Below are 57,671 nucleotides of genomic sequence, written 5' to 3'. Positions count from 1 at the left end.
AAAACGCTGCGGCTTCCCAAGGGATGGACGTATCGGTAGTTTCGCGACTTTCTAGATTATTGACTGAGCTTTCCACGGTGCTGTTATCAAGCGGCATAGAGAAGCCCGGTTCCCGCCGTTCACGCCCCGTGGTGCTTTTACCTACCGATTGAGACGTCGGCTTGGCCTCAACCGGTTTGATCTCGTCAGCCTTAACGTCAGTAGGTGAAGGCTCTCGCTCTACCTCGGGCTCTACTGAGGCCTTTACTTGAGGCTTTGGTGCCGGCGCGGGTTTAGCGGCCGCGCGCTGCGCTGCGCGCATGCGGCTTGTCTGCCGACGAGCCGACAGCCAGCCGCCCAAACGACATATCCGCTTGCCGAGTTCATCCGCTACCTGCAGCCACGACATACCACTAAATAGCGGAAAGCCGCTTAAAATAAGTGCCGCAGCGATTAACCCAACGCCGCCACTGCCTACCAGAGGTCTTAATGCGCCGACTAAGCCTTCCCCTAAAATACCGCCAGAGGCATAGGGCAGCATGCTGTCAGGGTGGTAAAAATGGAGGGCACCCAACATGGTGGTGCCAAACATAAGTAATACTAACCCGCCCGCATGCACAGCAATCGCAACCGGATCGAGTTCAAAACGCACTTGCCGTGAGCGAATCAGCCACCAGGCGGCGAAACCAAACATACCTGGCCACCACAACGCACTGGCGCCTAACAATGAATAGAGAACATCGGCTAACCAGGCACCTACCTGCCCCATCCAATTGCGTATTTCTGTTTCTGGCCCCTGGTAAGACCAGCCAGGGTCAGAGGCCTGGTAACTAAATAGCGCTAATAATAAAAACACACACAGCGCAAGCAGTATCACCACCACGCCTTCGCGCACGGAGCCTTGTAAGCGCAGGCCAAAACGACGAGCCTTATCCTTTGCGGCGTTCACACGCGCAGATGAAGCCGATGATGGTGCTTGACGCGCGCTACGCTGCGTTCGCTTGTTTACTGCTTTATTCACTTTCAAGCGACTCTCCCTTTACACCTCAATGGCGTCTTTAATCCACTTGCGAGTTTGCATGATACCGAGCATCCTTCCTCGGTCACAGAGCCTTTAGCTAAGCGCCCAGTAAAAGAACGCCTTACATAATCGTTGTATACGAACGTAGTAAAGAACGTAGCAATAGGAGCAAGTAATGCTACCTTGGCTTTCCTCGCCACATCCTAACTTTCCAACCAGCTCTACAGCGCTAGACTCCCCCAACGGCTTACTCGCTGCCGGGGGAGAGCTTTCCCCCCCTTGGCTAATAGAAGCCTACCGGCAGGGTATATTTCCATGGTTCAGCGACGACGACCCCATTTTGTGGTGGAGTCCAGACCCGCGCATGATACTCCTACCCGAGCAATTTAAGCAGCGTCGTAGCCTAACCAAACGATTACGCCATGGTGGCTTTCATATCACCCTGGATCAACACTTCGATCAGGTTATTCAGGCCTGTGCCGCTCCACGCGACGAAGAGGGCGGCACCTGGATCACCACCGAAATGCGCGACGCCTATAACCATCTGCATGCTCTGGGCATTGCTCATAGCATTGAAGTCCATCACAACGGGCGTTTAGTTGGTGGTTTGTACGGCATCGCCATGGGCCCGGTTTTTTTTGGCGAGTCGATGTTCTCCCGTATGCCAGACGCTTCCAAAGTAGCGCTGGCACACCTCGCCCGAGCCATGCGCGAGCATGACGGTAAACTTATCGATTGCCAAATGCATACGTCTCACTTAGCCAGCTTGGGCGCTATTACAGTCGCTCGCGAGACATTCATCAACTATCTTAAAGACTGGTTACCCGATAAGGCGTTTACATTAACCTCATCCGCCACCGAGGCACCGACTGTTCCTACGTCGCTGTGGTTGAATTCGATTGCTACCGAGACTAACCATTAGAGATGGACTCATTCTGTTTCACCCAGGAGGCAAGCCGTGAGTAGTAACACTCCGCGTCGCCCGGTGCGGGATTTGCGTTTCTTCCTAACCGTGCCTCACGCCTGCAGTTATCTGCCAGGCAAAGAGGCGACGACGCTGTTTCTCGACCCGCAGGAGTCCCTCGTGCCTGGTGTCTATGACTCATTGGCGCTGCTAGGGTTTCGTCGCAGCGGACGTCATCTATACCGCCCTCACTGCGAAGGGTGCAACGCCTGCCGTTCAGTGCGCATTCCGGTGGAGCAATTTGCCGCTAACCGCACTCAGCGAAAAATTTGGCGACGCAATGCGGATATTCGCATCCGCGTCATGCCCGCGTACTTTGCATCGACCCATTACTCGCTTTACGCTGACTATATTCGGCAGCGCCATGCTGATGGCGATATGTATCCACCCAGTCATGAACAGTACCGCACTTTCCTTACCCTTGATGAGCCTTATGCACATCTGATGGAAATGTACCTTAACGACGAACTCGTCGGCGTGGCTGCGTTTGATCAACTGGAGCATGGCCTTTCAGCCATCTATACGTTCTTTGCCGTTAGCGAGGAGCTGGACAAACGCTCATTAGGCACCTTTGCCATTCTCCAGTTGATTGAGTTCAGCCGAGAAAAAGGGCTGCCGCACCTATATTTAGGGTATTGGATCGAAGAGTGCCGTAAGATGCGCTACAAACAGGCATTTACGCCGTTGGAAATACTCGATGGACGCCATTGGCGGCAGTTAATTCGCTAAAGACGTAAGCTTTTTTGCCTTGACGGCAGGCTTACGGCACAATATAGCGCTGTTTCTTGAGCGCCTATCTAAAATGGCCCTCAATTTCTGACCGATAATTACATTACTAACTCATAAGTGAGGAAATGCCTATATGGCACGCGAAGATCATATTGAAATGGAAGGCGTTATCGTCGATACCCTTCCGAACACCATGTTTCGTGTTGAGCTGGAAAACGGTCACGTTGTTACCGCTCACATCTCTGGCAAAATGCGCAAAAACTACATCCGCATTCTGACTGGCGATAAGGTAAAAGTAGAGCTAACACCTTACGATCTTTCTAAAGGCCGTATCGTATACCGTTCGCGCTAAGTCGTTACACCGTTAACGCGTTCGGCTGATCTCAACTGTTCCAGCCCGACTGTCTTTAACGACAGCTTCTAACGACAGCGCCGATCAGCGTCAATGGCTGTTCACTAAAAACGACAACGCCCCGTCAATGACAGGGCGCTGCGTTTTGTTGCATGTAAACAAGCATGGCTGGCTTTAGAGCGCCTTAGCGCCCTTTTCAGGGCGCATCGGCCATTTCAGTCTCTGTGGAAAGGTGTAGCTCTCCCTCTTCCAGGCTGACATGCACAATGCCGCCCTGATCGGCCAGTTCGCCAAACAGAATCATCTCGGCTAATGGCTTCTTAAGTTTCTCTTGAATGAGGCGCGCCATCGGGCGTGCGCCCATGTCAGGATCGTACCCTTTGTCGGCCAGCCAATCCCGCGCCATGTCGTCCACATCCAGCTGAACACGCTTCTCATCCAACTGCGCCTGCAATTCGATCAAGAACTTGTCGACAACGTTGCGTACGACCGAGACCGGTAGCGCGTGGAATTGAATAATGCCATCCAAGCGGTTACGGAACTCAGGCGAGAAGGTGCGGCGAATCACTTCCATCGCATCGGTAGAGTGGTCTTGATGTTGGAAGCCAATCGAACGACGCGACGCCTGCTCTGCACCGGCGTTAGAGGTCATGATCAGGATAACGTGACGGAAGTCCGCTTCGCGTCCGTTGTTATCCGTTAAGCGGCCATGATCCATCACCTGCAGCAGCAGGTTGAAGACTTCCGGGTGCGCTTTTTCAATCTCATCCAACAACAGCACGCAGTGCGGCTGTTTGGTGACGGCTTCGGTCAACAGGCCGCCTTGGTCATACCCAACGTAACCAGGAGGCGCACCGATCAGACGCGATACGGTGTGACGCTCCATATACTCCGACATATCAAAGCGAACAAGCTCAATGCCCATGATATGCGCCAGCTGTTTGGCCACTTCGGTTTTACCCACACCGGTGGGGCCAGCAAACAAGAAGCTACCCACAGGCTTGTCAGGCGCTTTGAGCCCTGCACGGGACAATTTGATAGCAGCAGAAAGGCTATCAATCGCCTCATCCTGACCGAACACCAACATTTTCAGGTCACGGTCCAGCTTCTCGAGCAGCTTGCGGTCGGAGCTTGAAACACTCTTCGGCGGAATGCGCGCAATAGAGGCCACCACGGCTTCCACTTGCTCAACGTCAATCGTTTTGGACCGTATTTCCGGTGGCAATAGACGCTGGTGAGCGCCCGCTTCGTCGATCACATCGATCGCTTTATCGGGCAGGTACCGATCGTTGATATAGCGATCCGCCAAGCGCGCCGCGCTTTCTAAAGCGCCGTCGGTGTACTTAAGCTCATGGTGCTCCTCAAAGCGAGAGCGCAATCCCTTAAGGATTTTGATGGTGTCATCAACAGACGGCGCCATTACGTCTACTTTTTGGAAGCGGCGTGCCAACGCGCGGTCTTTTTCGAAGATGCCACGGAATTCCTGGAACGTAGTGGAGCCAATGCAGCGCAACTCGCCCGAAGAGAGCAACGGTTTGAGCAGATTGGAGGCATCCATCACCCCACCGGAAGCGGCGCCAGCGCCGATGACCGTATGAATCTCATCAATGAACAGCACAGCATTAGGCTGTTTGCGAAGTTCGCTCAACAGACTCTTCAGGCGTTTTTCAAAGTCGCCGCGATATTTGGTGCCGGCAAGCAGCGCGCCCATATCGAGCGAGTAAACCACTGCATCGGCAATGACATCGGGCACGTCTTCTTCAACGATACGCTTGGCCAGGCCCTCAGCGATCGCCGTTTTACCTACACCCGCCTCGCCGACTAGCAATGGGTTATTTTTACGGCGCCGCGCTAAAATTTGCACCACGCGCTCAAGCTCGTGATCCCGGCCAATTAGCGGGTCGATTTTGCCCAGTCGCGCCTGTTCATTCAGGTTAGTGGCATAGCCTGTCAGCGGGTGAGCAGCGCCTTCACTACCACCCTCTTCAGCATCTTCACTTTCAGACGAGGACGGAGAAGGTGAGGGACCGTGCCCAGCCACTTTAGAAATACCATGGGCGATATAGTTAACCGCATCAACGCGGGCAACACTTTGCTGTTTAAGGAAGTAAACCGCCTGGCTCTCTTGCTCAGAGAAGATAGCCACGAGCACATTGGCGCCGGATACTTCACTCTTACCAGATGACTGAACATGGAAAACCGCACGCTGTAAGACGCGTTGAAAACCGAGCGTGGGCTGTGTTTCGCGATCACCCTGACCTTCTGGGATCAGTGGCGTGGTCGAGTTAATAAAATCCTGCAGATCGGACCGCAGCTTGTCGAGGTTAGCCCCACACGCCTTCAGTACGTCTACCGCTGAGGCATTATCCAGCAACGCTAGCAGCAGGTGCTCAACGGTCATAAACTCGTGGCGCTTAGAGCGCGCCACAGTAAAGGCCGTGTTCAGGGTCATTTCAAGTTCTTTGCTCAGCATGGCAGTCCCCTTTTCGCTACTACCTAGGGCGTATCGCCACCTAGGGCTTGCGTCGGATCAGTTTAATCGACCGGCACTCTCAACATCGGGTACAAATGGCACGGTTGCAAGCCTCACCGTCAATTATTTCTCAACGTTTTTAATTGGCGGCCTCAATATCACTTATCAACGGGTGCTCACACTCACGGGCGTACTCGTTTACCTGATAGCTTTTAGTCTCTGCTATATCACGCGTAAACACGCCACAGGTAGCCTTTCCTTGGGTATGTACGGCGAGCATCACCTGAACGGCTGTCTCGCTATCCATGTTGAAAAAACCTTGCAGTACTTCAATGACGAACTCCATCGGCGTGTAATCGTCATTATGAAGCACCACCTTATAAAGCGGCGGTTGCGCCAGCGCTGGTTCTGCTGACTGAACCGCTAAATCGCCATCTTCATCGGGCATATTTGGCCGCGTCATTCCCGAAAGCATGGGTATGTCGGACAAGTATGGTCTCTCTTGGTTGGGCATAAGCAGCACGGTTGGTTGTCTCAAGACTGACCGATAGAAGCATCATTACGTTCATTATAGCTAACTCACAGTGATGGCGAATTTACAGCTATAACGAATTTACTAGAACGTAAGACGCTGCCGATCAGCAAGGGTTCATGGAAAATTAAAATATCCCACTGCGCGATACGAAAACCCCCGTCCGCTTGGCGGGCGGGGGTTTAAGCTTTTTCGAAGCCGGCGCGACTAGCCCTTGGCGACGATCGCTAGTGTTTCATTGAGAGTCTTGCTGGGACGCATGACCTTACTCGTCAGCTCGTGGTCTGGATGATAGTAGCCATGAATATCAGTCGGCTGACCTTGCACGCTGTTGAGCTCATCAACAATGGTCGCTTCTTTGGAAGTCAGTGCTTCGGTTAAGCGGCCGAACAGCTCTTTCATCTCGGTATCTTCATTCTGCTCAGCCAGGGCCTCTGCCCAGTATAGCGCTAAATAGAAATGGCTACCGCGATTGTCGAGTTCACCTACTTTGCGTGAAGGTGACTTGTTACTATCCAAGAACTTACCGTTAGCCTGATCAAGCGCTTTGGCCAACATTTTCGCACGTGGGTTATCGAAAGTGCTGCCCAGGTGTTCAAGGGAAGCCGCCAGAGCCAGGAATTCACCCAGGGAATCCCAGCGCAGATGGTTCTCTTCCAGCAGCTGCTGAACGTGCTTAGGAGCAGAGCCGCCAGCACCTGTCTCAAACAGGCCACCGCCATTCATCAACGGTACGATTGAGAGCATTTTGGCGCTGGTGCCAAGCTCCATAATCGGGAACAGGTCAGTCAGATAATCGCGCAGAACGTTACCGGTGACGGAGATAGTGTCTTCGCCCTTGCGGATACGCTCCAGCGAGAAGCGCATCGCGTCTTCCGGCGTCATGATGCGAATATCCAGGCCATCGGTATCGTGATCTTTCAAGTAGCTTTCGACTTTCTTGATCAACTGAGCATCGTGGGCACGCTGAGCATCCAGCCAGAAAATGGCCGGGGTGCCACTTTCACGGGCCCGATTGACCGCCAGCTTCACCCAATCACGAACCGGGGCATCTTTGGTCTGGCACATACGCCAGATATCACCCTGTTCAACGCTGTGTTCAAGCACGACGTTACCGTCGGCATCGGTGACACGTACCATACCGTCGGCAGGAATCTGGAAGGTTTTATCATGAGAGCCGTACTCTTCGGCTTTCTGCGCCATCAGACCTACGTTGGGTACGCTGCCCATCGTGGTGGGATCAAACGCACCGTGCTGCTTGCAGTCTTCAATCACGCTCTGATAAATACCGGCGTAGCAGCGATCAGGAATCACCGCCTTGACGTCGTGTAACTGATCGTCAGCGCCCCACATTTTACCGGAGTCGCGGATCATCGCTGGCATGGAGGCATCGATAATCACGTCGCTGGGCACGTGCAGGTTAGTGATACCCTTGTGAGAGTTCACCATTGCTAGACGGGGGCGCTCGGCGTAAAGCGCTTGAATCTCATCCTGAATCTGCTTCTGACGCTCTTCAGGCAGCGATTTAATGGCTGAATAGAGATCGCCGATACCGTTATTGGGATCAAAGCCCGCCTGTTTCAGCTCATCTGCGTACTTGCTCAGCACGTCCTGATAAAACTCGCTGACCACCATGCCGAACATGATCGGGTCAGAAACCTTCATCATCGTTGCTTTGAGGTGCAGCGAGAACAGCACATCTTTCGCTTTGGCATCGGCCACTTCTTCAGCTACGAAACGACGCAGCGCGTTACGGCTCATCACCGCACCGTCGACGACCTCGCCTTCGAGCACCGATGTCTTTTGCTTGAGCACCTGGGTGCTGCCATCGTTAGTGATCAGCTCAATTTTAAGATCGGTGGCTTTTTCAATCAGCGCTGACTTCTCACTGCCGTAAAAATCGCCTTCACTCATATGCGACACGTGAGACTTGGAGTCGCTGCTCCACTCGCCCATGCGATGCGGGTATTTACGAGCGTAATTTTTAACCGACAGCGGTGCGCGACGGTCAGAGTTACCTTCACGCAACACCGGGTTTACGGCACTGCCTTTGGTTTTATCGTAGCGCGCCTGAATGTCTTTCTCTTCGTCAGTCTGCGGAGCTTCTGGATAGTCAGGAAGCTTATAGCCCTGCTGCTGTAGCTCTTTAATCACCGCCTTTAACTGGGGCAGTGAGGCACTGATGTTGGGCAATTTGATAATGTTAGCTTCTGGGGTCTTGGTCAGTTCGCCAAGCTCAGCCAGGTGATCGCCGATCCGTTGCTCTTCGCTCAGGTAATCAGGAAACTGAGAGATAATCCGAGCGGCCAGCGAAATATCGCGCGTCTCTACCTGAATACCCGCAGAATCGGTGAAGGCATCGATAATCGGCAGCAGGGAGTACGTCGCAAGCGCGGGGGCTTCGTCGGTGAGCGTGTAGATGATCTTCGGCGTTTTGGTCATTTTTGCGTTAACCTCTCTTATCACTACGATTGCAAGAAATCTTGAGCGGAGCACGAGTTCACTAATGGCCGGGTCTCTAGCCTGTTTCTAACGATGACGCCCCCAGCGCGCCCCAGCAGCTAGGCCGGAGTATACCAGCGCTGCCCGCCGTGCGCATTGTCGACATATCCCGTCAAGAGAGCGCATAGAGAGTAAAAAGAGTAACGAGACATCATGAGCAACCTCTATTTATTGCATAAGCCTTTTCAAGTATTAAGCCAATTCAGCGACCGCGAAGGACGCCAGACATTGGCTCAATACATTGATGTCAAAGATATTTACCCCGCTGGACGACTTGACTATGACTCTGAAGGCCTACTGCTGCTCAGCGACGACGGCGAGTTGATCCATCGCATCTCTCATCCACGCCATAAGCAGCCCAAAACCTACTGGGCTCAGGTCGAAGGACAAATAGACGATGCGGCGCTGAAGGCGCTACGCCAGGGCATTACGCTGAAAGATGGGCCGACGCAGCCAGCAAAGGCCCGTCGAATAGAGCCCCCTATTACCGCCCCGCGACAACCGGCCATTGACCCCAAACGCCACCCATCGACTAGCTGGCTGGAGCTGACCATTAGCGAAGGGCGTAATCGCCAAGTCCGCCGGATGACCGCTCACGTAGGCTTCCCTACGCTGCGCTTGATCCGCACCTCCATTGGCCCCTGGACGCTGAAAGGGCTCACCCCTGGCGAATGGCGTAAAGAAACATTACACGCCCCCCGGCCTGTCAATGCGCCCCCGAACCAGCGAACAGGCCAGCAAAAAGGTCAACGAGCACGACCCGCCACTAAACGCAGGAAGCCATCATGAGCCTTATTCACAGCACGGCGGCCTGTGTCATACAGCGAGGCGAGCACTACTTAATGGTGGAAGAGCAGCGCGGCGGGCCGCACAGCGTATTCAACCAGCCCGCCGGGCATATCGAATCTGGCGAAGGGCCCATCACAGCCATTCTGCGAGAGGTAGTGGAAGAGACCGCCTGGCAAATATCGCTTACCGGCTATCTGGGCCTATATGTTTTTCATACCGACGAAGGGCAAACGTTTCACAGCCACGGCTTTACCGGCACGCCGCTGGAAAAGCTCGACCTCGCCCTAGACCCCGACATTACCGCTGCCCATTGGCTAACGCTTGATCAAATACGAGCATTGGAACAGCAGGCACGCCTACGTAGCCCCCTGGTACTTAAACGTATTGAGGATGCGCTCAGCGGGCCGTGTTATCCGCTGACGGTGATTCGCGAGTGAAGCACTCGAAGCAGTCACTCCCCATCGTGTATAATCCACGCCCAATTGCACCCTGCTCCTTTGCACACCACTTTTACTGAGGATGCTTATGTCATCCAATACCGAGTCATCCAGCACTGGCTCAACCATTACCGGGTCCTCTGCTAACGGCAAAGTGATTGTCGGCATGTCCGGCGGCGTCGACTCGTCCGTTTCTGCCCTTCTCCTCATGCAGCAAGGCTATGAGGTAGAAGGCCTGTTTATGAAGAACTGGGACGAAGACGACGGTACTGAGTACTGTACCGCCAAAGAGGATCTCGCTGATGCCGAGGCCGTCTGCGCCAAACTGGGCATTAAGCTGCACACCGCTAATTTTGCCGCCGAGTATTGGGATAACGTATTCGAGCATTTTTTAGCTGAATACAAAGCGGGCCGCACGCCCAACCCGGATATTCTGTGTAACCGGGAAATAAAGTTTAAGGTGTTCCTAGAGTACGCCGAAATGCTCGGGGCCGACAAAATCGCCACCGGTCATTATGTTCGTCAAGGCGTTCGTGAAGACCGACCGCGCCTGCTGAAAGGGCTCGACGGTAATAAAGATCAAAGCTACTTCCTGCATGCGGTGCCGGAAGCCGCTATTGCCCGTACCCTGTTCCCTGTTGGTGAACTGGAAAAGCCCGCCGTGCGTGCGCTGGCAGAAGAGCACGGGCTGATTACTGCCAAGAAAAAAGATTCTACCGGCATCTGCTTTATCGGCGAGCGACGCTTTCGCGACTTCCTCCAGCAGTACCTACCCGCCCAGCCCGGCACCATTGAAACGCCGGATGGCGATGTCATCGGCAACCATATGGGGCTGATGTACTACACCCTTGGCCAGCGCCAGGGACTAGGTATTGGCGGACTTGCTAACTACTCGGAAGAACCCTGGTATGTGGCGGCCAAGGACTTAGATCGCAACGTACTGATCGCGGTGCAGGGCAAGCATGACCAGTTGCTCTACTCCGACACCTTGGCCACAGAGGCGATGGACTGGGTGGCAGGCGAGCCGCCGGTTCAGCAGGGCCGCTTTACCGCCAAAACGCGCTACCGGCAAAGTGATTGCGGCTGTGAAATGTACGCGCTGCCCGACGGCGGCGTAGAGGTCACGTTCGATGACCCCCAGTGGGCGGTAACGCCAGGCCAATCGCTGGTGCTTTACGATGGCGACATTTGCCTGGGCGGCGGCGTTATCCGCGCCACCTGGAAAAAAGCCACGGAGGCTGCCGCATGAATCCAACCACCCCGATTCATCGCGCGCCTGACTCCCCGGCAGCCCGCCAAGCGCTGGCGCTGGCCGGTGTGTTTCAAGCCGCCAGTCTGGTGGACGAACTCGCCCGCACCGGCCAAGTAGACCCGCGCGCCTGGGAAACGTTGATTGAAGCCACCGTGGATACCAATCCTGAGAGCTTTGAAGCTATCTATGGCGGACACCCCAACAACTTGCGCCGCGGCCTGGATACGTTAGAAGCCTTAGTGGGGCGCAAACAGGCGAACCCGGTGGTGCTGCGCTACGGCTTTTCACTGCTAATGCTGATGAATAAGCTGCGCACCAATAACGACATGATGGATTCCCTGGGCCAAAAGCTTACTCGCATCCAGGGTCAGGCCGAACACTTCGGCACTACTCATGAAAACGTGGTCGCCAGCTTAGGGGAAGCGTACCAAGAGACGATCTCCACGTTTAAAACCCGTATTGTGGTACAGGGCGATCCATCCCTGTTGCAGAGCCGCATGATGCCTGAACGCGTACGCGCCTGTTTAATGGCCGGTATTCGCTTTGGGCTACTGTGGCACCAGCAAGGCGGGCGGCGCTGGAAGCTGGTATTCCAGCGCAAAGCGCTGCGCCGTGCACTGGACAGCCTTAGTTAAGCCACTCTCAAATCGATTGATCTATTGCATACGACCAACCTGCGCCCGATGCATTCGATGTTGAACAACTTGCTCTCGATTAACTTGCTCCCGAACAACCTGGAAACGATGCCATGCAACTCTCCGCTTTGACCGCCCTCTCCCCCGTTGACGGCCGCTACGCCTCTAAAGCCGCTGCTCTGCGCGAACACTTCAGTGAATTCGGCCTGATTCGCGCTCGCGTGATTGTGGAAGTTCGCTGGCTACAGCGTCTGGCCGAGCACGCTCAGATTACCGAGGTACCACCTCTCTCTGCTGAAGCGACCGCCTTCCTGGAGCAGTTGATTCGTGAGTTTTCGATCAGCGATGCCGAGCGGATTAAAGAGATCGAGCGTACTACCAATCACGACGTCAAGGCAGTTGAGTACTTCCTGAAAGAGAAGATCGCAGGTCAGGCCGAGCTACATGCAGTGACCGAGTTCATTCACTTTGCCTGCACCAGCGAAGATATCAATAACCTCTCCTACGGTGTGATGCTCAGCGATGGCCTTAACGCCATGCTGCCTACGATGCACGAAGTGGCTGACGAAATCGCCAAGCTGGCGATTGCCCACGCTGCCCAGCCGATGCTGTCACGTACTCACGGTCAAACAGCCACACCGACCACGCTAGGCAAAGAGATGGCCAATGTCGCTTATCGCCTTAAGCGCCAGCTTAAACAGATTGAAGCGGTGGAGGTGCTCGGCAAAATCAATGGCGCCGTGGGCAACTATAACGCCCACCTGACCACCTATCCTGAGATCGACTGGGAAGCCAATGCGCGCACTTTTGTGGAAGGATTGGGGCTGACGTTCAACCCTTACACCACTCAGATCGAACCTCACGATTATATCGCCGAGCTGTTTGATGCCATTTGCCGCTTCAATACGATCCTGATCGACTTCGATCGCGACGTATGGGGTTACATCTCACTGGGCTACTTTAAGCAGCGCACGGTTGAGGGCGAAATTGGCTCATCCACCATGCCGCATAAAGTTAACCCAATCGATTTTGAGAACTCCGAGGGCAACCTTGGCCTGGCCAACGCGGTGCTTAACCACCTTGCGCAAAAGCTGCCGATCTCCCGCTGGCAGCGCGACCTAACTGACTCCACCGTGCTACGCAACCTTGGTGTAGGCCTGGCGTATGGCTTGATTGCTTACCACGCCAGCCTCAAAGGCATCAGCAAGCTTGAAGCCAACCCTGAGCGTTTAGATGCTGATCTGGATAACAGCTGGGAAGTGCTCGCCGAGCCAATTCAAACGGTGATGCGCCGCTATGGTATTGAGAAGCCCTACGAAAAACTCAAGCAGTTGACCCGAGGCAAACGTATCGACCAGGCAGGCTTTGCGGCGTTTATTGATACCCTTGAGCTGCCCAGCGAGGTCAAAACCGAATTGAAGGCGCTCTCACCGGCCAGCTATATTGGTAATGCCCAGGCACAAGCCGAAGCACTGACACATCAGCTAAACTCTCTGTGACCAACGTTGCTGCGACCACTACACCAGGACACGCCATGAACCATCACGATAAGCCGCTAACACTGCTGGGCGACCTTACCGCCGCAGACTTTCTGGCCAATTATTGGCAGCAAAAGCCGCTGCTGATTCGTGGCGCCATGCCCGACTTCATTAGCCCGATTGAAGCCGACGAGCTGGCTGGACTCGCCTGCGAGCCTGGCGTCGAGGCACGTCTGGTCGAAGAGGAAGGCCCCGATGGTCCTTGGCAGGTCTCCCACGGCCCCTTTGATGAAGCCACCTTTGAACGGCTGCCAGAGAGCAACTGGAGTCTTCTCGTGCAGGCCGTTGACCATTACGTGCCTGCGGTCGCAGCACTGCTGGACGAGTTTGACTTCCTGCCGCGCTGGCGGCTCGATGACGTCATGATCAGCTATGCGCCCCCCGGCGGTAATGTGGGCGCGCATATCGATCAATACGATGTATTTTTACTCCAAGCCAGCGGCCATCGCCGCTGGCAGCTGGGCGGCAAGCTCCCGGAAGATGCGCCGATCATCCAAGGCATCGACCTCCGCATCCTGAAAGAATTTACCGTAGAGCCGGACTCCGACTGGGTGCTTGACCCAGGCGACATGCTTTATCTCCCTCCCGGTTGGGCACACCACGGCGTTAGCCAAAGCGATGACTGCATGACCATCTCGGTAGGCTTCCGCGCGCCCTCTGCTGATGAGGCGATTACCTCCTATGCCGATTATTTGGGTGAGCAGCTCCCTGCATCACAGCGTTACAGTGATGCGGGCATGGCGCCTGCCGAGCAGGTCGGAGAGTTAGACGATGCCGCCGTAGAGCGTATGCGTCAGCTGATTATGTCGACGCTGGATAACCCGGCCCAAGTCGCCCAGTGGTTTGGCCGGGTCATGACCCAGCCAAAATACGTTGATCAAGTGGTGCCGCTTGAAACGCCGCTAACCGAAGCAGCGCTTGTTGCTCAACTACAAGAGGGCGAACCGCTCTACCATATGCCCGGCTCACGCTTTGCATGGCGCAGCGATGCCAGTGGTACCACGCTATTTGTGGATGGTGACGGCCACAGCTGCTCGGCGGAGTTAGCCAAGCGCCTAGCCGACACCACGCCCCTTTACGCCGAAGACCTTGAGCTTGACGGTGCCGCTGCGCTCATCACCCAGTTGGTTAACACCGGCAGCCTCGGCTTTATGAGCGATGAAGGTGATGACAGCGAGGAGTACTAATGGCGATTACCCGCATTAGTACTGGCAGTTGGGAGGCACTGGGCCCGACTGCCAGCGAGATCCGCCGCAAGGTATTTATTGAAGAACAGAGCGTGCCACAGGACGAGGAGTGGGATGGCCTGGATCCGGTGTGCCAGCACTTTCTCGCCATGCTGGATCAGCAGCCGGTAGGCACCGCGCGACTGCTGCCCGACGGGCATATCGGTCGCGTCGCCGTGCTCACTAACGCCCGCGGCACAGGTATTGGGGTATTGCTAATGCAGGCCGCGATTGAAGCGGCACGCCATGCGGGCCACTCCCAAGTGGCCCTGAGCGCCCAGGTACATGCACTGGCATTTTATGAGCGCCTAGGCTTCATCGCTCATGGCGATGAGTTTCTGGATGCGGCCATCCCTCATCGAGAAATGACGCTTTCGCTCGATTAAAAAACCCTCTTGATTGATCCCAAGCACTGCTTCGGCAGTGCTTTTTTATGCGCTCTTGCCGCCATCTTGACGAAAAACGACTACACAAACCCTCCCTTCCTCTACCTCCTTGTCGTCGGGTTACAACGCCTTCTGCCCCCAAGTGTCAATTGTTGAAGGCGCCGTCCTCGTGGATAGTTATTGCATTGCAGCGTCAAAGCAGCGTGATTGATTCACCAAGCCTCCAACGCTGTATCAGACGTTTTTAGCACTAGCGTCTCTGGCCTCCAAGACGATTGGTTTAGAGACGATTGGCTTAAAGACAGTACTGCGAAAATCAATGATCCTGAACACAACTTCGCAGGTGCAGCATAAGCAAGTGCTGATTTGCAAAAATACGATCACGACCGAAGAGGATAAGCTCATGACAGGACTGCTCGACGATATCAAAGCCATGGCCCAGCTACGCGAAGCACAAGGTGGCAAGTGGGAAGCCATTAAACCTGAGTACGCCGCTCGCATGCGTGCACAGAACCGCTTTCACACCGGCCTGGATATTGCGCGCTACACCGCCAAGATCATGCGCGAAGATATGGCCGCCTATGATGCCGATACCGCACAGTACACCCAGTCCCTAGGCTGCTGGCACGGTTTTATTGGTCAACAGAAGCTAATCTCGATCAAAAAGCACTTTGGCACCACCAAGCGTAGCTACCTCTACCTATCCGGCTGGATGGTTGCCGCGCTGCGCTCCGAGTTTGGCCCGCTACCCGACCAGTCAATGCACGAAAAAACCTCCGTCGCGAACCTGATCGAAGAGCTCTACACCTTCCTCAAGCAAGCCGATGCGTGGGAGCTAAACCACCTGTTCCGCGCTCTGGACGAAGCCAAAGAGGCTGGCGACAAATCAAAAGAGCAGGAATTGGTCGCTAAAATCGACAACTATGAAACCCATATCGTCCCAATTATTGCCGATATCGACGCTGGCTTTGGTAACGCAGAAGCCACCTACCTGCTAGCCAAGAAATTTATTCAAGCGGGCGCCTGCTGCATCCAGCTGGAAAACCAGGTATCCGATGAGAAGCAGTGCGGTCATCAGGACGGTAAAGTCACCGTTCCCCATGAAGACTTCCTGGCCAAAATTAACGCCGTGCGTTACGCCTTCCTGGAACTCGGTATTGAAGATGGCGTAATCGTGGCACGTACCGACTCACTCGGCGCAGGCTTGACGCAAAAGATTGCTGTCACCAACGAGCCTGGCGATCTCGGCGATCAGTACAACAGCTTCCTCGACGGCGATGTGATCGAAAACGCCGCTGACATCAATAACGGCGATGTGGTCATCAAGCAGAACGGTAAGCTGGTCAAGCCCAAGCGCCTCGCCTCCGGCCTTTACCAGTTCAAGCCAGGCACCGGGGAAGATCGCGTTATTCTTGACTGTATCACCAGCCTGCAAAACGGCGCCGATCTGCTTTGGATCGAAACCGAAAAGCCCCACGTAGGCCAGATCGCCAGCATGGTTAACCGAATTCGCGATGTCGTGCCGGATGCCAAGCTGGTTTACAACAACTCGCCGTCGTTCAACTGGACGCTGAATTTCCGTCAGCAAGTGTTCGATGCGTGGCAGGAAGAGGGCAAAGATGTTTCAGCTTACCAGCGTGACAAGCTGATGAGCGCCGAGTACGACGAGACCGAACTTGGCCAGCTGGCCGATGAGTGGACGCGCAACTTCCAGCGCGACTCGTCTCGCGAAGCGGGCATCTTCCACCACTTAATTACGCTGCCGACCTACCACACGGCCGCCCTCTCCACCGACAATTTGGCGAAAGGCTACTTTGGCGATGAAGGCATGCTGGCTTACGTAAAAGGCGTACAGCGCCAGGAAATTCGTCAGGGAATCGCGACGGTTCGCCACCAGGATATGGCGGGATCGAACATCGGCGATGACCACAAAGAGTTTTTCCATGGTGATGCCGCGCTGAAAGCGGGTGGTAAAGACAACACCATGAATCAATTTGGTTAATTAGTGGGCCCGACTTACAAACACTGCTCATTGCACCCTACATCAGGAGGCCCATCGGCCTCCTGTTTTTAGTTCGTTATACGTATTTGCACACTGTTTTCTTAATACGCTGTTACACTCTCCGTTATACTATTTCTAACGATTATTTTTGTCTGCGCTGATCTTTTCAAACCACGGCTGGTCAAAGATGTCTGCATCGGCTATTTTAACGAACAGCGTTCTATAACCGCACTGTACAACTGCGATCAATACCAAGTCTTTGCTAAAGACGACAGTGTGAAACATGACTGTGGTAAAGATGATTGCTAGAGAAATTAATACACCCAGGAGGTTTTAATGAAACGTCTTCTTTTACCTATCGCCGCCATGAGCATGCTCACCTTAGCGGGCTGCGCTAACACATCCGGCTACTCTGGCGATGTCTATAGCGGCAACCAAGCAAAAACAGGCCAAAGCGTTACCTACGGCACCATCGTGGCGGTTCGTCCGGTACAGATTCAAGCGGACAGCCGCGCTGGAGGCCTTTTAGGTAGCGGCGGCGGTGCTATCATCGGCGGTCTTCTAGGTAATCAAGTGGGTGGCGGTTCAGGCCGTCAGTTGGCAACCGTGGCAGGCGCACTGGGTGGTGCAGTCGCGGGTACGGCAGCTGAAGACGCCACTAACCGCGTTGACGCGCTTGAAATGGAAATTCGCCGTGACGACGGTACCGATGTTGTTGTCGTTCAGCGTGCTGATCGTCAGTTCCAAGCTGGTCAACGCGTACGTTTAATTGGCAGCGGCGCCAGCATGAGTGTTGCACCTTATTAATTGATTGCTATCAATTAAATAGTGCTCTAAGTAGAAAAAAGCCCGGCCTTCAAATGTGATGGCCGGGCTTTTTTTATAGCGATTAACTTCTTAGTGGTGGGTCTTGTTACCTGCCCAGCTAGCCAGTGCCATGATACCCAAGCCAATCAGGCCTAGCAGTAATACCACTAACAGCATCTCTACCGGCTGTACCAGTGTCGTTGCACCCAGGACTGCCAAGGTTATAACCCATAGATAGCGGTTGCTGCCGTGGCTCTTCAAAACGCTGGGCAACATCTTATCCAACCCTTGGCTAACACCTTTGTTCCAGCGCTCGTTGACAAAATACGCAATTAGGCAAAACGCAGCCAGCCAAATAATCAAGATCGTCATTGCATGCTCCAGAAGTGATATGGCAAAGGAATAAGTGATGGTCGTAGGGTATCCCTGGTCACCTTAGCGCGCAATACCGTCAAAAGTGGTGGGTACGAAAAAGCGCCGCTACCCCCTGACAAGTCAGCGCACACGCGTTACCATATTGGGACATGCACTCACCGAAAGGTTATTCCATGCAAATTGCGCAAAACTCGGTTGTCGCGTTCCACTACACCCTGACTAACGATGCAGGTGAAGTGCTAGACAGTTCTGAAGGCCGTGAGCCGCTTACCTACCTCCATGGTGCCGGCAATATTATTCCGGGCCTTGAGAAAGAGCTGGAAGGTCGTGCAGCTGGCGAAAAATTGAACGTTAGCGTCTCTCCTGAAGAAGGTTACGGCGAGCTGCAAGAACAGCTAATGCAAGAAGTACCGCGTGATGCGTTCCAAGGCGTTGAAAGCATTGAGCCGGGCATGCAGTTCCAAGCCCAGACGCAAGGCGGCCCGCTGATGGTTACCGTTAAGAAAGTCGAAGGCGATACGGTCGTTGTCGATGGCAACCACCCGCTGGCAGGCCAGCAGCTCAACTTTGATGTTGAGATTGCTGAAGTACGTGAAGCCAGTGCTGAAGAAGTTGAGCACGGCCATGTACACGGCGAAGGCGGCGTAGAGCACTAAAACGCTCGCGCTACCGATCAGAAAAGGTGACCTCCGGGTCACCTTTTTTTTGGCTACGGGAAAGCGGGCTTATTCATCAGGTATCAGCACTAGCTGCCCATGGCGCACGCTTCGCGATGAGATGACTTCGGCGGCAAACTGTTTGAGCGCACGCCCCTGCCCTTTGAGCAGCGCTACTTCCAGGCAGCTGTCATGATTGATATGCACATGCAGGGTCGAAAGCGTGAGGTCATGATGATCATGGGAGTGACGGGTCAAGCGCTTAGATAGCTCACGAGCGGCATGGTCGTAAACGTACACCAGCGCGCCCATACACGGTGAGTCCGGGGCGGCCTCTTCTTTTATCTGTTTTAAGCCACTGCGGGTCAAGTCGCGAATCGCCTCTGAGCGGTTTTGGTAGCCGCGCTCACGCATTAGCGCATCAACTTCTGCTACCAACTCCTCATCAAGCGTTACCGTTACACGCTGCATTCACACCCCCTCTTATAAGACCTGCTTTCCATGTGCTGCTGCCACCGTTAGTATGATGTTATTGTAAAAACATCATACTAGTGACGCTCACAGCATAAAGGGTAAAGCGATGACTAAACCAACTCGGCCTATCTTACTGTGTATAGCGCTAAGTTGTTTAGCCACGGTCAGCACAGCGCAGGCAAAAGAGTCGTTAATTTTGGCGATTGGTGGCGAACCCGAACAAGGCTTTGACCCGCTACTGGGCTGGGGCCAGTACGGCAATCCCCTGTTTCAGTCGACGCTGCTTTCACGGGGCAAGAATCTTGCACCGCAGCCAGAGCTGGCCACAAAGTGGTCGCTCTCTGAAGACCGCCTAACCTGGACGCTAACACTTCGCGATGATGCCCGTTTTTCCGACGGCACGCCGCTGACCGCTGAAGATGTAGCTTACACCTTCAATACGGCGGCGCAGGCTGGCGGGCGCGCAGACTTGAGTGCACTCGAAGAGGCCAATGCCGTTGATGATCATACCGTTACGCTTCGCCTGCGCGCTCCCCGCATTACCTTTATCGATCAACTATTAACGTTAGGAATCGTGCCCAATGCCGAGCGGGACAACGGATACAGCGAGCAGTATGGCCGTCATCCTATTGGTTCAGGGCCGTACCAATTGGTCGAGTGGCAGGAAGGCGAGCAGCTGATAGTTGAACGCAATCCCTATTTTTACGGCCCTCCACCCGCCTTTGACCGTCTGGTATTTCTGTTTATCGGTGAAGACGCGACGCTCAGTGCGGCCCATGCAGGTCAGGTCGATATTGCTTCAATTCCCCCCGCGTTGGCGGCCAATGTCCCCGGGCATATGCACCGAGTCACCATGGAGAGTGTTGATAATCGCGGCATTCTTTTCCCCATGCGGACTGCAAATGGCGAACACGCCGCTTCCGGCGCACCGATTGGCAACGACGTGACCGCGGATCTTGCGATTCGTCAGGCGATTAACCTCGCCGTGGACAGGCAGACATTGGTAGAGGTGGCACTGCATGGCTACGGTCGCCCCGCCTTTGGCCCGGCAGATGGGTTGCCTTGGAGTAGTGAAGAAGAGCGAATTGAAGCACCAGATATGAGCCGCGCTGAAGAGCTTCTCGATACAGCAGGCTGGCAGCTAGGCGACGATGGCCTGCGCTATAAAGATGGCCTGAGCGCCCGCTTCCGGCTTACCTACCCTGCCAGCGATACCACCCGGCAACTACTCGCGGAAGTAGCCGCCGACATGGTGCGCCCACTGGGGATTGAGATGCAGCCGACAGGCCGCCACTGGGATGAAATCCAGCGTGAAGCGCTTCACCAGGATGCCATCATGTTCGGCTTTGGCAGTCACAGCCCCCAAGAGGTTTATTACCTTTTCCACAGCCAGCATGCGGGCAACGGTTTTTATAACAGCGGCTTCTACGCCAATGCTGAAGTGGACACACACTTAGATGCCGCCCAGGCCGCAGAGAGTCTTGAAAAAGCTAACCAGTACTGGCGCGCTGCCCAGTGGGATGGCACCACTGGCTATGGTATACGCGGGGATAGCAGCTGGGCGTGGCTGGTTAACCTTGAACACGTTTACTTTGCCAACACCTGTTTAGACGTTGGCGAGCTTGGCGTTGCTCCCCACGGCCACGGCTGGCCCATCACCGCTAACCTGCTCGAATGGCGCTGGACGTGCGACTGATCCGGTTTATTGCAAGGCGCCTGGGCCGCCTGACGCTGGTGCTGCTGTGCGTAGCCCTGGTGTCATTTGGGCTGATGATGGTCTCGCCCGTCGACCCTGTGGATGCCTACCTTGGCCCGCAGATGGCCCAAGTCAGCCCTGAGCAGCGTGCACTGATTGCTGAACGCTGGGGATTCGATGCGCCACCCGCCGTTCAGTTTGGCCACTGGTTGCGCCAACTGGTAAGCGGTGACTTAGGCTGGAGCCATGTGTATAACCAGCCGGTTAGCGAGGTTATCGGTCAGCGATTTCAGCGCTCAATCATGCTGCTGGGCAGCGCCTGGCTACTCGCGGCGCTGCTGGGGTTTAGTCTAGGCGTTGTGGCAGGCACTAAAGAGGGCTCCACGCTGGATAACACCATTAGCACCTATGCCTATGTTACCGCTTCCACGCCTGCTTTTTGGCTGGCGATACTCGCCGTGCTGCTATTTTCGGTGACCCTGGGCTGGACGCCCACCTGCTGCGCGGGCCCCACCGGGGTCTTGAATCAAGATGTCACCCTCGCTTCCCGACTGCATCATCTGTTGCTGCCTGTCATCACTTTGGCACTGCTGGGCATCGCCAATATCACCCTGCATACTCGCACCCGCATGCTGGAGCTAATGCGCTCAGAGGTGGCGACCCACGCCCTCGCCCAGGGCGCTGGCCGGTTTGATATCGCTTGGCGGCACGGCGTCCGTCACGCCAGCTTACCCGCGATTACGCTTGCGTTTGCCTCGCTGGGAGAGCTCTTTGGCGGCTCGATTTTAATCGAGCAAGTCTTTGCTTACCCCGGTTTAGGGCAAGCCACGGTAGCAGCAGGCTTGCGTAGTGACGTTCCGCTCCTGCTGGGCATTGCGCTCTTTACCGCGCTGTTTGTTAGCGTCGGTAATATGATCGCCGATAGCCTGTATAGCGCTATCGACCCTCGTATCACGTCAGGTGATCTATGAACTCAGGCCACCCTCCCAGCTATCCACCGCCCAATATCCATTCACAGCCACGTCTGCGTGCCGCGCTAAGCCTGGGTGTTACCACCCTGCTGGTGATGGGGTTAATTGCTAGCCAGTGGCTGTTGGGTGATTCGCCGCAGCTGATGCAGTTTGATGCTCGGCTAGCACCGCCCAGCGTTGATCACTGGCTCGGCACTGACGCCTTAGGTCGGGAGCTATGGGCGCGGACGCTGGCGGGGCTGGCACTGAGCTTTTGGGTGGGCTGCCTGGCCGCTCTATTGAGTACACTGATTGCGCTGAGCTTGGCAGCGCTAGCCACGCTGTCGCCCAGGCTGGATGCACTGGTGAACCTGCTGATCGATACGCTTCTTAGCGTACCGCATCTCATATTATTAATGCTGATCGCCTTTGCACTGGGCGGCGGCACCCAAGCGGTGATTATTGCCGTGGCCGTCACCCACTGGCCAAGCTTGGCACGGGTGCTGCGCGCCGAGCTATGGCAGTTGCGTCAGGCGCCTTATGTGCGCATCTCCCGGGCACTCGGTAAATCACGCTGGTTTGTGCTCCACGGCCACCTGCTACCCCACCTTGTACCCCACTGTTTGGTCGGCGCGTTACTGCTGTTTCCTCATGCGATTCTGCACGAAGCCGCATTGACCTTTTTGGGCTTTGGATTAAGCCCCAGCCAGCCCGCTATTGGCGTACTACTGGCTGATGCCATGCGCTACCTGAGCGGCGGTTACTGGTGGCTGGGGGTATTTCCAGGCTTGGGGCTGCTGCTGATGGTGCTGGGATTCGAGCGCCTTTCCAATCATTTACGCCGGGCCCTTTAGCACTATTAAGGAGATTACTGATGGGAGGTTTACCGTGTTAACCATTGATCAGTTGTCGCTACAGTTACCGTTATATGTCGCCTGGTGGAAGCGTGAATGGGCCACCTGCCTGAATGCATTTTCACTAACGTTTAGCTCTGGCGAGGTACATGCAGTGGTGGGTGCCTCCGGCGCCGGAAAAAGCCTGTTGGCCTATGCGATTATGGGCTTACTACCCACAGCTGCTCGTTTGAATGGACAGCTTTACTACCAAGGAAAACTGCTCGACGAAACTCGCCAACGCCAGCTTCGTGGTCGTGAGCTGGCGCTTATTCCTCAGTCGCTTAACGCACTAGACCCACTGGCGCGCACTAAACGCCAAGTGGCCTGGGCGGCCCAGCGCGCCGGACAATCGTCACGTCACGCTCGACACTCCGCCCAACGAGCCTTAGACCATTACCAGCTAGATGCTCACGCCCAGCAGGCCTACCCCCACGAGCTTTCCGGCGGCATGGCCCGCCGCGTATTGACGGCTATGGCCCATGTCAGCCAGGCCCGCTTGGTGATTGCCGATGAGCCCACTGTGGGTCTTGACCCTCACCAGCGCCAGCGTGTTTTGGATACGCTGCGCGGACTGGCTGAGCAAGGCAAAACGGTGATATTAATTACCCATGACCTGCGCCACGCCCTGCCGATTGCTGATCGCGTTACCATCATGCGTGATGGTCAGCAGGTTGAAACGGCCCCCGCCCGCGCCTTTCAAGGCGGCGGCGCTTCGCTTACCAATGCTTATGCTCGGGCATTGTGGCTGGCGCTGCCGGACAACGCTTTTGCAATAACCGAAATGAGCAGGCGAGAACAGGAGGTAAACGTTGCTTAAAGCACGCCAGCTTAGTTTTCACTTTTCACCCAGCGCACCGCTTCTCCAGGGCGTTTCGCTCACGCTGGGCGCGGGTCAGTGGCTAGGGTTAAGCGGCAACTCTGGCGCGGGTAAATCAACGCTGGGCCAACTGCTCGCGGGCTACTTAGCGCCCCAGGCGGGTGATGTCACCCTGGATGGCGAGGCGCTACCGAAAAGCGGCGTGCAGCCCGTGCAGTGGCTACCGCAGTCGCCGGAGCTGGCGGTGAACCCACGCTGGCGGGTAGGTAAAATATTGCGCGAAGCCTGGGTGCCTTCTGACACACAGTGCCAAGCGTTCGGTGTACAAGCAAAATGGCGCTCGCGCTTTCCACAATCGTTATCGGGGGGAGAGCTGCAGCGGGTATGCGTGTTGCGGGCGCTCGCGCCGGAAGTTCGCTTTCTGGTCGCCGATGAAATCTCCACCATGCTCGACCCGATTACCCAACTTGAGCTTTGGCAGGCGCTAAAACGGGAGGCGGAACAACGCCAGCTTGGCGTGCTGGTGATTAGCCACGACATCGCCCTACTGGAACAGCTCTGCCCACAGCGCTTGCACTTAAGCGAAGGTCAATTGAAGCCATGGTAGCTGATGTCAGGGCAGGTTGAAGCGAGGGTCTTTCGACATGGCCGGAAAAATATTCCCGACCATTCCGGCATTTCCGCCATCCCTGGCGGTCAGATGTCGAAAGTAGCGCCCAGGGAGGGGTTCACAGCGCCCTCGCGGAAACCTGCGCTCGGCATCGATGCGTGCAGCTGGTGAAGGTTAGCCAACCGCGTGGCGACGCTCAAAACGCCAGAGGGCGAAGGCAATTATCAGCGTGATACTCAGCAGTAGCCACGAACCGATGCTCACCCCCGCCCAGCCAGCCCAGCGCCAGAACGGCTCCAGCCAGAAGCCACCCAGACTGGCACCCACATAGTAGAACACCAGATAGAGCGCCGAGGCGCTGCCCCGTGCCCCCTCGGCATAACGCCCTACCCAACTGGAAGCCAGCGAATGTGTCAGGAAAAAGCCGAAGGCATTGACGGTTAAACCGACGATAATCAGCAGCAGCGAATCCGCTAAAGTAATCGCTGTGCCCAGCATTAAAATCACCACCCCCATCATCATGCACGCCGCAGGCGAAAACCGCCCAGCCAGACGCCCGGAAATCATCGAACCGAAGGTACCGCCGAGATAGGTCAAAAAGATCAGCCCCAGGCCACTGGCGGCTAATTGATACGGCACTGCCGCCAACCGAAAGGTGATATAACTGTATTGATTGATAAAAATCAGGAAGTTGATGCCACCCAGGCAGTAAGCAGCGAGCAGCACCGGGTTACGCAGGTGATTGACTAAATCGCTTGCCGCTTTGCGTAGCTCGAAGCGCTGGGGCGTAAAGGCGCGACTATTGGGTAACAGACGCCAAAATACGACGCAGCCGATTAGCGTCATGATCCCTACCGCAAGAAATGCCGCGGTGGGGCCACCCACTTCGGCAGCGGCCCCGCCGACAATGCGCCCACTGATTCCGCCGAGTGAATTGGCGCCAATATAGAGCCCCACCGCACTTAATAGCGCCGGCTTCTCGAACTCATCACCCATCCAGGCGATAGCCACTGCCGGCAGCCCACCCAGCACAAAGCCTTGCACCAGGCGAAGCAGTAACAGGCTTTCAAAGGTGGGCGCGAAAGCCAAAGCAATGGAACAACCGCCTGCCAGCAGCAGTGTTATACGCATGATACCTTCGCGACCAATGGCATCCGAGAGGGGCCCGAATACCAGTAGTGCCAAGGCGAGGGAGAGGGTTGATACTGACATGATCAGGCTGACCCCCAGGGTTGAGACATCATACGTCTCCTTTAACCCTGGCAGTAGCGGCTGCGGTGCATAGAGATTAATAAAAACCAGAAATGAGCCGAGGCAAAGCGCCAAGGTGGCGCGCCACCAGGCGCGCGTTTTGGCTTCAATCATGCCGTTCCTAAAAGTGGTCTATTTGGCTACTGGAAAACGCTACCACCCAGTTGGGCCAGGTGCGTTGGCTCCAGAGCGCGACGCGCCTGCCAGTAGTAGCGCCGCCAGTAACTGTTATCCAGGCTGGAAATAATCACCCCTTTCGAAGTCGAGGCATGGAGAAAATAGCCATTACCGACATAAATGCCGACATGGTTATATCTACCTGGAGGGCTGAAGAACACCAGATCGCCCGCCTGCAGCTCTTGGCGGTCGATCGGGCGTCCCTCGTGTATTTGCCCACTAGTGGAACGCGGAAGCTCTAAATTAAAGGTGTCACGATAAACATTGCGTACCAGGGCTGAGCAGTCAATTCCTCTTTCTGACGTGCCGCCAATCCGATAAGGCGTTCCTGCCCAGCGCTGGTGCTGGGCCAGTAGCGCCTCGCGAACAACCGTTGGTGGCGGTACTTGCATACTGCGCAATTGTGCATCGATGGGATCAACCGGCGACTTTTGCGGATCCGCCCCCATTCCCGGCAACGACATAGAGAAGTAGTTATCAGGAGCCTGCATGTTGCTCTGTCGAGAAGAACCTGCGCAGCCAGCAACCAATGTAACTATAAAACAAACACTTACAACACGAACAGCGGTCACAGCGGGGCGTGGCAACGCAACCATGCGATTAACCTCGTGACATTGATAAGGGATCGGTATGACAAAACTCATTTTTCCACGCATGACTATAAGCTAGTTATCCTATGTTTGGCGAGCCTAATGTAAGGTGCGCTGATCGCCCGGCAGTGTATCAATATGTAGTGGCGCAAAATGGCGTGGTTTATTGCCCGGAAAATCGAGACTGGCCCATGGTCCGGCCAATACCGGCGCGCCGCATACCCAAGCCACCAACGCCTGGCGAAAACCGGCTAAAAAGCTCTCTCGCTCTGGGGTTTCGCCCATAAAAAACGAGAAGCCAGAATACATACCCATGGCATACTCTTGCCAACCGGCATAGTGATCCGCTGCAAGCTGGTAAGCACGATCTAATACGGTGGCAAATGCAGTGCTATCAAGCCAACCGAGCTGCCGTGCGGCAATCGCCAAATCGACCAGTTGGGCAATATCCCAGGCCGCCATATCGACGTCATTACAGCCATCTTCGTTATCACGCACCCGACATAAACGAAGCAGATGGTGGCGCTCGTCTTCAGCACAATCCCCAGATTCAAGAATGGCGATTTCAGCGCTTAAACGCTCTGTGTTGAGGGTGTAAGGAGCGTAGTTAATCTGATACTCCTGGCGATCTCCCGCTTCGAGCATGTAGGTCAAAAACTCCTGCATATCCGCAGCGCTGTTCAAGTGGTAATGGCTCTCTACCCATTCGCGGATTTCAGCGCACTCGCGGGCGCTTTCGGGCTGCGGTTCACTCCACACGGCACTGTTCAACGGCCCGACCAGTGACATGGCGGTAAAGTGACTCAACGTGGGACGGCTACCAGGCTCACACCAAGCGTCGTGGCGCCAATCAAGCCAGTGGAACAGGCTACCAGGATCTTCAATATGCCAAATAATTTCATTAATTAATGATGCATGTTCGGGCTCGGGCAGGCAGCTCTCCCACGCAAACCATGCATCTAGCAAGCGCTTGGCATTGGGGTAAAATCGACACAGACAGCTGCGTAACGCACTTGCGTACTCCATTAACGGCGCACGATCGAGTAAGCCGCTGTCGAGGGACATATGTAGATAGAAGGCGAATTTTTCGGCCATATGGATAGTGGCCGCGTGGCGACTCACCCCCTTGACGGCATTACGCTGTTTGAGCTCATCCGGTGTGGGTTGGCCAAACCAACTTTGCGAGGGTGGCAGAACGCCATGCACTGCGTCAGCCGCCAATTGGTTAAGATGATGCGCCTGAGCAGGTAGCCAGTAGCGCGCCAATGCATGCGCACCTTCATCGGCGTGCAGACCAAGCGACTCCTGCAAATAGAGCGCCGCATCGGCACGCTGCTCTTCCGGAAGTGCAGCTGAAGGGTCTATTTGGCGCAGCATCACATCCGGTTCGCGTACGCTGGCCATTGCCAGCAGCCAGTGATGGGAGGTGTTGCGCCACTGGCGAATGCGCGCTTGAGATGCCTTTCGCGTAGCTTCGTCCAAGAGCTCCCCCGGCGGCTTCCTCCAGGGGCTGTAAGCGCTATGTAACAACAACTGATGACGCGCGCTGGGTGTTTTTCCTCGTCGGTCAATGCCATCAAACAGGCTTTGTCCCCGCCCGTAAGCGTTAAGGACGGCGTACCAGTCATGGTAACGGCGGCTGATCAAATCGGCGCCGTGTCCCGCCAAGTCATCGGCCTCATCCTGACTGAGCCAACCACAGCAAGCTCCCGCCCAGGCCAGCTCGACAAGCCGCAGCCAGTCCCAGGCGGCCCACTCAAGCGGCTCACCTTCGGTCACGAATTTATTCAATACGGGCGCATACGGCGACTCTTCTACTACGCTACGCTGCCACTCCATACGCTGGGCACTGTCCATACTCAATAGTTCGCGGGCTTCGATATCCCAGCGCTGGCGCTCGCCCTGGGCGCCAAGCCAGAGCATTACGCCAAGCAGCGCATCGCGGTCATGAACATCCCACACATGGGCCAGCCAATCGGCGGCGTCGGGCCAGTCGGTGTGGCTTGCGGGATAGACGATGATCGGCCGAAACAGCGCGCATAGCCGCCAGCTCTGAGCCGCTGGCTGTTGCGGCCAAAGGGAAATAGGGGGAGGAAGTTTAGCCAGGGTATGTTCGAGTGCTTCCCATGTCACGCCTTCGCCATCGGTTTCGAGATTGGCCAGCGCCTGGCAGGCATCGATAAAGCGGTCATCAGCGTCACCTTCCCAGCCTTTTGCACCCAGTGCGCGACGCAGATCGGCGAGCCATGCGCGCAGATCGCTGTAATCACTGGTAATTCGACGAGTTAAGTGGTGCGCCCAGGCGCGTGACTGATCTGCTTCCAGCCAGCCCGCCGCGCCAGCAAGCGCAGCCCACTCGAGAGCGCTCAATAGTCGATCGGCATGGCCGGCAGGTGCACCCAGGCCGTGAAACAGCTGCTCGGCCAGCTCTCCCCGGTCGGTAATTCCCAGTTGCAGCAAACGCTGCTCAGCAGCACCAGCATCGACCGCCAGAGGATGAGGAGTAAACGCCCAATCACACAGCACGAGCTGTTGGGCCCACCAGGCATTTAACGCGTCGATCAAGAGGCACCTCGACAAAAACACAATGGCACCGACAAAACGCCGGAATAAAGCCTCCCAGTGTAACGGAAGTGGCGCGAAACACCGATAGCATCAGTATAAAACGACACCGCCCGGCACAAGGCCGGGCGGTCGTCAAACGGGTAACAGCTAAACAGCTACGCTTTTTTAACCTTACTAATCACCCACAGGAGCACCACGGCACCTACGATTGCCGTCACCAGCGAACCGATAAAGCCACCGGAAGAGAGTCCTAAAAGGCTGAACAAAAAACCGCCAATAACGGCACCAACGATACCGACACCAATGTTACCCAGAATGCCGAAACCGCCACCGCGCATGATGTTGCCAGCAATCCAGCCAGCCAAGCCACCAATGATTAACCATGCAATAAAGCCCATATAGTCTCCTTACTATCTTAAGTACTGGTTCAAATACCAATTCAATTACGGGGTTTAGCTACGCATGTTAGTACGTGTTTTACCACCAGTCGTGCTTGTTCTACCATAGCACACAGCGTTACTGTTCGGCGCCTATTGGTGTAGATGCTTGGCAACTCTTAAAGGAAAATTCATGATTCCCGACTCGCTCAAACAACTGGTTAAAAGCACAAACGGTCAGCAAACGGCCAGCTGGGAAGGCCGCGATGTGGTGCTTTTCAATATGCCGTGGGGTGAGTTGGTGATCAGCCTGCAAGGCGCACAAGTGCTTCATTTCAGTCCTCAAGACGACACCGATTGGCTATGGCTGACACCGACACCGCAAGTGCTGCCAGGGGCTATCCGCGGAGGCATCCCGCTGTGCTGGCCGTGGTTTGCCGACGAGCGCTATGCCGATGAAAGCCCTAACCGTGACGGCCCGTTTCATGGTCTTGCCCGTCACGCTGCCTGGCGCTTAGACGCGGTCGATGAGCATGCCGATGGCATTGAAGTCCATCTCTCTCCCGAACAGCCCTTGCATACACAGCTCACCGCGCGTTTAGTGGTGCAAGCCAATGCGCAGCGGCTTAACGTTGAGTTGATCAGTGAAAACGTTGGCGAGACACCCGTTAAAACCAGTGGCGCGCTGCACACCTACCTCGCCGTTGCTGATATTCATCAGTGCCGTCTGGAAGGCCTTTCAGGCGCGCGCTATCTCGACAAACTGCGCGACTTTGCGGAAAGTGAACAACAAGGTACGCTGGCCGTTCAAGGTGCCGTTGACCGCATTTACCACACCAATGAAGCTGTGCTGCTCAACGATGGCGAGCGCAGCCTGCGTATCGGCAAGCAGTCCAGCGACTCCACCGTGGTGTGGCACCCCAACGATGACCTTCCCGGCGATACACCTGCTGAAGCAGCACGCCACTTTATCTGCGTTGAAGCCGCCAATACGCGCCTAGACCCGGTCTGGCTGGTCCCTGGCGCGCAGCACTTGTTAGGCACCACCCTCAGCCGCGGTTAATCTTCGGTTCATTAACGCTTTGCTACCATGCGCTCATTATCATTTGAGCTAGGGAGACCCGATGGACCCGCAGCAATGGCTAGAGGCAGCCACCCTGGCCTTTAATTTAATCGGTATGGTGGTGTGCTTGGTAGGCCTGACCCTGGCGCAGAAGATGACCCGCCGTTGGCCAGGCTACTTATTGGCAGGGGTTGGCTTTTTGATCGCCACCCTACCGATGCTTTCGCAACTGGTATTAATGTTTCGACAATGAAGACTATGCTGACCTTATCTCTTTGAAGTGAGACTAGACAGCGTCAAGCAGGCAAGAGCCACAAAGGGATCGATAGGATGCGCCAGCCGTTAAGTCGCGAACTGAGCAATTTGTTGGAGCGCGGAAGGGATCGCCAGCTCCGCTTAGCGGTTACCGGCCTCTCTCAGGCGGGGAAAACCGCGTTTTTGACGTCGCTGGTCAATCAACTGCGTCATGCTGGCGTTGAGGCGCGGCTCGATTTGCTGCCCGCGGCCAGGGAAGACCGCCTGCTTGGCGCTCAGCGGCTTAACCAGCCCGATTTGGGCGTGCCACGTTTTCCCTATGACCCTGGCATGGCCGCCCTGCGCGATACGCCGCCGCGCTGGCCGGAGCCGACCCGCGGCATCAGCGAGCTGCGTTTACAACTGCGCTATCGCCCTGCCCGCAGCGGCTGGCTAACCCCTGAAATAGCCCACCTCACCTTGGATCTGTTCGACTATCCCGGCGAGTGGTTGCTCGACTTACCGCTGCTGCAACATGACTTTTATAGCTGGAGCCAGGCTCAAGCGCTATACGCAGGAGAACAGCGACGAGGCCTGTTCAGTGAGTGGCTGGCAGCGGTGGAAAAGCTCGACCCTGCAAGCGAAGCGGATGAGGCTCAGCTCGCGGCCCTGGCCGAGGAGTACGCTCAAGGCCTGCGTCGTGCCAAGCAGGCGGGGTTTTCCGACCTGCAGCCAGGGCGTTTTTTGCTGCCGGGCGAACTTGAAGGAGCCCCTGTGCTGCAGTTTTTCCCGCTGCCACAGCTTAATTCTTCTCAACTCAACACCTCTAGAGAAACGCTGGAAGCACTGCCTGCCAACAGCCTTTACGCGACCCTGGCCGCACGCTTTCGCTACTATCAGCAGCAGGTGGTGAAACCCTTTTATCGCGATCACTTCCGCCGCTTTGACCGCCAGATCGTGCTGGTGGATGTGCTTGGCGCGCTGAACGCTGGGCCAGAACGGTTTGAAGACCTTTCCCGCGCCCTGCGCCAATTAATGCACAGCTTCGACTACGGAAAACGCAGCCTGCTCACGCGCCTGTTCGCACCCAAGATTGACCGGCTGGCGATTGCGGCGACCAAAGCCGACCACGTCACCCCCGATCAACACGGCCACTTGGTGCAGCTGTTAGAGGCCCTGCTGGCAGAGCCTCTCAAAGATCTCCGCTTTGCCAGCGTACCGGTTAAAGCGCTCTCGTTGGCAGCGATTCGCGCCACCGAGGCCCGCGAAGTCACCCACGAAGGTAAGCGCTCACCAGCCCTACGCGGCACTACTCTGGAGGGGGAAGACATACTGGTGTATCCCGGTGATGTGCCCCCCCGACTGCCTACTGCCGATTTTTGGCAGCAGCAGGGCTTTGACTTCCCCGGCTTTCGCCCGATGCAAACCACCTCGGAAGCGCTGGATCATATCCGCATGGACGCCGCCATCGACTGGCTGATTGGAGATAAACTGACATGACCACCCCACAGCCACGGCGCCAATTTACGCTGGATGACACGCCGGAAGATGCCGCCGAAACAGCTTCGGCTTTGCGCCAACGTGAAGCCTTTGCTGGCACCAGCGAGCACCATCCATTGGCGCCTCTTCCCGAAGATAAAGCCTTACCTGCTGCCAGTTTAGGTGCCCCGCGTAAACGCCGCTGGGGATTGATATTTGCCCTGGTGGGCGGTGCCGGACTAGGCACGGCTGAGTTGGTCACCGGCATTCCTGATGCGATGGCTCAGTCCCAGTGGCTCGCCGTTGCCTGGCAGTTTTTCGGGATCAGTCTGATTGGCCTAGGGGGCGTTTCACTGCTGAAAGAATTGGGGCGTTTGCGCCGTCTCAAGCGCCACGACAAACTACGCAGCGACCTTGCCGAGCTGCCGCTGCGCTCACCCAAGCAGGCCCGGGCCATGGCCGAGCAGTTGAGACGCCAACTTAAACTCGCCGACGATGACCCATACTGGCTGGCCTTTCAACGCGCTTGCCAACCCCACCATAGTGGTGAGGAGATCCAGACCCTGCTGCGTTATCACCTGCTAGCGCCGCGTGACCGTGAGGCCCAGCGCCTGATTACCCGAATGTCCGGCGAAACGGCCATCATAGTCGCGATCAGTCCGCTAACGCTGGTGGATATGGCGCTAGTGGCCTGGCGCAGCATGGCAATGGTGGATCGACTCTGCCGCCTTTATGGCCTTGAGCTCGGCTACGCCAGCCGCCTGCGGCTATTTCGTAACGTACTGCATAACATGGCCTTTGCGGGTGCCAGTGAACTGGCCACCGACGCCAGCATGGATATGCTCTCACTGGATTTAGCCGGGCGCCTTTCCGCCCGTGCGGGTCAAGGTCTGGCCACCGGATTGCTGAGCGCACGACTGGGGCTTCGCGCCCAGCGACTCTGCCGCCCGGTGCCTTTTACGCCTGATGAGCAACCTAAAATCGCTGACCTTCGACAAGACCTTTGGCGGCAGATCAAGCGGCTCGACAAAGAAACGGTGCCGCAAAGCCGCCAATGAAGTAACCGAAAACAAGTCTCTTTTCGGTCATAAGATGGGATTCAACGCTACTTATCCTCATGATGAATGTTTAACATAGCATCCTCCAATGAGGAGACGTAGTGTATGAACCATCCCGATAATTCAGAATCGCCTGCGGTAACGAGCGACATGCAGACCGACTATGTCGTCGGTCAGGACAATATCAAGGGGCAGTTCGGCCCCATTGGTTTCGATATCCACAACCGCGTTTTTGTGGTATCCGCGCTTGCCTCCGCTATCTTCATCGTCCTCACCCTGCTGTTTCCAGAACGAGCGGAGAGCGTCTTTCAGTCCATTGTTGCCTTCTCGACGGGCACGCTGGATTGGTATTTCATGATTCTGGTCGATTTCTTTATTCTGTTTTGCTTAGCGCTGGTGGTTCTGCCCTATGGCTCCGTCAGACTGGGCGGGGCCGATGCCCGGCCTGATCACAGCTATCTCTCCTGGTTCGCCATGCTGTTCACCGCGGGCATCGGTATCGGCCTGCTGTTCTTCGGCGTGCTCGAACCGGTTTACCACGCCAATGTCTCGCTCCCCCTGGGCATCACACCGCCCTTCGGAGCCGATGGGGCGCTGAACCAAGCGGCTATTGATGACGCCAGCGCCATGGGTCTGGCGGGTACCTATCTCCATTGGGGTATCCATGGCTGGGCGGTGTATATCGTCATGGCACTGGCGCTGGGGCTATTTACCTACAACAAGGGGCTGCCTTTCTCGATTCGCTCGGCCTTCTTTCCCATTCTCGGTGAGCGTGTCTGGGGCTGGTGGGGTCATGTGATCGATATTCTCGCGGTGTTCTCCACCCTGTTCGGGCTGGCCACCTCGCTCGGGCTCGGCGCCCAACAGGCCAATGCGGGGATGAACTTCGTCTTTGGCCTGGAAGTCAGCATCTTGACCCAGGTTATCGTTATCATTCTAGTGACGGCGGTAGCACTGGTGTCGGTTTGGCGCGGTCTTGAGGGTGGCTTGAAGAAGCTCTCTGAGATCAACATGATTCTGGCCGTTCTGTTCTTCTTTTTCGTGCTCTTCGCTGGCCCCACGCTTTTGGCGCTCACCGGCTTCTGGTCGGGGCTTACTACCTATGTGACGGACTTTATTCCTCTATCCGCGCCCTTCGGTCGTGAAGACGATGCCTTCCGTCAGTCCTGGACGATTTTCTACTGGGCCTGGTGGATTAGCTGGGCACCTTTCGTTGGGATGTTTATCGCCCGCGTCTCCCGGGGACGCACGGTGCGGGAGTTTATTCTGTGCGTTTTGCTGGTTCCCAGTCTGTTTATCTTTATCTGGATGGGCGTCTTTGGCTCAACCGCGCTTGAACAGCTCTATGCTGACCCGGCGGCTAGCCTGGTGAAAGAGTATGTGATCGATAACTACAGGCCTGAGCTATCGCTGTTCGGCATGTTGAACGAACTGCCGTTGACGGGCCTGATGTCGACCCTGGGTATCGTCCTGGCGCTGATCTTCTTTGTCACCTCCTCGGATTCCGGCTCCTTGGTCATCGACACCATCACCGCCGGTGGCAAAATCGATGCACCGCGGCCTCAGCGGATGTTCTGGGCGGTCATCGAGGGCCTCATCGCGATTGTGCTGCTGATTGGCGGTGGTCTGACCGCCCTTCAAGCCGGGGTCACCGCCACTGCTATTCCGTTCTCGATTGTGATGCTGCTGATGTGCTACTCGATCATCAAGGCGCTCAATGGCGAGCTGCGGCTTATTCGTAAGTGACACCAGAAGCTGACGCCGTTAGACAAGTGTAAAAAAAGGCCCCTTCGCTGCAATCAGCAAGGGGCCTAATTATTCAGACCAAGTTCGAACCCAGGCGCTTAGGCAATACGCTGCTCGGTCTCGGCATCAAACAGAATCGCTCTGCCCATATCAACCCGCAGCGATAAGCGCTCCCCCGCCGCCACCGCGCATTTAGGCCCAACACGGGCGGTCACTTCCTGTTCGCCCAGGGGTAAACGCAGCAAGATATCCGCCCCGGTAGGCTCTACCACCGCCACACTGGCGCTTAGCAGCGTTCCTTCGGCTTGGGACGTTAACCGCTCATCCTCTTCGCTGAAGTGCTCTGGGCGTAGGCCAAGAATGACCGACTGGTTAAGCCGTTCGGCCATCTCTGCGGCGATGCGCTCTTCTGGCCAGGGTAGCACCAGCTCATCCTCACCCGGCGTGATAATGCGCAGTTGATAACCGCCGTTGTTATCTTCCAGAGTCGCGCGAATAAAGTTCATCGACGGCGAGCCCATAAAACCCGCCACAAACATATCCACCGGGTTGTTGTAGACCTCATCCGGCGAGCCCAGCTGCAGAATATGTCCATCGCGCATCACCGCAATGCAGTCGGCCAGGGTCATGGCTTCGACCTGGTCGTGTGTCACATAAACAATGGTGGTGCCCAGGCGCTGGTGGAGCTTTTTGATCTCGGTGCGCATATCCACGCGCAGCTTGGCGTCCAGGTTGGAGAGTGGCTCGTCGAACAGATACACCTTGGGCTCCCGCGCCAAAGCACGCCCCATCGCCACGCGCTGGCGCTGCCCGCCGGAGAGCTGGGCAGGTTTGCGTTCCAGCAGATGGGTGATCTGCAGTAGGTCGGCCACACGCTCTACGGCCGCTTCCCGCTCGGCTTTGGGCACCTTGCGCATTTCAAGCCCGAAACTGATGTTCTGGCGCACTGTCATGCTGGGGTAAAGCGCGTAGGACTGAAACACCATGGCGATATCCCGATCTGCAGGGGTGCGCCAGGTGACGTCTTCACCATCGATATAAATATTGCCGGAGGTCACCGGTTCAAGCCCGGCAATGGCATTCATCAGCGTGGATTTACCGCAGCCCGAGGGGCCAACCAGAATCAGGAACTCGCCGGAATCGATCGAAATACTGACGTCTTTGAGCACCCGCTCGCTGCCGAACTCTTTGCGCACGTTGTGGATTTCTAACGCTGCCATAATGAAAATCCTATTGTAAAGCGACTGACAAAACCCACTCATTTGGAGGGTCAGAAGTAGCCCGTAGCGGGGGTCTTTCGCCATGGATGGCGAAAGTAGCGCCCATGGATGGGTTCACAGCGCCCCCGCGGAGGGCTGCTTCTGACCTTCTAGAAATGGTTGCCCCTCACCTAGTTGTTATTAGCCTTTCACGGAGCCTGCTGTCAGCCCGCGCACGAAGTATTTTCCCGCCAGCACGTACACCACCAGGGTGGGCAGCGCGGCAATCATCGCTGCCGCCATATCCACGTTGTACTCGCGAACGCCGGTGGAGGTATTCACCAGGTTGTTGAGCGCCACGGTAACGGGCTGGGTGTTGTGGGCCGAGAACGCCACCCCAAACAGAAAGTCGTTCCAGATTTGGGTGAACTGCCAAATGACCGACACCACGATGATCGGCGCTGAAACCGGTAGCAGAATACGCCAGAAAATGCGGAAAAAGCCCGCGCCATCCAACTTCGCCGCCGAGACTAGCTCGTTAGGGATACCCACGTAGAAGTTGCGGAAAAACAGCGTGGTGAAGGCAATGCCAAAGACCACGTGAACCAGAATCAAACCGGCGCGGGAACTGGAGATACCCAGCCAGCCGAGGGTTTGCGCCATGGGCAGCAGCACCACCTGAAAGGGAATAAAACAGCCAAACAGCATCAATGCGAAGACTAATTCAGACCCTTTAAAGCGCCACTTGGTCAGCGCGTAGCCGTTAAGAGCGCCAATGGTGGTGGATATCAGCACCGCTGGAATCACAATCGCAAAGGAGTTCCAGAAGTAGCCGCCAACTCCATCGCAGCGCATGCCGGTACAGGCTTCACCCCAGGCTTTTGTCCACGGCGCGAAAGTGGGATTTTGCGGAAGCGAGAGCAGCGACCCGGCGCTGATTTCGCTTAGCGGCTTCACCGAGGTCATCAGCATGACCACCAGCGGTAGAATATAGAACAGCGCAGCGAGGATCAGCACGCCATAGAGCAGGCCACGACCCAGCCGCGCAGCGGGCGTCTGACGACGAATCACATTAGCCATGCTTGCGGCTCCTTAATTCGGAGTAGAGATAAGGAATCAAAATCGCCAACACGCCGCCCAACATCAGCATGGCGCTGGCAGAGCCCAAACCTATCTGCGCCCGGGTAAAGGCATGAGCGTACATAAAGGTGGCGGGTAGATCGGTGGCGTAGCCAGGCCCACCACCGGTAAGCGCGACGACCAGGTCAAAGCTCTTGATCGCGATATGGGCCAAAATCATCACCGCGCTAAACACCACCGGGCGCAGGCACGGCATCACCACGCGCCAATAAATCTGCGGCAAGCTGGCGCCATCTAGTTGCGCCGCTTTAATAATGCTGTCGTCGATACCCCGCAGCCCGGCTAAAAACAGCGCCATCACAAAGCCCGACGCCTGCCATACGGCGGCAATCACCAGGGTATAAATGGCCCTATCCGGATCGACAATCCAGTCAAAGCGAAACGACTCAAAGCCCCAGCCTTGAACCATGGCTTGAATGCCCAGCTGCGGGTTGAGTAGCCATTTCCACACCACCCCGGTCACGATAAACGACAGCGCCATGGGGTAAAGATAGATCGTACGTAGTGCGCCCTCTTGGCGAATTTTCTGATCGAGCAGTATCGCCAGCAGCGAACCGATCACCAGGCAAATCACCACAAACAGCACGCCAAAAATCATCAGGTTGGTCGAGGCGACCCACCAGCGCTCATTTGCCATCAGGCGTGCATATTGACCAAAGCCGACAAAGTCGTAGCTGGGCAGCATGCGCGAGCTGGTTAGCGAGAGCACGAAGGTCCACAGCATGAAGCCGTAAACAAAGAACAGCGAAATGGCCACCGACGGTGCCAACACCAGGCGAGGCAGCCACGCCTGCAAACCAGCGGATGGCGTCGAGCGCTTAGCGCCAGCCCCTAAAGGCGTCGCAGAGGTATTTTTCATGGGGAGGGAATCTCTCATGGAGAAGTATCCTTGCCAAGCAACATAGTGCCCTTGCTAAACAATATAAGCGCCGCCGTTGCAGCGGCGCCTAAAGAACGCTATTGCTAGAAAAGCCTAGAAAGAGGCCGCTTCGGCAGCGCTCACCATACGTTCTGCCGCTTCTTCAGCTGGCATATCGGCGTCGTTGAAGTAGTTGGTGACCACATCAAAAATGGCGCCCTGAATATCCGCACGTACGGCCATGCCGTGGGCCATACTGGGCACAAGGCCACCCTCTTCGGCAGTGCGCTGGAAATCAGCCAACGACTGCTGGGCACAGCTATCGAATTCGCTCATGTCCAGATCAGGCCGCGCCGGAATCGAGCCTTTGGCAAGGTTAAACGCTTCCTGGAAAGTAGGCTCAAGCACCAAGCGGGCTAACGCCTGTTGCGCTTCGCGCTCCTCGTCGTCGCTGACACGGAACATCGCCAGGCTATCGATATTGAAGGTGAACGCATCTTCGGTGCCCGGCGCTGCGGCACAGAGGTAATCTTCCCCGGCGGTTAATCCAGCCGCGGTGAATTCGCCTTTCGCCCAATCGCCCATCAGCTGAAACCCAGCCACTCCATCAATCACCATGGCGGTCGCAATGTTCCAGTCGCGACCGGGCATACCTTCATCCATCAGTTCGCGGGTACGCTTGAAGTCTTCAAGGGCATCGATCATTTGTTCGCCGCCGAGGGCTTCAGGGTCTAGCTCTACCAATGCCTGCTGATAAAACTCGCTCCCCTGGCCACCTAACAGCACGCTTTCGAAGACCGTCGCGTCCTGCCAAGCTTGACCGCCGTGAGCCAGCGGGACGAAGCCCGCTTCGCGGATCGCCTCACCTGCCTCGAATAGCTCATCCAGCGTGGTGGGCATCTCCACCCCTGCCGCGTCCAACACTTCCGGGTTGGCCCACAACCAGTTTACCCGGTGCACGTTGACGGGTACCGCCACGTATTGACCATCGTGGCGCATGATATCGGCCACGACGTCTGGCAGCAGATCGTCCCAGCCTTCCGCTTCGGCAACGCCGTTCAAGTCACCGAGTAGGCCCAGCTCGCCCCACTCCTGAATCTCGGGGCCTTTGATCTGGGCGGCGGAGGGCGGGTTGCCCGACATTGCACGAGACTTAAGCACCGTCATGGCGGTCTCACCGCCACCACCGGCCACGGCAAAATCCTGCCAGCCGTAGCCTTCAGCTTCCATTAATTCTTTAAGCACGTTGGCGGCGCGGGCTTCGCCACCGGAAGTCCACCAGTGCAGCACTTCGACGTCACTGGCCTGGGCGTTAGTGGCGAGCGTGGCGCCTGCCAAAGCAAGCGCGAGGGTCGTCTTCTTAAACGTCGACATGGAGTCACTCCTTATATTGTTATTGTCCTCTCGGACGTTCGACATCCAAGAGGTTACGCCAAGGCGTGCGTCAACGGGAGTTACCGAGTACTGCATAGTGTTGGGGTTTTATTACAAACCTGTAATAGTTTCCTGGCGGGGTAGCATGAGCGTCACCACCAGCCCACCATCAGCATGGTTGGCGAGCGTAATATCGCCGCCATGAGCACGGGCGATATGCCGAGCAATGCCCAATCCCAGGCCGCTACCACCGGTGTGTCGACTGCGAGAGGGCTCTAAGCGCACAAAGGGCGAAAACACCCGTCCCAACTGCTCTTCGGGTATACCTGGGCCGTGGTCACGAATACGCATGGTGACCCCGTTACCGTGATCAACGAGTTCTACATCCGCCTGTTTGCCATAGAACACTGCATTCTCAAGCAGATTCGCCAGGCAGCGCTTAAGCGCCAGCGGTTTGGCAATCAGTGTTGCGATGGGGTGAGTGCTTTTAATTTCGATAGTGACCTTACCGCCTTGAAGGCTAAGCTCTTCGGCCAACTCTTCGATCAGGTTCGTTAGATCAACGGGCGCGGGCTCTTCGTGCAGATCCAAGCCTTTTACCGAGGCCAAGGCGCCTTTAACGAGGCTATCCAGTTCATCCAATGAAGCGCAAAAGCGCTCGCGCTGGTAGTCGTCATCGAGCATCTCGGCGCGCAGACGCATGCGGGTCAAGGGGGTCTTTAAATCATGGGAAATTGCTGAAAACAGCCGTTCGCGCTCCTCAATCTGCTCGCGAATACGCCGCTGCATACGATTGAACGCCGCGGCGGTGGCGGCGACCTCCTTGGGGCCGCTCTCTTTGAGAGGCGGCATATCCAAGTCATCGCCCAACTGATTCGCTGCCCGTGAAAGCCGCGCCAATGGCCGAGTCACACTGGTAATGCCCAATAGCGAAAGCGCCAGCACGCTCAGCAGCACCAATAGCCCGACCAGCAAACGCTCTTCAGAAAGCCAGCGATAGCCGCTGAAAATATCCGGTACGCCTAGCAGCGTGGCCACATAAAGCCAGGTGCCTGGAGCAAGTTCCAGTTGAACCACAAGAATCGGCGGCGAGAGTGGCTCCATCAGCAGGCTGTGCTGCCCCCAGCGGGGCGGTAAGTCATATAGCAGCACTTCATTATTCAGCACCCGCAGGTTTTCAGGACGGGAGAACTCGACAATCACGTCGTCAATATTGAGCTGCTGGGTGAGCACCGAGCGCACGTTGTTCACCACCACCTCTTTTTCCGGCCCCGAGCCGATATCGTCGATGGTCAGCCTGCGCTCATTAACGCTAACAAAAAAGCGCGTACCGCCCATATTGCGCAGTTGATCGAGCACAATATGGCGGTAGTCCACGGGCAGTGAGCGGAAAAACTTCATGGTAGAGGCGATGCTAAACGCCATATTGGTGGACAGCTCATCCAGCTGTGCCAAGTGGCTGGAGCGCACCTGGGAAGTCCAGATCGCGTAGCTGGCCCCTTGGGCGACTAGCACTCCGGCGATCATAATGATCACAAAGCGCCCGCGCAGCGACGCCGGCAGCCAGCGGGCAGCTCGTCGGGATAAGCGTCGACGAATGGTTGCCCACTCCAAGAGTCTCACGTTAATGCATCGACCTGGGCGGTTAACACATAGCCTGCCCCGCGCACCGTTCGAATCAGCTGCGAGTGCTGTGCATCTTCACCCAGCCGTTGGCGTAGGCGGCAAACGTGGACATCAATGGAGCGGTCTAGCGGCGGCGCATCCCGCCCCCGGGTAAGCGCATAGAGATCATCCCGTGTCAGCACCTTCGCCGGGTGCTCTAAAAACACCTGCAGTAGTTGAAAATCAGCCCCCGAAAGCGCGGCACGCTCGCCTTGCAAATCAATCAACTCGCGGGTCATACGGTCGAGCTGCCAATGGCCGAAACTGACCCAGCGCGCCTGCCCCGCAGGCAACGCTGGCGGAGCACTGCGGGTGCGTCGCAGTACCGCTTTAATGCGCGCCAGCAATTCGCGGGGATTAAACGGCTTGCCTAAGTAGTCATCCGCGCCCATTTCCAAACCAAGGATACGGTCGGTCTCATCGGCACTGGCGGTGAGCATTATGATCGGCACATCGCTGTGCTTTCGGACGTCGCGGCAGATGGTAAAGCCGTCGTCACCGGGGAGCATTAAATCGACAATCAGCAAGTCGGGGGCGTGTTCAGCACGCAGCGAATGCAACGCCTGCGCGCCGTCCGCCGTGAATACCCTATAGCCATGGCGCCCCAGGTAGTCAGCAAGCAGTTCACAAATTTCCGGGTCATCGTCGACCACAATCAAAGTGGCAGGGGTTGTCGTCATCGCAGCGGGGTCAGCCCTACACTGTTGTCGTTATTGGGCCTTGATGATGGTCGAGGAGATAAGTAGTAGCAATACGGCTACGACCAAGGTTGCATTAGTTTTTACCGTTGCCTTTACCTAGTCGCTAAAGCCCAAACCGTTTTTTCAACCACTCGGCAACAGCCGCTTCGCTGTGGTGGCCGATGCGCTCGGCGCCCTTTATACGTTCGAATAGCTCAAGGTGAGCGTTGGCCATTACCTGGGCTTCTCCGGCTAACACAAGCATTTCGGTGTCATTGAGATTGTCACCAAATGCCATGCAATCGGCTGCCGTTAATTCTAAACGTTCCAGCAGTGAGGCTAGCGCGACGCCCTTGTTAACGCCGCCCGCCATGATCTCCAGGGAGTCAATCGTCGAGTAGGTGATGTGTAGCGCATCGCCATAGGCTTCATGAGCCTGCTTTTCCAGCTGTTTCAGCGCCTCTGGATCGCCTAGATAGAGCACTTTGCCCACGCCATTAATATCCATCTGATCCGGCGGCACGACGTCATACCCAAACCCGGTAGAGGCATGAAGTGATAATAGATGCGGTGCCTCTGCATCTATATGCCAGCCGCTTTCTCGGTAGAGGTTCAAGCGCACCTGGGGCGGGCGTGGCAAACCAATCAGCGTTTTCGCATGTTCAGGCTCAAGGTGATTAGCCGCCAGCAAGGTATCTTCCGGGTCGTGAACATAGGCGCCGTTGGTGCTGATCAAGTGCGCGGGAATATCCAACTGGTCACGAAACACCTTCATATCGTGATAGTGGCGGCCAGAGGCGAGCGCGATATGATGGCCTTGCTTCACCAATGCTCTTAGCACATCGATGGTGCTTTCGTGCAGAGTATGGTCGCTTCCTAATAGGGTGCCATCCAGGTCAGAAACAATCAGGCGGGGTGTCATAACGCGCTCCATGAGTATGGGCATTTAGCTTAACCGATTCCCTTGAACGCATGTAAGCCTTTGACGTGCCGTCACTGGGGCCAACTTCGCATGGCGACAATTGGCGCAGCCAGCGGGAATCCGTATAGTGGCACCCTAACTCTCGCCAACTGATTGAGCTCATGCTTCAGAATAACTCCATGCTTGCCCAGCTCAAGCAACAGATTCGTCAAACCACCCCCCGTGCTGAAGGGGTGATCAAAGCCACCGACAAGGGTTTCGGCTTTCTCGAAACCGACGACGGTGAATCTTATTTCGTGCCACCGCCCGCCATGAAGCAAGTGCTTCACGGTGACCGTGTAGAAGCGGTTATTCACGAGAACGGTGACAAAAAATCCGTTGAGCCCGAGAAGCTGATTGAAGCTGGGCTGGATCGGTTTGTTTCCCGCGTGCAGAAGCGCGAAGGCCGCTTAGCCGTGGTTCCCGACCATCCGTCGATTAAAAACGTTATCAAAGCACGGATTAAGAACAACCTTGATGAAGACACCTTTGCTGACGGCGACTGGGTCATTGCTCGCTTGGTGCGCCATCCGCTAAAAGCCGATGACCGCGCCTTCTTTGCCCAAATTGATGAGCTGGTCGCTAAAAGCGATGATGCGGCAGTGCCATGGCGCGTCACACTTGCCCGCCATGCGCTGGAGCAAGAGTGCCCCGATGCGGGCACCGACTGGCCGCTGATGGATGAAGGCCTGACTCGCGAAGATTTAACGTCCACGCCCTTCTTCACCATCGATGGTGAAAAGACCCGCGATATGGACGATGCGCTGCACGTCGCTGTTCGTGCAGAAGGCGGCTGGCAGTTGAGTGTCGCGATTGCCGACCCCACCGCTTATGTGGAAGAGGGCCATGCGGCTGATTTAGAAGCCCGCACCCGTGCCTTTACCGTTTACCTGCCCGGCCAGAACGTCACTATGTTGCCCGAGCAGCTAGCGGATGATCTCTGCTCGCTGTGGGAAGGCAAGGATCGCCCCGCGCTGGCGTGTACGCTGGATATCAATGCCGACGGCAGCCTGGGCGAGTACCGCTTTTTTGCGGCGAACGTTAAATCTCACGCCAAGCTCGTTTACGACAATGTCTCCGACTGGATCGAAGGCCAAGGCGACTGGGCCCCGGCGGATGATATTGCCGAGCAGCTCACCGCGCTGCGTGATTTGACCGAAGCGCGTACCGCTTGGCGCAATGAACATGCGCTGGTGTTTAAAGACCGCCCTGACTACGTGTTTGACCTCGACCCCGCTGGCAACGTATTGGCGGTGCGCACCGAAGAGCGTCGCATTGCCAACCGCATGATCGAAGAGTCGATGATCGTGGCTAACGCCTGCTGCGCGGACTTCCTGGCCCAGCATATCGGTCACGGTATCTTTAACGTGCATCGTGCCTTTGAGCCAGAAAAAGCCGAAGCCGCCCAGGAGTTCCTGGCAGGTCAGGAGATCGTGGTCGAACGCGAAGCGCTCACCGAACTGGCCCGCTACACCGAGCTGAAGCGTGCGCTGGAAAGCCGCGATGATGCCTGGTTGGATGCGCGTCTACGCCGCTTCCAGGGCTTCACCATGATGTCCGCACAGCCCGGCCCGCACTTTGGCCTAGGCCTGGCCGCCTACGCGACATGGACCTCGCCAATTCGTAAGTATGGCGATATGGTCAACCACCGCCTGATCAAGCGCGTGCTGAAAGGCGAACAGGCGCCTGCCGAGGCTACCCAGCAGCTCACCGAGCAGTTGACGGAGCGTCGCCGCCTGAATCGCATGGCCGAGCGCGATGTAAAAGACTGGCTCTATGTACGTTACCTGACGCCCGCTGCGCAGAACCAGGATACGTTTGAAGCCGAAATCATGGCTATCAACCGTGGCGGCATGCGCGTTCGGCTGCTGGAAAACGGCGCAACAGCGTTTGTGCCCGCCCCCCTAATGCACAGTGACCGCAGCAAAGTGGTCATTGATGATAAAGAAGGGCGTATACAGATCGAAGGCGAAGAGCGCTACAAACTTGGCGACCCGCTTCGCGTCATCTTGACCGAAGCCCGCGAAGAGACCCGCTCGCTGGTAGCTAAACCCGCTGCGTAAATTGCACGTGTTGCATAGCGGTAACCAATAACGGCGCCTTAAGGCGCCGTTATTGTATCTATCGTTTTGACGGTATTTTGACTAGCCAACCAAATTCACATTCCAGTGGAATACGCACACACATTTGCTGATTAAAACGCCTCCTGCGTGGCTCTCGAAGGTAAGGCCATGGCAGGCGTGTGGGCTGATAGCTGGTTCAGCTTCGCGTCATCAATTTGAAACGCTGCTACCAGTTCGCGAAGCCGCCCGGCCTGTTCTTCTAGAGAAAATGCTGCGGTCGTCGACTGTTGAACCAGCGCACTATTTTGCTGTGTCGTTGAGTCCATTTCGGTGATCGCCGTATTAATCTGCTCGATACCACTACTTTGCTCGCGCGTCGCAGAGGACACCTCAGCCATCAGCAAGGCTAGGCGTTGGATCATCGTTTCCGTTTCTCCTATGGTCGTTGCGCCTCGCTCCGCTTGATCAGAACACAGCTTTATTTTGTTGCGCGTATCATCCAGCATGCCTCGAATTTCGCTGGCTGACGCGGCACTGCGGCTTGCTAGCGAACGAACTTCGGTGGCCACTACCGCAAACCCACGACCTTTCTCACCAGCACGCGCCGCTTCCACGGAGGCGTTTAGTGCCAGAATATTGGTTTGAAAGGCAATTGCATCGATGGCTTCGACGATCTTGTTCATACTGAGTGAGGCCGCCGTCACTTCACGCATCAACGCCACGCTGCGTGCCACTTCTTCACCGCCACTGTTCATCTGCTTTGCCGAAGCATGAGCCAGCGTATCAGCCTCTTTAGTTGAATCGCTGTTCTGGCGAACCGTGGCCGTCATCTCTTCCATGCTGGAAGCCGTTTCCTGCAAGGCGGCTGCCTGCTGTTCAGTACGAGAGGCAAGTTCCTGCCCGCCTTGGGCAATTTCATTGGCGCCGTGCAAGACATTTTCGCTTGAGTCACGTAGTGAGGCGACCAGCGTCGTAAGCTCTTTGCTCATGTGAGCCATAGAGCTCAATAGCTGCGCTGTTTCATCACGTCCGGTGAATACTATATCGTGGCGTAAATCTCCTTCTGCTACATGCTGGGCGACCTCAACGGCTCTTCGTAACGGCAGTACGATACTTCGCGTAATGGTGATAGCCAGTGCCACTGCCATCAACAGCGCCACTCCCGCGAAGATGCACAGTTGCCAAAGCGCTAACCGGTACTCAGCGTTTATCGCTTCATTAGCGATTTGAACGCCCGAATCCGCCACCAAGCTGATTTCATCAGCCAATTCCTCCAGCCGATAGATACTTTCTTTATGTTCACCAAACGCTTGGTTGGCTTGCGAGGTATCGGAAATACTGCCTCCCTCGATCCGGCGATACACTTGCATGAAGCCCTCTTCATACCCCTGAAGAGCGCCTTGTGCCTGTTGATAGAGGGCATCTAAACTATCTTGAGTAGAAATTGCTTCCCCTGTCTGAAAGGCAGTCCGAATTGCCTCAATGGCCGCCACCCAACGTTGCTGATAGTCCGCTATTCGTTCGGGACTGTCGATATTGATAAACATATCCTTTTCATAACGACGAGCAAGCAATGCCAACCGCTGAATCTCAGCAGCATTACTCGCTAGGGCAACATCGGTGTCCAAGGTTTTTTGAGCTGTATCCTTAGTAACGGTGATACCTACCACCCCCGCCACTAAGGTGCCCAAAAGAAATAGCGAAACTAAGCCAAAGGCTAACGCTAAGCGAGTGCCGATCTTGAACCGGGAAAGCATAGCCACATCCTAATAAGTAAAAGAGCTAGGATTTTAGGCGACAAAAATGAAAACTGTAACTCAACCTTTGCAAACTATTGTCAACTTTTATACATAATCAAAGAGTATCTACCCTACCCGCGCGTGAGCGAATATCGGCCCGTTCTATGACACTATCTGCCGATGCTGACGGAAGAACCGCAGCATTTCCCGGGTAGCGTCAGGGCCTTGAGGGTCGGTATAGCTGCCCTTTTTACTACCTCCTGACCATGCATGGCCCGCGCCGTGGATGCACCACTGCTCCATGTGTGGTTCGCCCTTCTCATTGTGATGCGTGGTACGGGTATAGGCATGGCCATTGGCCACCTTCCCCTGCTCTACCGTCGCCCCTGCTTGACGCGACGTGCTGTATTGGGCGGCCACGCGTTCCGCATTGCTGGGGTGCACGGTGGTGTCACGATCCCCATGAAAGATAATAGCAGGCACTTCCGATGCCCAACCGGCCCCTTTCGCTTTCCCACCGCCGAGAGGCCCTGTGCCACCCTGCATTGCGCCCAAGGCATCAGGAAGGCTTTGGGCTACGCCGTGGGGTAGTCCAGAGTGCACGCCCACCGCCGCAAACAGATCCGGGTAGGTCATCGCCAGGGTGGTAGCCATGGCGGCGCCTGCCGAAAGGCCTGCCACATAGACTCTGGATTCATCAAGGCCATGGGCATCAATGATCTGGCGGGTCATACCCGCAATAATTGCGGGTTCACCGCCCTCGCGCTGCTGATCTTCGGCCTTGAACCAGTTCCAGCATTTCGAGCTATTGGCGGTCATCGGCTGGGCCGGATAAAGCACACAACACTGCTGCTCTTCGGCCAGTCGGTTCATCTCGGTTCCGGCAGCGAAGTCATCGGGATTCTGCGTGCAGCCATGCAGCATCACCACCAGCGGCAGCGCCTGACCGGTATAGCCGCTGGGGATATATAGTTTGTAATCACGGGTACCCACATGGTTGGTAAACCGACCGGCAGTGAACGCCCCTGGCTTTGCTTCCTCACTGGCACTCGGTTGCTCGGGTGGCGCCATGCCACCGCGAAACTTCATCCACTTATCCCGCCAGGCAGCCGGCACCTTAATATCGCCGGGCGTGAATGCTCCGGCTGGCGACTCTGCAGGTTCTGGCTTTGATACGGTGGCTTCTTCGTCGATAACCTCACAGGTTCCGTCGAAGGTATTGCCTTTCTGGTAGGAAGTTTCAGCCGTGTCAGCGCCTCTCACTACGGGGGCGCCGCCCTGGAGAATAGCCATGGCCTCTTGCAGTTTTCCCGCGCGGGTTAGCCGTGTCGCTTCTTCCATTCGCTTTGTCATCGTGGCATCGATCATTTTCAATATCCTTATTCAATGATTGCTTAGTCAGTGTTTATTGAGCGAGCTTGAGCCCTTCAGTGGATGCGATCTGCCAGAGCGGCCTTAACCGCTTTGCTGGCATTAAGTGCCCCCAGTACGACCACTGACTCGATAGTGGCGAGAGCAAGCTCAGGCGTTACGTCATCGGCAATGCTGGCCATGCCCAGCACCTGAATCTGTAACTTCTCCCCGGCTGACTGCAGGGCTTCTAAATCCGCACGGCTGTAATGCTCAAGACCCAACACAAACGCCTTTCGAGTCACGGTTTCCTTAACGACCTCGGCATGGGTCGACAACTGATTGCGAATAGCGGTGCGAATCAGGTCGGTCCGGTTGGAGTAAAAACCTTCCTGAACCAACAAATCGATCTGCCCCAGGTCGACCACTCCAAGGTTGATAGTGATTTTCTCACTGGAATCACCGCCCTTACGGCGCATTTCATGCACGCTCATGTGTCGTTCCTCATTGTGCTTAGTAGCCAGGCATCTCTCGCTTGGCTTAAAACATCTAGACTCCACCCCAAAAGGCATCCAAATGGATTCCATATACCATCCATATGGATGTTATATTAGCTCAGGTTTGCCAAGAGTCAATAAATAAACAACAGAAAACGACTCACTGGTGTATCAATGGGGGGAGAAGTTGTAAGGGAGTAGCAGAAAATAAAAGCTTCGGCTCAACTGTCGCTGAACTGACTTATTTCTCCTTTATGGTGAAACGATGACACTCTTTGTGGTCGGAGGTTAGCTTGCACATTGCCGATGTGACGATGTTCCATGCGCCCGCCAGCGGCGGTGTGCGTACCTATTTACAGGCCAAACACCGAGTTTTTTCGCATTTTCCACAGCTGCGTACCAGCCTGCTGGTACCTGGGCCGGAGCGCGATAGCCTGGGCGACCATCACACTTTACCAGCGCTACACCTGCCTTTAGGCCAGGGGTATCGTTTCCCGCTGCGAGGTTCCCCCTGGCGCGATGCCCTGATTGATCTAAAGCCTGATCTCATTGAAGCAGGCGACCCGTACGTAACGGCCTGGGCTGCACTCGCCGCAGGTCAACGGCTCGGCGTGCCGGTGGTAGGCTTCTATCACTCTGATCTTCCACGTTTGATGGGTGATCGCTTAGGGCGCTACGTTGAGAAGCGCTTAACCCGCTATGTAGCGGACCTTTATAGTCGTTTCGATAGCGTATTGGCGCCCTGTAACGCGATGGCAGATCGGCTGCGCGACTGGGGCGTCGATAATGTTCGCGTGCAGCCGTTGGGGGTCGATTTAGCGCAATTTAATCCTCAGCAGCGTGACCCGACTTTCCGACAGAGCATGGGCATCCCCAGTGATAAAAAGCTGCTGATCTTTGTGGGACGCAACTCCCGCGAGAAAAATATCGATGTCCTGCTGGCGACGATGCGTCAGCTAGGCAGCGATTACCATTTGCTGCTGATGGGTCCCGGCATGCCGCATCACGTGCCCAGCAACGTCACCATTGTGGATCGCTGCTGTGGCGCCCACGAGGTAGCGACAGCACTGGCCAGTAGCGACGCACTGTTGCACGCAGGCACCCGTGAAACCTTCGGCTTGATTGCCCAGGAAGCCATGGCCTGTGGCATTCCAGTGGTGGCAGCCAGGGCCGGGGCGCTGGCTGAAAACGTGCCGCTGGGTGCGGGTATTTTATGCAAGCCGCTCGATCCTGCTGCCATGGCTGAGGCCTGTGTAGCGCTGTTTAGTAATGATGTCGCTGCTAGCGGGCGCTATGCGCGTCGCCATGTAGAGCGCCACTTCAACTGGGATGGCGTTATGCACTCACTGCTTGAGCACTATCAGCAGCTTTGCCACGGCAGCCAACCCTATGCACTCCACCAACACCACTAGTCGTCGCCAGCTACTAAAGTGGCGGCCTATTCACGGAGTGATGATTGGCTTGGCGCTGATGGCGCCGCTGGTGCTCACCGCCTGGTTGGGAGGAGCCGAGGCGCTTCAGCGCGTCAAACACTTCCCACTTGGGTTGCTGCTATTGATGCTGGTGATGGCCTTTCTGTGCTGGAACCTGAATGCGGCGAGGCTGCGTTTGATGCTGGGTGGCCGGGCAGGCAGGCTCGGCCAGCGCGGCGCGCTAGGTATTGAATTGGCGGCTAAGTTTGCGCTGTGCGCCACCCCAGGCGGCAGCGGTGGCCCAGCGACTCTATTGTTACTGCTTGCACGGCGCGGCTTTCCGCCTGCCAAAGGCGCGGCAGTGTTTCTGATTGATCAAGGCTGTGACTTACTGTTCTTCTTGGCCATGTTGAGCGGCCTGGTGCTCTTTTCAGTGCTCAGCGATGCCCAATGGCCACACCAATCGCTCGTACAGTGGGCGCTGGTGGGGTTAGCATTCATGGCGACACTGGTGAGTGTGGTCATGCGCTATCTGCCAAATCTACTGCGCTCCCCTGGCGTGAACACGCCGTGGCCAAGCCAGTATCGCCGCCGCTGGCTCGCACGGCGCCTATTGCGCTGCCGGTATGCGCTCAAGGTGACGCTAGAGCTGCCGCGCACGACGCTTCTCGCGATGATGCTGTTGACCACCGCTCATTGGCTGATGCGCTACAGTTTGCTCTATTTGGCGGTACTGGGAGTAGGCGGCCATGCAGACTGGATGTGGACCTTCTTAACTCAAATGCTGGCGATGGCCGCGAGTCAGCTTAGCTTTCTGCCTGGGGGCGCAGGTGCCGCTGAGGTAGGCGTTGGAAGCCTGTTGCTGCCGTTAATGGAGCGCGAGCAGGCCGCAGCAGCGGTATTGGTGTGGCGATTGGTCAGCTATCATCTTTATTTGGCGGCAGGCGCCCCGCTGTTTGTGCTGTATAGCTATCGCATGCTGCGTCGCTCACCAACGCGACAAACCTGTAGAAATGAATAAGGGCGCCCCGAGGGGCGCCCTTATAGCGTGCAGCTAAACGTTCATGGCTTACCAGCCAGTCACTTCTTTCAGCGCATCGCCGATTTCAGCCAAAGAGCGCACGGTTTTGACACCGGCGTCTTCTAGCGCAGCAAACTTCTCGTCAGCGGTGCCTTTACCGCCAGAGATGATTGCGCCCGCGTGGCCCATACGCTTGCCAGGAGGTGCAGTCACACCGGCAATGTAGGAAACCACTGGCTTGGAAACGTTGGCTTTGATGTAAGCCGCAGCTTCTTCTTCTGCCGTACCGCCGATTTCACCGATCATAACGATGGCTTCGGTTTTCGGGTCTTTCTCGAACATCTCAAGGATGTCGATGAAGTTGGAACCCGGAATCGGGTCACCGCCGATACCTACACAGGTAGACTGACCAAAACCGTGATCAGTGGTCTGCTTAACGGCTTCATAGGTCAAGGTACCAGAACGAGATACGATACCTACGCGGCCCGGCTGGTGAATGTGACCCGGCATGATGCCGATTTTGCATTCGCCTGGAGTAATTACACCGGGGCAGTTCGGACCGATCAGGCGTACGCCCAGCTCGTCACATTTCACTTTCGCTTCGAGCATGTCTAGCGTAGCGATGCCTTCAGTGATGCACACAATCAGCTTGATACCGGCGTTGGCCGCTTCAAGGATTGAGTCTTTACAGAACGGCGCCGGTACGTAGATAACACTGGCTTCCGCGCCGGTTTTCGCTACCGCTTCTTTCACGGTATTGAAAACGGGCAGACCGAGGTGCTCTTGGCCGCCTTTGCCCGGCGTAACACCACCGACCATTTTCGTGCCATAGGCAATCGCCTGCTCGGAGTGGAACGTGCCCTGGCCACCGGTAAAGCCCTGGCAGATGACCTTGGTGTTCTTATCGATCAGGATGCTCATTACTTGCCCTCCGCCGCTTTAACGACCTGCTGAGCCGCGTCGGTCAGACTAGTAGCCGCGATGATGTTCAAACCGCTAGATGCTAGTTTTTCAGCACCCAGTTCGGCGTTGTTACCTTCCAGACGTACGACAACCGGTACATTGACACCCACTTGCTCAACGGCACCGATAATGCCTTCAGCAATCATGTCGCAACGTACGATACCGCCGAAAATGTTAACCAGTACGGCTTTAACATTGTCATCCGAGAGGATGATTTTGAACGCTTCTGCCACACGCTCCTTGGTGGCGCCGCCGCCAACGTCCAAGAAGTTAGCGGGCTTGCCGCCGCTCAGGTTGACGATGTCCATGGTACCCATGGCCAAACCTGCGCCGTTAACCATGCAGCCGATGTTGCCATCGAGCGCTACATAGTTAAGTTCCCACTTCGCCGCATCGGCTTCACGCTGATCTTCTTGTGAAGGATCACGCATGGCCTGCAGGTCAGGGTGACGGTATAGCGCGTTGCTATCCAGACCCAGTTTGGCGTCGAGGCAGTGCAGATTGCCTTCTTCAGTGACAACCAGCGGGTTGATTTCCAGCAAGGCCAGGTCTTTGTCGTGGAACAACTGAGACAGACCTAAGAAAATCTTGGTGAACTGCTTGATCTGGTCGCCTTTCAGGCCCAGCGCAAAGGCTAGCTCACGCGCTTGGTACGGCTGTGCGCCGACCAGCGGATCGATTTCTGCTTTGAGAATCTTTTCCGGTGTCTCTTCTGCAACCGTCTCGATCTCTACACCACCTTCGGTAGAGGCCATGAAGACCACACGACGGGTGGTACGGTCGACAACGGCACCGAGATACAGCTCGTCGGCGATGTCAGTGCAGGTTTCAACCAAAATCTTGGCAACCGGCTGACCTTTTTCGTCAGTCTGGAAAGTGACCAAGTTCTTGCCCAGCCACTTTTCAGCAAAGGCTTTAGCTTCAGCCGGATCTTTGATCAGCTTAACGCCACCCGCTTTACCACGGCCACCGGCGTGCACCTGGGCTTTAACTACCCACATGTCACCACCGATTTTTTTGCAAGCCTCTTCCGCTTCTTCGGGAGTGTCGACTGCAAAGCCTTTAGACACTGGTAGACCATAATCGGCAAACAGCTGTTTACCTTGATACTCGTGAAGATTCATCGATTCATGCCATTGGTTGCATGTGACTCGAACGATGATCAGCTTCTAAAAAACTGGTCATCCCCGTTCTTTCGATCTTTGCGGATTAAGACAAAGCCGAAAGTTTGCGCCACCCATAAAAGGTGGCGCTTCGTTGTTTAACTAAATTACTTACGCTTCTTGCGATTGGCCATATGAATTGCGTGGCCATCCACCGCAAGCGCTGCTTCGTGAACAGCTTCCGACATGGTCGGGTGCGCGTAGCAGGTCAGGGCCAGATCTTCGGCGCTAGAGCCGAATTCCATGGCAATCACGCCTTGGGCGATCATCTCGCCAGCGTGTTGACCCACGATGTGCATACCGAGAATACGGTCAGTTTCCGCATCGGCGATAATTTTGGCACTGCCTTCGGTGGCATTGTTAGCCATCGCGCGACCGCTTGCCGCAAACGGGAAGGTGCCGGTTTTGACTTCAATGCCTTTCGCTTTAGCGTCTTGCTCAGTCATACCCACCCAAGCCACTTCCGGGTAGGTGTAGATAACGCTAGGAATGGTGTCGTAGTTCATCTCGGCTTTATGGCCAGCGATGATATCTGCCACCATAATGCCCTCTTCAGAGGCTTTGTGCGCCAGCATCGGGCCGCGTACACAGTCACCGATGGCGTATACGCCTGGAACGTTGGTACGGCACTGGTCGTCGACAAAGATGAAGCCACGCTCATCCAGCTCAACGCTAACACCGTCGGCAATCACGCCTTTGGTGTACGGGCGGCGGCCGACACAAACGATGAGTTTATCAAACGTCATCTCTTGTTCGCCGTTGCCATCGCTGTATTTCACAACGACTTCTTCGCCTTTGACCTCAGAACCGGTCACGCGAGCGCCCAGTTTGATATCCAGACCCTGCTTTTTGAGCAGCTTCTGTGTCTCTTTGGCAACGGTAGCATCGACCATCGGCAGGAAGGAGTCCATGGCTTCAAGTACGGTGACTTCTGAGCCCAGACGGTTCCATACGCTGCCCAGCTCAAGACCGATGATACCAGCACCAATCACACCCAAACGCTTAGGCGTTTCGGTGAATTCAAGTGCGCCGGTAGAGTCGACAATCAAGCCTTCGGTCAGCGGGGTCGGCGGAATTTCCACCGGTACTGAGCCCGCAGCAATAACGATGTTGTCGGCATCATAGGTAGTGGTGTTGCCGTCGTTGTCGGTGACTTCGACCTGCTTGCCGGAAACCACTTTACCGGTACCTTCGATAGCGGTAACGCCGTTGGCCTTGAACAAGCCTGAAATGCCGCCGGTCAAGTTCTTAACGATCTTGTCCTTGCGCGCCATCATCTTGGTAACGTCCATGGAAACGTCGCCAGCCTGAATGCCCATATCGTCGAAATCGTGCTTGGCCTCAACAAACTTGTGGGACGCTTCAAGCAACGCTTTAGACGGGATACAGCCTACGTTCAAGCAAGTGCCGCCGTGAACGACCGTACCTTCTTTACCAATCCATTTTTCAATACAGGCCGCTTTCAGGCCCATCTGTGCAGCACGAATGGCGGCAACGTAACCACCAGGGCCGGCACCGATAACGATCACATCAAACTTATCAGCCATGTTGGCTCCTTTAGCTTGCTTGCCTCCCCCCACTTAAACTCGAAGCGGGCGGGAGGCTGTGTGCGATTGCAGATAAATCCTGGTTAAGCAGTAGCGTACTCAGTCAATATGACGCTTATGCTCTTTTTAGACGTCCAGCAACAAACGTGCTGGATCTTCCAGCAATTCTTTTAAAGTAACCAAGAATTGAACGGCGTCTTTGCCGTCGATCATGCGGTGGTCATAAGATAGCGCCAGATACATCATCGGGCGAATCTCGACCTTGCCGTTGACTGCCATCGGACGATCCTGGATTTTGTGCATGCCCAGAATAGCGGTTTGCGGCGGGTTGATGATCGGGGTCGACATCAACGAGCCAAAGGTGCCGCCGTTGGTGATGGTAAAGGTGCCGCCGATCATGTCGTCCATGCCCAGCTTACCGTCACGACCACGCTTACCGAAATCGACAATCGTGCGCTCGACGTCAGCAATTTTCATGCTGTCCGTGTCACGCAGCACCGGCACGACCAAACCACGGTCGGTGGAGACAGCAACGCCGATATCCTGATAACCGTGATAAACGATGTCGGTACCGTCGATTGAGGCGTTCACATCCGGATAACGCTTGAGCGCTTCAGAAGCTGCTTTTACAAAGAAGCCCATAAAGCCCAGCTTGATATCGTGAGCTTTTAAGAACGTCTCTTTGTACTGCGCACGCAGGGCCATGATCTCGGTCATGTCCACTTCGTTGTAAGTGGTCAGCATGGCAGCGGTTTGCTGCGCCTGAACCAAGCGCTTGGCGATGGTCTGACGGAGTCGGCTCATCGGCACGCGCTTCTCGATGCGCTCACCTTCGGCAGCCGGTGCAGCGGCAGCTTTCGCCGGTGCAGCCGATTTTGCTGTTTTCTTGGCGGAACCGTCTTTGACCGCTTTCTGAACGTCTTCTTTCAAGATGCGGCCACCTTTGCCGGTGCCCTCAATCTTGGCAACGTCCAGGTCGTGCTCGGCCACCATTTTACGTGCGGCCGGAGCGAGGATTTTGTCACCGACTTTCTCGTCGGCGCCATCATCGTCACTGCCGCTATCGGCTTTAGCAGGTGCTGAATCGCCGCCGCTTTCGCTACCACTGTCGCCACCGGCACCTTCGGTGAAGGTCGCAAGAATCGCTTCGGATTCGACCTGGCTACCCTCTTCGGCTTTAATTTCAGCCAGGGCGCCATCGGCCGGTGCCACGACTTCCAGCACGACTTTGTCAGTTTCGATGTCGGCCAACACGTCATCGCGCTTCACCGCTTCGCCGACTTTTTTGTGCCAGGTCGCTACGGTGCCTTCCTGAATAGACTCAGGGAAGCTGGGCGCTTTGATATCGTGCTTCTTGCCGCCAGCGCTACCACTGCTGGCCGGCTTGTCTTCGGATGGTTTGCTGTCGGCTTCTTCTTTCGGCGCTTCAGAAGCACTTTCTTCTTTCTTGCCACTGTCTTTGTTGCCACTGTCGCCAGAGGCACTGCCTTCACCAATTTTGCCTAATACCTGCTCTGACTGAACGGTATCGCCCTCTTCGGCCATTACGTCGGTCAGGGTACCCGCTTCCGGTGCGACAACTTCGAGTACTACTTTGTCGGTTTCGATTTCAACAATCAGCTCGTCACGCTCAACGCTGTCACCCGGCTTTTTATGCCACGCCGCCACTGTGCCTTCGGCAACGGATTCCGGAAATGTTGGCGCTTTGATCTCAGTAGCCATGTCGTTTCCCTTATATGTTCTCTAAATCCGGTGGCCGCTTATAAATTAAAAGCGTCTTCCACCAGCTGGCGCTGCTGTTCAGTGTGGACGGACATATAGCCAGCTGCTGGAGCAGCAGAGGCAGGACGTCCTGCAAATTTCAACTCGCGTCCGAAGCCATCTTTCAGCATATCGGCCACTGCACGCATATTGTGCTGACTAGAGTACCAAGCACCCTGATTTAGAGGCTCTTCCTGGCACCACACAATGTCTTCTACGTTGGTATAGCCTTGTAGCGCTTCCAGAAGCTCTTCTTTCGGGAAGGGGTAGAGCTGCTCAAGGCGTAAAATTGCCGTGTCATGACGCTCATTCTCAGCGCGCCAAGCGGCTAAGTCGTAGTAGACCTTGCCAGCACATAGCACAACGCGGGTGACCTTCTCAGGAGCAAGATCGGCTTGATCAGCCAGTACCATATGGAACTTGCCGTGAGCCAGATCTTCAAGACTCGAGATCGCTTCTTTGTGACGCAGCAGCGACTTAGGTGTCATTACCACCAGCGGCTTACGCAGCGGACGGATCACCTGACGACGCAGTAGATGATAAATCTGCGCGGGCGTGGTCGGTACACAGACCTGCATGTTGTGCTCAGCACACATTTGCAGGAAACGCTCCAAGCGTGCCGAAGAGTGCTCCGGGCCCTGGCCTTCGTAGCCGTGTGGTAACAACATGGTTAAACCACACACCCGGCCCCACTTCGTCTCACCTGAAGAGATGAACTGGTCAACGACCACCTGGGCACCGTTGAAGAAGTCACCAAACTGGGCTTCCCAGATCACCAAATCATTCGGCGCGGTGGTTGAGTAACCGTACTCAAACGCCAGCACCGCTTCTTCCGAAAGAAAGGAGTCATGAATGGTGAAACGCGGCTGGCCATCTGACATATTCTGCAGCGGAACGTAGGTAGTACCGTCTTTCTGATTATGTACAACCGCATGGCGGTGGGAGAACGTACCGCGCCCAACGTCTTGCCCGGTAATCCGAATTGGATGTCCCTGCTCTAGCAGTGTGGCGTAGGCCAGGGTTTCAGCGAAGCCCCAGTTAAGCGCCAAACCACCGGCCTGCATTTTACGGCGATCTTCATAAATCTTGGCGACTTGGCGCTGAACGTCGACGCCATCCGGCACCTCGCACATGCGGGCAGCCAACTGCTGCAGACGCTTCATATCAAACGTCGTGTCCGCATCGCCGGTCCATTCGTGGCCCAGGTAAGGTGCCCAGTCAACGAATAGAGAAGCATTGGGCTCTTGCACCAATGCATTGGCCACGTGGTTACCCGCCACCAGGTCATCACGATAGGTTTCGACCATCGCTTTAGCAGCGTCTTCAGAAAGCACACCCTGATCAACCAGGCGCTTGGCATATAGCGAGCGCGCTGAGGGGTGATCCTTGATCTTGGCATACATCATCGGCTGCGTGCCTGACGGCTCGTCAGCTTCGTTATGACCACGACGACGGTAGCAGACCAGATCGATCACCACGTCTTTCTTAAACTGCTGACGGTAATCAAGAGCTACTTGGGTGGCGTGCAGCACTGCGTCCGGGTCATCGCCATTGACGTGAAAAATAGGCGCTTGAACCATCTTGGCAATATCAGTGCAGTATTCGGTAGAGCGTGCATCCAGCGGATGCGAGGTGGTGA

At 55.9% G+C, this 57,671-nt stretch carries 51 protein-coding genes (2 of these 51 running past the window's edge); 26 read left to right on the top strand and 25 right to left on the bottom strand.

Annotated features, from left to right (window positions below; translation table 11 throughout):
- Positions 1-1,006, bottom strand: partial view of a DNA translocase FtsK gene (locus AC5TBW_RS05345; protein WP_495511071.1) — the beginning only. It extends 2,180 nt beyond the left edge of the window; only the first 1,006 of its 3,186 coding nucleotides appear in the window; it begins with the start codon at positions 1,004-1,006; the stop codon falls past the left edge of the window.
- Between the two features lie 169 nt (positions 1,007-1,175).
- Here AC5TBW_RS05345 and aat point away from each other — a divergent pair, with 169 nt between their 5' ends.
- From aat to infA, 3 genes are all read left to right on the top strand, one after another.
- Positions 1,176-1,922, top strand: a complete 747-nt coding sequence (gene aat / locus AC5TBW_RS05340) for a leucyl/phenylalanyl-tRNA--protein transferase (RefSeq protein WP_495511070.1) — start codon at positions 1,176-1,178, stop codon at positions 1,920-1,922.
- Between the two features lie 36 nt (positions 1,923-1,958).
- Positions 1,959-2,693 (top strand): arginyltransferase, encoded by a 735-nt coding sequence (locus AC5TBW_RS05335; RefSeq protein ID WP_495511069.1) that lies wholly within the window; start codon positions 1,959-1,961, stop codon positions 2,691-2,693.
- A 133-nt stretch (positions 2,694-2,826) separates the two neighbouring features.
- Entirely contained in the window at positions 2,827-3,045 is a 219-nt protein-coding gene (gene infA / locus AC5TBW_RS05330) for a translation initiation factor IF-1 (RefSeq protein ID WP_007111068.1), read from the top strand.
- 196 nt (positions 3,046-3,241) lie between these two features.
- Here the strand turns inward: infA and clpA are convergent, their stop codons facing one another.
- From clpA to AC5TBW_RS05315, 3 genes are all read right to left on the bottom strand, one after another.
- Complete coding sequence (gene clpA, locus AC5TBW_RS05325) at positions 3,242-5,518, bottom strand: ATP-dependent Clp protease ATP-binding subunit ClpA (RefSeq protein ID WP_176302698.1); 2,277 nt, start codon at positions 5,516-5,518, stop codon at positions 3,242-3,244.
- 139 nt (positions 5,519-5,657) lie between these two features.
- On the bottom strand, positions 5,658-5,966 hold the full coding sequence (gene clpS, locus AC5TBW_RS05320; RefSeq protein ID WP_176302856.1) for an ATP-dependent Clp protease adapter ClpS: 309 nt from the start codon (positions 5,964-5,966) through the stop codon (positions 5,658-5,660).
- 291 nt (positions 5,967-6,257) lie between these two features.
- The gene (locus tag AC5TBW_RS05315; protein WP_495511068.1) at positions 6,258-8,492 is read right to left on the bottom strand and encodes an NADP-dependent isocitrate dehydrogenase; all 2,235 of its coding nucleotides are present in this window, start codon (positions 8,490-8,492) and stop codon (positions 6,258-6,260) included.
- Between the two features lie 213 nt (positions 8,493-8,705).
- Here AC5TBW_RS05315 and AC5TBW_RS05310 point away from each other — a divergent pair, with 213 nt between their 5' ends.
- From AC5TBW_RS05310 to AC5TBW_RS05270, 9 genes are all read left to right on the top strand, one after another.
- Positions 8,706-9,341, top strand: a complete 636-nt coding sequence (locus AC5TBW_RS05310) for a pseudouridine synthase (RefSeq protein WP_495511067.1) — start codon at positions 8,706-8,708, stop codon at positions 9,339-9,341.
- Positions 9,338-9,778, top strand: coding sequence for an NUDIX domain-containing protein (locus AC5TBW_RS05305; protein WP_495511066.1), 441 nt, complete (start codon positions 9,338-9,340; stop codon positions 9,776-9,778). Before AC5TBW_RS05310 ends, AC5TBW_RS05305 begins: the two co-directional genes overlap by 4 nt.
- 88 nt (positions 9,779-9,866) lie before the next feature.
- Entirely contained in the window at positions 9,867-11,027 is a 1,161-nt protein-coding gene (gene mnmA, locus AC5TBW_RS05300) for a tRNA 2-thiouridine(34) synthase MnmA (protein ID WP_495511065.1), read from the top strand.
- Complete coding sequence (hflD, locus tag AC5TBW_RS05295) at positions 11,024-11,665, top strand: high frequency lysogenization protein HflD (protein ID WP_495511064.1); 642 nt, start codon at positions 11,024-11,026, stop codon at positions 11,663-11,665. The genes mnmA and hflD overlap by 4 nt, the downstream gene beginning before the upstream one ends.
- A gap of 113 nt (positions 11,666-11,778) precedes the next feature.
- A complete protein-coding gene (purB, locus tag AC5TBW_RS05290) occupies positions 11,779-13,164 on the top strand; it encodes an adenylosuccinate lyase (RefSeq protein WP_495511063.1) in 1,386 nt (461 codons plus the stop codon).
- 35 nt (positions 13,165-13,199) lie between these two features.
- The gene (locus AC5TBW_RS05285) at positions 13,200-14,390 is read left to right on the top strand and encodes a JmjC domain-containing protein (RefSeq protein WP_495511062.1); all 1,191 of its coding nucleotides are present in this window, start codon (positions 13,200-13,202) and stop codon (positions 14,388-14,390) included.
- Positions 14,390-14,815: a GNAT family N-acetyltransferase gene (locus AC5TBW_RS05280; protein WP_495511061.1), complete on the top strand. Its 426-nt coding sequence runs from the start codon at positions 14,390-14,392 to the stop codon at positions 14,813-14,815. Before AC5TBW_RS05285 ends, AC5TBW_RS05280 begins: the two co-directional genes overlap by 1 nt.
- Before the next feature lie 403 nt (positions 14,816-15,218).
- Positions 15,219-16,817, top strand: a complete 1,599-nt coding sequence (locus AC5TBW_RS05275) for an isocitrate lyase (protein ID WP_495511060.1) — start codon at positions 15,219-15,221, stop codon at positions 16,815-16,817.
- 336 nt (positions 16,818-17,153) lie between these two features.
- Complete coding sequence (locus AC5TBW_RS05270; protein ID WP_495511059.1) at positions 17,154-17,624, top strand: outer membrane lipoprotein; 471 nt, start codon at positions 17,154-17,156, stop codon at positions 17,622-17,624.
- Between the two features lie 90 nt (positions 17,625-17,714).
- Here the strand turns inward: AC5TBW_RS05270 and AC5TBW_RS05265 are convergent, their stop codons facing one another.
- Positions 17,715-17,996 carry a hypothetical protein gene (locus tag AC5TBW_RS05265; RefSeq protein WP_495511058.1) on the bottom strand — a complete coding sequence of 94 codons (282 nt, stop codon included), beginning with the start codon at positions 17,994-17,996 and terminating at the stop codon, positions 17,715-17,717.
- Between the two features lie 176 nt (positions 17,997-18,172).
- On the opposite strand from AC5TBW_RS05265, the gene AC5TBW_RS05260 reads away from it, so the two are divergent.
- The gene (locus AC5TBW_RS05260) at positions 18,173-18,655 is read left to right on the top strand and encodes an FKBP-type peptidyl-prolyl cis-trans isomerase (RefSeq protein ID WP_071695751.1); all 483 of its coding nucleotides are present in this window, start codon (positions 18,173-18,175) and stop codon (positions 18,653-18,655) included.
- Between the two features lie 69 nt (positions 18,656-18,724).
- On the opposite strand, the gene nikR is transcribed toward AC5TBW_RS05260, so the two are convergent.
- The gene (nikR, locus tag AC5TBW_RS05255) at positions 18,725-19,126 is read right to left on the bottom strand and encodes a nickel-responsive transcriptional regulator NikR (RefSeq protein ID WP_495511057.1); all 402 of its coding nucleotides are present in this window, start codon (positions 19,124-19,126) and stop codon (positions 18,725-18,727) included.
- A 109-nt stretch (positions 19,127-19,235) separates the two neighbouring features.
- On the opposite strand from nikR, the gene AC5TBW_RS05250 reads away from it, so the two are divergent.
- From AC5TBW_RS05250 to AC5TBW_RS05230, 5 genes are read left to right on the top strand one after another with little or no spacing between them, the layout of a single operon-like run.
- The gene (locus AC5TBW_RS05250) at positions 19,236-20,825 is read left to right on the top strand and encodes an ABC transporter substrate-binding protein (RefSeq protein WP_495511056.1); all 1,590 of its coding nucleotides are present in this window, start codon (positions 19,236-19,238) and stop codon (positions 20,823-20,825) included.
- Positions 20,816-21,796 (top strand): ABC transporter permease, encoded by a 981-nt coding sequence (locus tag AC5TBW_RS05245; protein WP_495511055.1) that lies wholly within the window; start codon positions 20,816-20,818, stop codon positions 21,794-21,796. The genes AC5TBW_RS05250 and AC5TBW_RS05245 overlap by 10 nt, the downstream gene beginning before the upstream one ends.
- Positions 21,793-22,629 (top strand): ABC transporter permease, encoded by an 837-nt coding sequence (locus AC5TBW_RS05240; protein ID WP_495511054.1) that lies wholly within the window; start codon positions 21,793-21,795, stop codon positions 22,627-22,629. The genes AC5TBW_RS05245 and AC5TBW_RS05240 overlap by 4 nt, the downstream gene beginning before the upstream one ends.
- 34 nt (positions 22,630-22,663) lie before the next feature.
- Positions 22,664-23,488 carry an ATP-binding cassette domain-containing protein gene (locus AC5TBW_RS05235; protein ID WP_495511053.1) on the top strand — a complete coding sequence of 275 codons (825 nt, stop codon included), beginning with the start codon at positions 22,664-22,666 and terminating at the stop codon, positions 23,486-23,488.
- Entirely contained in the window at positions 23,481-24,095 is a 615-nt protein-coding gene (locus AC5TBW_RS05230) for an ABC transporter ATP-binding protein (RefSeq protein ID WP_495511052.1), read from the top strand. Before AC5TBW_RS05235 ends, AC5TBW_RS05230 begins: the two co-directional genes overlap by 8 nt.
- Before the next feature lie 177 nt (positions 24,096-24,272).
- On the opposite strand, the gene AC5TBW_RS05225 is transcribed toward AC5TBW_RS05230, so the two are convergent.
- The 4 genes from AC5TBW_RS05225 to AC5TBW_RS05210 form a co-directional block, all read right to left on the bottom strand.
- A complete protein-coding gene (locus AC5TBW_RS05225; protein WP_495511051.1) occupies positions 24,273-25,463 on the bottom strand; it encodes an MFS transporter in 1,191 nt (396 codons plus the stop codon).
- 26 nt (positions 25,464-25,489) lie between these two features.
- Positions 25,490-26,017 (bottom strand): C40 family peptidase, encoded by a 528-nt coding sequence (locus tag AC5TBW_RS05220; RefSeq protein WP_495511050.1) that lies wholly within the window; start codon positions 26,015-26,017, stop codon positions 25,490-25,492.
- A gap of 198 nt (positions 26,018-26,215) precedes the next feature.
- The gene (locus AC5TBW_RS05215) at positions 26,216-28,681 is read right to left on the bottom strand and encodes a DUF1266 domain-containing protein (protein WP_495511049.1); all 2,466 of its coding nucleotides are present in this window, start codon (positions 28,679-28,681) and stop codon (positions 26,216-26,218) included.
- Positions 28,682-28,836: 155 nt separating this feature from the next.
- Positions 28,837-29,079, bottom strand: coding sequence for a GlsB/YeaQ/YmgE family stress response membrane protein (locus AC5TBW_RS05210; protein WP_008958536.1), 243 nt, complete (start codon positions 29,077-29,079; stop codon positions 28,837-28,839).
- Between the two features lie 172 nt (positions 29,080-29,251).
- On the opposite strand from AC5TBW_RS05210, the gene AC5TBW_RS05205 reads away from it, so the two are divergent.
- From AC5TBW_RS05205 to AC5TBW_RS05185, 5 genes are all read left to right on the top strand, one after another.
- The gene (locus tag AC5TBW_RS05205) at positions 29,252-30,121 is read left to right on the top strand and encodes a D-hexose-6-phosphate mutarotase (protein WP_495511048.1); all 870 of its coding nucleotides are present in this window, start codon (positions 29,252-29,254) and stop codon (positions 30,119-30,121) included.
- A gap of 61 nt (positions 30,122-30,182) precedes the next feature.
- On the top strand, positions 30,183-30,374 hold the full coding sequence (locus AC5TBW_RS05200) for a hypothetical protein (RefSeq protein ID WP_495511047.1): 192 nt from the start codon (positions 30,183-30,185) through the stop codon (positions 30,372-30,374).
- A gap of 77 nt (positions 30,375-30,451) precedes the next feature.
- The gene (locus tag AC5TBW_RS05195) at positions 30,452-31,855 is read left to right on the top strand and encodes a YcjX family GTP-binding protein (RefSeq protein ID WP_495511046.1); all 1,404 of its coding nucleotides are present in this window, start codon (positions 30,452-30,454) and stop codon (positions 31,853-31,855) included.
- Positions 31,852-32,892 (top strand): YcjF family protein, encoded by a 1,041-nt coding sequence (locus tag AC5TBW_RS05190; RefSeq protein WP_495511045.1) that lies wholly within the window; start codon positions 31,852-31,854, stop codon positions 32,890-32,892. Before AC5TBW_RS05195 ends, AC5TBW_RS05190 begins: the two co-directional genes overlap by 4 nt.
- 105 nt (positions 32,893-32,997) lie before the next feature.
- Positions 32,998-34,638: a BCCT family transporter gene (locus AC5TBW_RS05185; protein ID WP_495511044.1), complete on the top strand. Its 1,641-nt coding sequence runs from the start codon at positions 32,998-33,000 to the stop codon at positions 34,636-34,638.
- A gap of 98 nt (positions 34,639-34,736) precedes the next feature.
- Here the strand turns inward: AC5TBW_RS05185 and AC5TBW_RS05180 are convergent, their stop codons facing one another.
- The 7 genes from AC5TBW_RS05180 to AC5TBW_RS05150 all read right to left on the bottom strand — a co-directional run bounded on the left by AC5TBW_RS05180 (position 34,737) and on the right by AC5TBW_RS05150 (position 42,477).
- Positions 34,737-35,858: an ABC transporter ATP-binding protein gene (locus AC5TBW_RS05180; protein ID WP_495511043.1), complete on the bottom strand. Its 1,122-nt coding sequence runs from the start codon at positions 35,856-35,858 to the stop codon at positions 34,737-34,739.
- A 180-nt stretch (positions 35,859-36,038) separates the two neighbouring features.
- Positions 36,039-36,917, bottom strand: coding sequence for a carbohydrate ABC transporter permease (locus tag AC5TBW_RS05175; protein WP_280112599.1), 879 nt, complete (start codon positions 36,915-36,917; stop codon positions 36,039-36,041).
- The gene (locus tag AC5TBW_RS05170) at positions 36,910-37,836 is read right to left on the bottom strand and encodes a carbohydrate ABC transporter permease (protein ID WP_495511916.1); all 927 of its coding nucleotides are present in this window, start codon (positions 37,834-37,836) and stop codon (positions 36,910-36,912) included. The genes AC5TBW_RS05175 and AC5TBW_RS05170 overlap by 8 nt, the downstream gene beginning before the upstream one ends.
- Before the next feature lie 114 nt (positions 37,837-37,950).
- Complete coding sequence (locus AC5TBW_RS05165) at positions 37,951-39,210, bottom strand: ABC transporter substrate-binding protein (RefSeq protein ID WP_495511042.1); 1,260 nt, start codon at positions 39,208-39,210, stop codon at positions 37,951-37,953.
- Positions 39,211-39,321: 111 nt separating this feature from the next.
- The gene (locus tag AC5TBW_RS05160) at positions 39,322-40,833 is read right to left on the bottom strand and encodes an ATP-binding protein (protein ID WP_495511041.1); all 1,512 of its coding nucleotides are present in this window, start codon (positions 40,831-40,833) and stop codon (positions 39,322-39,324) included.
- On the bottom strand, positions 40,830-41,555 hold the full coding sequence (locus AC5TBW_RS05155) for a response regulator (RefSeq protein WP_495511040.1): 726 nt from the start codon (positions 41,553-41,555) through the stop codon (positions 40,830-40,832). Before AC5TBW_RS05155 ends, AC5TBW_RS05160 begins: the two co-directional genes overlap by 4 nt.
- 124 nt (positions 41,556-41,679) lie before the next feature.
- Complete coding sequence (locus AC5TBW_RS05150) at positions 41,680-42,477, bottom strand: HAD family hydrolase (RefSeq protein WP_280106143.1); 798 nt, start codon at positions 42,475-42,477, stop codon at positions 41,680-41,682.
- Positions 42,478-42,638: 161 nt separating this feature from the next.
- Between AC5TBW_RS05150 and AC5TBW_RS05145 the strand changes: the two genes are divergently transcribed.
- Positions 42,639-44,579, top strand: a complete 1,941-nt coding sequence (locus tag AC5TBW_RS05145) for an exoribonuclease II (protein WP_495511039.1) — start codon at positions 42,639-42,641, stop codon at positions 44,577-44,579.
- Positions 44,580-44,710: 131 nt separating this feature from the next.
- Here the strand turns inward: AC5TBW_RS05145 and AC5TBW_RS05140 are convergent, their stop codons facing one another.
- The 3 genes from AC5TBW_RS05140 to AC5TBW_RS05130 all read right to left on the bottom strand — a co-directional run bounded on the left by AC5TBW_RS05140 (position 44,711) and on the right by AC5TBW_RS05130 (position 48,162).
- Entirely contained in the window at positions 44,711-46,336 is a 1,626-nt protein-coding gene (locus AC5TBW_RS05140; protein ID WP_495511038.1) for a methyl-accepting chemotaxis protein, read from the bottom strand.
- A 144-nt stretch (positions 46,337-46,480) separates the two neighbouring features.
- Positions 46,481-47,686 (bottom strand): extracellular catalytic domain type 1 short-chain-length polyhydroxyalkanoate depolymerase, encoded by a 1,206-nt coding sequence (locus tag AC5TBW_RS05135; protein WP_495511037.1) that lies wholly within the window; start codon positions 47,684-47,686, stop codon positions 46,481-46,483.
- A gap of 59 nt (positions 47,687-47,745) precedes the next feature.
- Complete coding sequence (locus AC5TBW_RS05130; RefSeq protein ID WP_495511036.1) at positions 47,746-48,162, bottom strand: CopG family transcriptional regulator; 417 nt, start codon at positions 48,160-48,162, stop codon at positions 47,746-47,748.
- Positions 48,163-48,458: 296 nt separating this feature from the next.
- Between AC5TBW_RS05130 and gpgS the strand changes: the two genes are divergently transcribed.
- Positions 48,459-49,577 carry an N-acetylglucosaminyl phosphatidylglycerol synthase gene (gpgS, locus tag AC5TBW_RS05125; protein ID WP_495511035.1) on the top strand — a complete coding sequence of 373 codons (1,119 nt, stop codon included), beginning with the start codon at positions 48,459-48,461 and terminating at the stop codon, positions 49,575-49,577.
- The gene (gene gpgF, locus AC5TBW_RS05120) at positions 49,555-50,598 is read left to right on the top strand and encodes a glucosaminyl phosphatidylglycerol flippase (RefSeq protein WP_495511034.1); all 1,044 of its coding nucleotides are present in this window, start codon (positions 49,555-49,557) and stop codon (positions 50,596-50,598) included. The genes gpgS and gpgF overlap by 23 nt, the downstream gene beginning before the upstream one ends.
- Before the next feature lie 48 nt (positions 50,599-50,646).
- Here gpgF and sucD read toward each other — a convergent pair whose 3' ends face one another.
- The 5 genes from sucD to AC5TBW_RS05095 form a co-directional block, all read right to left on the bottom strand.
- Positions 50,647-51,519, bottom strand: coding sequence for a succinate--CoA ligase subunit alpha (sucD, locus tag AC5TBW_RS05115; RefSeq protein ID WP_064233850.1), 873 nt, complete (start codon positions 51,517-51,519; stop codon positions 50,647-50,649).
- Complete coding sequence (sucC, locus tag AC5TBW_RS05110; protein WP_008958560.1) at positions 51,519-52,685, bottom strand: ADP-forming succinate--CoA ligase subunit beta; 1,167 nt, start codon at positions 52,683-52,685, stop codon at positions 51,519-51,521. Before sucC ends, sucD begins: the two co-directional genes overlap by 1 nt.
- A gap of 146 nt (positions 52,686-52,831) precedes the next feature.
- Positions 52,832-54,271, bottom strand: a complete 1,440-nt coding sequence (gene lpdA, locus AC5TBW_RS05105) for a dihydrolipoyl dehydrogenase (protein ID WP_495511033.1) — start codon at positions 54,269-54,271, stop codon at positions 52,832-52,834.
- Positions 54,272-54,397: 126 nt separating this feature from the next.
- Positions 54,398-55,993 (bottom strand): 2-oxoglutarate dehydrogenase complex dihydrolipoyllysine-residue succinyltransferase, encoded by a 1,596-nt coding sequence (gene odhB / locus AC5TBW_RS05100; protein WP_495511032.1) that lies wholly within the window; start codon positions 55,991-55,993, stop codon positions 54,398-54,400.
- A 38-nt stretch (positions 55,994-56,031) separates the two neighbouring features.
- Positions 56,032-57,671: the 3' portion of a 2-oxoglutarate dehydrogenase E1 component gene (locus AC5TBW_RS05095; RefSeq protein WP_495511915.1), read on the bottom strand. 1,195 nt of this gene lie beyond the right edge of the window; 1,640 of the gene's 2,835 nt are visible here — the last part of the coding sequence; its start codon lies off the right edge, out of view — the gene reads right to left on this strand; its stop codon occupies positions 56,032-56,034.

The sequence above is a fragment of the Vreelandella sp. ssv genome, from assembly GCF_059448525.1.
This window is presented reverse-complemented; position numbering and strand designations above follow the sequence as displayed.

Coding starts and splice junctions, on each gene's coding strand:
- AC5TBW_RS05185 (WP_495511044.1), top strand. CDS start 32,998: ATGAACCATCCCGATAATTCAGAATCGCCTGCGGTAACGAGCGACATG.
- AC5TBW_RS05140 (WP_495511038.1), bottom strand. CDS start 46,336: ATGCTTTCCCGGTTCAAGATCGGCACTCGCTTAGCGTTAGCCTTTGGC.
- odhB (WP_495511032.1), bottom strand. CDS start 55,993: ATGGCTACTGAGATCAAAGCGCCAACATTTCCGGAATCCGTTGCCGAA.
- AC5TBW_RS05195 (WP_495511046.1), top strand. CDS start 30,452: ATGCGCCAGCCGTTAAGTCGCGAACTGAGCAATTTGTTGGAGCGCGGA.
- AC5TBW_RS05225 (WP_495511051.1), bottom strand. CDS start 25,463: ATGATTGAAGCCAAAACGCGCGCCTGGTGGCGCGCCACCTTGGCGCTT.
- AC5TBW_RS05190 (WP_495511045.1), top strand. CDS start 31,852: ATGACCACCCCACAGCCACGGCGCCAATTTACGCTGGATGACACGCCG.
- AC5TBW_RS05165 (WP_495511042.1), bottom strand. CDS start 39,210: ATGTCGACGTTTAAGAAGACGACCCTCGCGCTTGCTTTGGCAGGCGCC.
- mnmA (WP_495511065.1), top strand. CDS start 9,867: ATGTCATCCAATACCGAGTCATCCAGCACTGGCTCAACCATTACCGGG.
- AC5TBW_RS05145 (WP_495511039.1), top strand. CDS start 42,639: ATGCTTCAGAATAACTCCATGCTTGCCCAGCTCAAGCAACAGATTCGT.
- AC5TBW_RS05210 (WP_008958536.1), bottom strand. CDS start 29,079: ATGGGCTTTATTGCATGGTTAATCATTGGTGGCTTGGCTGGCTGGATT.
- AC5TBW_RS05315 (WP_495511068.1), bottom strand. CDS start 8,492: ATGACCAAAACGCCGAAGATCATCTACACGCTCACCGACGAAGCCCCC.
- AC5TBW_RS05305 (WP_495511066.1), top strand. CDS start 9,338: ATGAGCCTTATTCACAGCACGGCGGCCTGTGTCATACAGCGAGGCGAG.
- AC5TBW_RS05250 (WP_495511056.1), top strand. CDS start 19,236: ATGACTAAACCAACTCGGCCTATCTTACTGTGTATAGCGCTAAGTTGT.
- purB (WP_495511063.1), top strand. CDS start 11,779: ATGCAACTCTCCGCTTTGACCGCCCTCTCCCCCGTTGACGGCCGCTAC.
- sucC (WP_008958560.1), bottom strand. CDS start 52,685: ATGAATCTTCACGAGTATCAAGGTAAACAGCTGTTTGCCGATTATGGT.
- AC5TBW_RS05200 (WP_495511047.1), top strand. CDS start 30,183: ATGGACCCGCAGCAATGGCTAGAGGCAGCCACCCTGGCCTTTAATTTA.
- aat (WP_495511070.1), top strand. CDS start 1,176: ATGCTACCTTGGCTTTCCTCGCCACATCCTAACTTTCCAACCAGCTCT.
- lpdA (WP_495511033.1), bottom strand. CDS start 54,271: ATGGCTGATAAGTTTGATGTGATCGTTATCGGTGCCGGCCCTGGTGGT.
- nikR (WP_495511057.1), bottom strand. CDS start 19,126: ATGCAGCGTGTAACGGTAACGCTTGATGAGGAGTTGGTAGCAGAAGTT.
- AC5TBW_RS05175 (WP_280112599.1), bottom strand. CDS start 36,917: ATGGCTAATGTGATTCGTCGTCAGACGCCCGCTGCGCGGCTGGGTCGT.
- AC5TBW_RS05270 (WP_495511059.1), top strand. CDS start 17,154: ATGAAACGTCTTCTTTTACCTATCGCCGCCATGAGCATGCTCACCTTA.
- AC5TBW_RS05155 (WP_495511040.1), bottom strand. CDS start 41,555: ATGACGACAACCCCTGCCACTTTGATTGTGGTCGACGATGACCCGGAA.
- AC5TBW_RS05150 (WP_280106143.1), bottom strand. CDS start 42,477: ATGACACCCCGCCTGATTGTTTCTGACCTGGATGGCACCCTATTAGGA.
- AC5TBW_RS05180 (WP_495511043.1), bottom strand. CDS start 35,858: ATGGCAGCGTTAGAAATCCACAACGTGCGCAAAGAGTTCGGCAGCGAG.
- clpS (WP_176302856.1), bottom strand. CDS start 5,966: ATGCCCGATGAAGATGGCGATTTAGCGGTTCAGTCAGCAGAACCAGCG.
- AC5TBW_RS05260 (WP_071695751.1), top strand. CDS start 18,173: ATGCAAATTGCGCAAAACTCGGTTGTCGCGTTCCACTACACCCTGACT.
- AC5TBW_RS05220 (WP_495511050.1), bottom strand. CDS start 26,017: ATGCAGGCTCCTGATAACTACTTCTCTATGTCGTTGCCGGGAATGGGG.
- AC5TBW_RS05265 (WP_495511058.1), bottom strand. CDS start 17,996: ATGACGATCTTGATTATTTGGCTGGCTGCGTTTTGCCTAATTGCGTAT.
- infA (WP_007111068.1), top strand. CDS start 2,827: ATGGCACGCGAAGATCATATTGAAATGGAAGGCGTTATCGTCGATACC.
- AC5TBW_RS05135 (WP_495511037.1), bottom strand. CDS start 47,686: ATGATCGATGCCACGATGACAAAGCGAATGGAAGAAGCGACACGGCTA.
- clpA (WP_176302698.1), bottom strand. CDS start 5,518: ATGCTGAGCAAAGAACTTGAAATGACCCTGAACACGGCCTTTACTGTG.
- sucD (WP_064233850.1), bottom strand. CDS start 51,519: ATGAGCATCCTGATCGATAAGAACACCAAGGTCATCTGCCAGGGCTTT.
- AC5TBW_RS05240 (WP_495511054.1), top strand. CDS start 21,793: ATGAACTCAGGCCACCCTCCCAGCTATCCACCGCCCAATATCCATTCA.
- hflD (WP_495511064.1), top strand. CDS start 11,024: ATGAATCCAACCACCCCGATTCATCGCGCGCCTGACTCCCCGGCAGCC.
- AC5TBW_RS05285 (WP_495511062.1), top strand. CDS start 13,200: ATGAACCATCACGATAAGCCGCTAACACTGCTGGGCGACCTTACCGCC.
- AC5TBW_RS05280 (WP_495511061.1), top strand. CDS start 14,390: ATGGCGATTACCCGCATTAGTACTGGCAGTTGGGAGGCACTGGGCCCG.
- AC5TBW_RS05310 (WP_495511067.1), top strand. CDS start 8,706: ATGAGCAACCTCTATTTATTGCATAAGCCTTTTCAAGTATTAAGCCAA.
- AC5TBW_RS05170 (WP_495511916.1), bottom strand. CDS start 37,836: ATGAAAAATACCTCTGCGACGCCTTTAGGGGCTGGCGCTAAGCGCTCG.
- gpgF (WP_495511034.1), top strand. CDS start 49,555: ATGCACTCCACCAACACCACTAGTCGTCGCCAGCTACTAAAGTGGCGG.
- AC5TBW_RS05130 (WP_495511036.1), bottom strand. CDS start 48,162: ATGAGCGTGCATGAAATGCGCCGTAAGGGCGGTGATTCCAGTGAGAAA.
- AC5TBW_RS05205 (WP_495511048.1), top strand. CDS start 29,252: ATGATTCCCGACTCGCTCAAACAACTGGTTAAAAGCACAAACGGTCAG.
- AC5TBW_RS05275 (WP_495511060.1), top strand. CDS start 15,219: ATGACAGGACTGCTCGACGATATCAAAGCCATGGCCCAGCTACGCGAA.